The organism is Streptomyces toyocaensis (genome assembly GCF_000725125.1).
GTDB lineage: Bacteria > Actinomycetota > Actinomycetes > Streptomycetales > Streptomycetaceae > Streptomyces > Streptomyces toyocaensis.
The window spans coordinates 1-55,674 of sequence record NZ_JFCB01000038.1 but is presented as its reverse complement, the minus strand read 5'-3'; the positions used below and the strand labels follow the sequence as shown (position 1 = coordinate 55,674).

Below are 55,674 nucleotides of genomic sequence, written 5' to 3'. Positions count from 1 at the left end.
CCCCGCCGCCGCGCACGGTGCGGATCTCGACGCGGGGGGACGAGGTGCCCCGGATGCCTCAGGGGCGGCGCGTGTCGGGGCCGAGGCCCGTCGACGACGAGACGCACGCCGGACGCGGGCACCTCGACGCGGGGTTCGGCACCGGACCCGCGGGCCCCGTCCGCCCGGGGCACCGGGCGTCCGGCACGGGCCACGGCGACTCCCGGCACGAGGCACCCACCGCCGCGGGCGGCTCTCCCGGCCCCGCGCACCCGCCCTCCGGCCCCACCGGCAGCACCACCGGCGACGCACGCCACGGGCAGGACGGCCGGGTGCCGGGCACCGGCCCCGCCGACCCGGCCGGACGGGCACCCGAGGGCCCCACCACCCGTACGACCGGCCACGGCGGAACGCCGGGCCCCCGCCCCGCCCCGGACGGAGCGGCCACCGGCGCCCCCGGCTCCCGCAAGGGCACCCCCCTCCGCGGCACGGACCTCCCCGAACCCTCCGGCGGGCGGAAGCGGGGCGGGATCGGGGCCTGGGCGCGACGGCTGACCGGGGGACGGCAGGAGCGCGAGGCGGGCGGCACGGTGGCCGGCCACGGCACGGAGCAGGAGGATCCCGCGACCGAGCCGGCCCTCGTCGCCTCCGTCCCGCCCGAGACCTGGCCGGACCCGGCCACGCTGCTGCTGACCGCGCTCGGCCCCGGCCCCCGGCTGTGGGAGCGCGCCCCGGGTCACCCCGAGGCGCTCGCGGTGCGGCTCGGCACCGCGGACCGGGCGGCGCCGGACGGCTCGGGGCTGCTGCCCGCCGTCCCGGTGACCTCGGGGCTGCGCGAGGTCGGCGCACTGGGACTGGCCGGCCCGCGCGAACGCCTCGCCGGGCTGGCCCGCGCGGTGCTGGCCCAGCTCACCGCGCTGCACTCCCCCGACTCCCTGGAGATCGTCCTGATCGCCGCGGACCCCTCCCGCCCCCTGGAGGAGCGCACCGCCGAATGGTCCTGGCTGGGCTGGCTGCCGCACGTGCGCCCCGGCCACGGTCAGGACTGCCGCCTGCTGCTCGCGCACGACCGCGAACAGGCCACGGCCCGCACCGACGAACTGCTGCGCCGCCTGGCGGACCACGACCACGCGGCCGCGGCCGGCCCGGCCGACGACGGCCCGTACACCGTGCTCGTCGTGGACGGCGACCCCGGCGACGCCGAGGTCCGCGAGGCGGTCGCCCGGCTGGCCCTGGAGGGGCCCCGGGCCGGGATCCATCTCCTGTGTCTCGCCCGGACGCCCGCGGCCTCCCCCGCCTCCCCGGTGGCGGAGACCTACGAGGCGGCCTGCGCGGTGGCGCCGACGTTCCGCGAGTGCGGGGCCGTCGCCCTGCTCAGCGGCGACGTGGCGACCGCCCTGCGGCTGCTCCGGGTGGCCAGGACCGGCTCCGGCACACCCCCGGGGCCGGTCGGCCACGGCACCCTGGCCACCGTCGACGCGGTCTCCCTCGCCTGGGCCGAGCGGTTCGCACGGGCGCTCGCGCCGCTGCGCACGGACGGCACCGCGGGCGCCCGGCACGCGCGCGTGTCGGCGCCGCTGCCCCCGTCGGCCCGGCTGCTGGACGAGCTGGGCCTGGCCCGGGCCACCCCGGCGTCACTGATGGCCCGCTGGGCGGACGCGGCCGACGACACCCGGGCGCTGGGCGGACGGGTCACCGCCGTCCTGGGCGCCGGACCGCGCGGCCCGGTCGTCGCCGACCTCGCCGCCGAGGGGCCGCACCTGCTGGTCGAGGGGCCGCCGGGCAGCGGCCGTACGGAACTCCTGCGCGCGGTCGTCGCCTCGCTGGCCGCCGCCGAGCGCCCCGACCGGCTGGGCATCGTGCTGGTCGACGGCCGGGGCGGCACCACCACGGGCGCCGGGCTCGGCGAGGGCCTGCGGGTGTGCACGGACGTACCGCACGTCACCACGCACCTCTGCGCCAACGACCCCGTGCGGATGCGGGAGTTCGCCCAGTCGCTGAGCGCCGAGCTGAAGCGGCGCGCCGAACTGCTGGGCCGCTCGGACTTCACGGAATGGCACACCGGGCGCGAGCTGTCGGACCGTATGGTCGCCCAGCGCACGGCCGCCTCCCGCGCGGGAGCCGGTGAGCACGACGGCGACCTGGACGCCCCGGCCAGTTCGACACTGCGGCTGCGGCCGGGGGCCGACCGGCGCAGGACGCGGGCCGCACCGCCGCTGCCCCGGCTGGTGGTCGTCGTGGACGACCTGGACGCGCTGGCGTCCCCGGCGCTCGGCTCGCCGGGGCGGCCCGCCGCCGGATCGGTGATGCGGGCTTTGGAGGCCGTGGCCAGGGACGGCGAGCGGCTGGGTGTGCACCTGGTGGCGGCCACGGGCCCCTGCGCACGGACGGCGCAGACCGAGCCGGCGCGGCAGGCGTCGCTGCGCGTCACGCTCGACGCGCCCGCGACGGGCGGCGGCCCGGACGACCCGGCACCGGGTCGCGGGCGGCTGGCCCGTGCGGACGGCCGGGATACGGCGTTCCAGGGGGGCCGGGTGACCGGCCGCATCCCGCGCACGGCGACCATGCGGCCGACGGTCGTCCCCCTGGAGTGGCACCGCATGGGCGACCCCCCGGCCCGCCGCCAGGTCCGCGAACTCGGCAACGGCCCGACCGACCTGGCCCTGCTCGCCAGTGCGCTGGAACGCGCGGCCCGGCAGGTCTCGGCGGCGGAGGTGCCCTCGCTCCTGTGAGGGTCGTGCGGGGGAGGCCGTCAGTGGCCTCCCCGGTTCTCGACACAGGGCCCCGCGCCGGGCTGGGGCTCGGCGTAGGCGCCGTGCACCTCGGTGGTCAGCTCGTCCTCCGTCACGCGACCGGACACACAGACCATCGCCGTGTGCACGCTGTAGTACCCGTCGCCGATGTACGTCCCGTGTTCCTCGCCACAGCCGAGGCGGGCCAGGGCCGCCGCGATCCGTTGCTCGCCGAAGCGGCCGTACTCACCGGCACCGCCCTCCTCGCGCACCTTCTCCAGCTCCGCGCGGATCAGCTCCGCCGACGCCGCGCCCCAGGCCCCCTCCTCCGGTGTCAGCGAGCCCCGCATCCGGTAGGCGTGGTTCTCGGCGTAATGGGGAGCACCGTCCCCGCCCTGCTCCCGCCGGCCGTCCGTGCTCCCCGTGGCGGACGGCGCGGTGGGGGACGGGCGCACCGTGGGCGCCTCGGCCGGCTGGGCGCACAGGGGCCGGGGACTGAAGGAGGGCCGGGGACTCTCCGGCCGCGCCGCCTGCCCGGCGCCCTGCTGGGTACCGCACGCGGTCAGGGTGACCGCCAGAAGGGCGACCGCGGTGACTGATCCTCTGATGAACATGTCCGCAGCATTCCGGCTCGGGGCACCGGTGTCATGAGGCGTCGTGCGCCACGTCCATGACGCGTGGTCACGACGCGGTCACGATCGCGGAGTTGACACGGGACGCGCTCTTGCCACCCCCATCCCCCGGGCGTAGACCAGACCGCACGGGACAGCGCTCGAACGTTCGGTGAAGTACGACAAAGTACGAAGAACGGGGCAGTGATGCGCAGGACGAGCAGGATCATCCGGATACGCCGGTCGCCCGACCACCGTGTGACGACTCCCCGCACCCGCGCGGCCGCGAGAGCCGCCGCCGCGCTCGCCGCGGGTGTCCTCGCGGTGTCGCTCACCGCCTGCGGGGGAGGCGACGACGACGGCGACGACAACGACAAGGGCGGCGGGACCGGCGACACCGGCACCACCGTCACCCTGCCGAAGCTGGACGGCGAGAGCCTGGAGGTCGCCGCCGTGTGGACCGGCGCCGAGCAGGCCAACTTCAAGAAGGTCCTCGCGGAGTTCGAGAAGCGCACCGGCGCCAAGGTGACCTTCGTGCCCGCCCAGGACCCGATCATCAACTTCCTCGGCTCCAAGGTGGCGGGCGGCGCCCCGCCGGACGTGGCCATGCTGCCGCAGCCGGGTGCCATCAAGCAGGCGGTGGAAAAGGGCTGGGTCACACCGCTGGGCGCGGAGGCCACCAAGGAGCTCGCCGAGAACTACTCGCAGGGCTGGCAGGACATCGGCAAGGTCGACGGCAAGCAGTACGGCGTGTACTACAAGGCCGCCAACAAGTCGCTGATCTGGTACAACACCAAGGTCTTCGAGGACGCCGGCGCGGCCGAGCCCAAGACCTGGGACGAACTGCTCACCGCCGCGCAGACGGTGTACGACTCCGGCGTCACCCCGTTCTCGGTCGGCGGCGCCGACGGCTGGACGCTGACCGACTGGTTCGAGAACGTCTACCTGTCCCAGGCGGGGCCGGAGAAGTACGACCGGCTGGCCCGGCACGAGATCAAGTGGACGGACCCGTCCGTCAAGGAGGCGCTCACCACGCTCGCCGGGATCTGGGGCAAGAAGGACTACGTCGCGGGCGGCGCGTCCGGCGCACTGCAGACCGAGTTCCCGGCATCCGTGACACAGACCTTCACCGGCGGCGGCCAGCCCAAGGCCGGCATGGTCTACGAGGGCGACTTCGTGCAGGTCAACATCGCCGAGACCGAGGCCGAGGTGGGCACGGACGCCAAGGTGTTCCCGTTCCCCGCGGTCGGTGACGCACCGCCGGTGGTGTCCGGCGGCGACGCGGCGGTGATCCTCAAGGACTCCGAGGCGGCACAGGCGCTGGCGACCTTCCTGGCCTCCCCGGACGCGGCGGGCATCCAGGCGAAGCTCGGCGGGTACCTCTCGCCGAACAGGAACGTGCCCAACTCGGCGTATCCCAACGACGTCCAGCGGAAGATGGCCAAGGCGCTGATCGACGCCGGGGACGACTTCCGCTTCGACATGTCCGACCAGGCCCCGCAGGCCTTCGGCGGCACGCCCGGCAAGGGCGAGTGGAAGGCGCTGCAGGACTTCCTGAAGAACCCCGAGGACGTCGCGGGGACGCAGGCGAAACTGGAGGCCGACGCGGCCGCGGCGTACGGGAACTGATCCGGCGATGGCGTCGGACACGGCGGCGGGGGCCTCGAAGACGGCCCCTGCCGCGCCCACGTCGCGCAGGAGCGTCACCGGCACCCGGAGAACGGTCGCGGCACTGTTCCTGCTGCCCGCGCTCCTGCTGCTCGGTGCGCTCGTGGTCTACCCGATCGGGTACTCCGTCATCCGCAGCTTCTACGACCAGTCCGGCGACGGCTTCGCCGGAGTCGACAACTACCGGGCCCTGTTCACCGACGACGGCATCCGCACCGCCCTGAAGAACAACGTGATCTGGGTGGTGTTCGCGCCCACGGTCGCCACCGCGCTCGGCCTGGTCTTCGCGGTGCTGACCGAACGGGTGCGCTGGGGAACGGCGTTCAAGCTGGTCGTCTTCATGCCGATGGCGATCTCGATGCTGGCGGCCGGGATCATCTTCCGCCTGGTGTACGACCAGGACCCGGACAAGGGCGTGGCGAACGCGGTGTGGGTGGGGGTGCACGACACCTTCGCCCAGTCCTCGGCGTTCCCGAAGGCGCACCCGGGCCGTGAGTCGCCGCTGGAGCCGGCCGGCGGGGGCGCGTTCATCACCAAGGGGACGGTGAGCGCCGGTGACACGGTGACGCTGCCGCTGGTCGGTGTCGCCCCGGACCTGATGCCGGACGACGCGGAACCGGCGGCGGCGCCGAAGCCGGAGGGCGACCGGATCACCGGCACCGCCTGGCAGGACTTCACCCGGGGCAAGGGCGTCGGCACGCTGAACGAGGTCGACGCCTCCGAGCTGGGCTACGCGAGGATGCGGATCGAGGCCGTCAAGGACGGCGAGGTGGTGGAGACGGCCGAGGCGGGCGGCGACGGCACGTTCTCCCTGTCACCGAAGGCCGACGGGGCGCACCTGCGGCTGCCGGCGAGCAACTTCGCGGCACCGTACAACGGCCTGGACTGGCTCGGCCCCTCGCTGGTCACCCCGGCCGTCATCGGCTCGTACATCTGGATGTGGGCGGGCTTCGCGATGGTGCTGATCGCGGCCGGGCTCGCGGGCATGCCCCGCGAGCTGCTGGAGGCCGCACGGGTGGACGGCGCGAACGAGTGGCAGGTGTTCCGGCGGGTCACGGTGCCCCTGCTGGCACCGGTCCTCGCGGTGGTCACCGTCACCTTGATGATCAACGTGCTGAAGGTTTTCGACCTGGTCTTCATCATCGCCCCGGGCTCCTCCCAGGACGACGCGAACGTCCTGGCGCTGGAGCTGTACCGCAAGGGCTTCTCCGAGGACCAGCCGGGCATCGCCAGCGCGATCGCGGTGCTCCTGCTGCTGCTGGTGATCCCGGTGATGTGGTTCAACGTGCGTCGGCTGCGGCGGGAGGTCAGGCGATGAACCGGGGCCGGACGAGAACCTGCCGGGGGTCCGGGGGTCGCCCCCCGGGTGGGCACGGCAACGTGCGTCGGCTGCGGCGGGAGGTCAGGCGATGAGTCTCACCAAGGCGGGTGTGCCCGCCGTCCCCGCCGTCGGGGCAGGGCAGTCGCTGGGCTCCCGGCTCGGCCAGTGGGTGAGCGGTGGTCTGGTCCGGGTCTTCCTGATCGTGGTGGGCCTGTTCTGGCTGGTCCCGACGGTCGGGCTGCTGCTGGCCAGCCTGCGCAGCCCGCGGGACATGGCCACCGACGGCTGGTGGACGGTGTTCACCGAGCCCTCGCACCTGACCTTCGACGCCTACGAGACGCTGCTGGGGAACGACGACATCACCGGCTCACTGCTGAACACGGTGTACATCACCGTCCCGGCGACCGTGCTGGTGGTGGTGATCGGCTCGCTCGCCGGGTACGCCTTCGCCTGGATGGAGTTCCCTGGCCGCGACTGGTGGTTCCTGGCGGTGGTGGGGCTGCTGGTGGTGCCGGTGCAGGTGGCGCTGATCCCGATCGCCGAACTCTTCGGCAACCTGGGCATCTTCGGCTCCCTGACCGGCGTGGTCCTCTTCCACGTCGGTTTCGGTCTGCCGTTCGCGGTCTTCCTGCTGCGGAACTTCTTCGCGGAGATCCCGCGGGAGCTGCTGGAGGCGGCCCGGCTGGACGGCGCGGGCGAACTGCGGCTGTTCGTGCGGGTCGTGATGCCGCTCGCCGGTCCGGCGATCGCCGCGCTCGGCATCTTCCAGTTCCTGTGGGTGTGGAACGACATGCTGGTCGCGCTGATCTTCACCGACTCCGGCAGCCAGCCGATCACGGTCGCCCTGCAGACGCAGGTACGGCAGTTCGGCAACAACATCGACGTCCTGGCGCCCGGCGCGTTCATCTCGATGGTGGTCCCGCTGGTGGTGTTCTTCGCGTTCCAGCGGCAGTTCGTGTCCGGCGTGATGGCGGGCGCGGTCAAATAGCAGATGGCAAGCGCCGGTTGAAGGGGCGGACCGGACAGGTCCGCCCCTTCGGGTGACGGACGTCCCCCGGATGCCGCGGGTGGCGTAACCAAGTCGGCCCAGCGGCCGTTGCCGGGCCGAACGCCCGCACCGACCGTTGGATGCCCCTTGCCCAGGTTCAGTGTCATTGTCCCCGCGTACCAGGTCCAGGCGTATCTGCACGAGTGCCTGGAGTCGGTGCTGACCCAGTCGTACCCCGATCTCGAACTGATCGCCGTCGACGACTGCTCGCCGGACGCCTGCGGGGCGGTGATCGACGAGTTCGCGGCCCGCGACCCGCGCGTGCGGGTGGTGCACCTCCCGGAGAACGTCGGTCTCGGGCGGGCCCGCAACGCCGGGATGGAGCGGGCGACCGGGGACTACCTGGTCTTCCTGGACGGCGACGACACCCTCACGCCCGACGCGCTCCTCGCCCTCGCCGACCGGCTGAAGGAGACCGGCGACCCTGACGTGCTGGTCTACGACTACGCCCGCACCTACTGGTCGGGCGAGGCCGTGCGCAACCGGGCCGCCGCCGAGCTGACCGAAAGCGGACCGGCACCGTTCCGGCTCGCCGACCGGCCCGGGCTGCTGAACCTGCTGATGGTGGCCTGGAACAAGGCGTACCGGCGGGAGTTCGTCCAGCGCGCGGGCCTCGCCTTCCCGCCCGGCTACTACGAGGACACCCCGTGGACGTACCCGGCCCTGATGACGGCGGAGTCGATCGCCACCCTGGACCGGGTGTGCGTGCACTACCGGCAGCGGCGGGCCGGCTGCATCCTGCGCACCACCAGTGAGCGGCACTTCGACGTCTTCGACCAGTACGACCGGGTCTTCGCGTTCGTCGACGAGCGGCCCGGGCTCGAGCGCTGGCGGCCGGTGCTGTTCCGGCGCATGGTCGACCACCTGGTGACGGTCTACACCCGGCGTGACCGCCTGCCGCGCGGTGCGCGCGCCGCGTTCCTGCGCCGGGCGCGCGCCCACTACCGGCGCCACCGGACACCCGGCGCGCCCGTCCCCGCGCGCGCCCGGGTCCACCACACACTGGTCCGCTTCGGACTGCACCGCACCTACCGGACCCTCCGGCAGACCGCGGCCCTGTGCCGCGGGACGGCCCGGCTCACCGGCCGGCTGCTGCGCGCCCTGCGCCGCGCCGCCCTGCGCGGGCACTACCTCCTCCAGCGGCTGCTCCCCCTGCGCACCGACCAGGTGCTCTTCACCGCCCGCGCGGGCCGCGGCGGTGACCCGGGCGCCCTGGAGTCCGCGGTGCGCGCCCTGGCCCCGCACCTGCGCACCGCCTGGGTGGCCCCACCGGCGCACCACCACACCCTCGCGCCGGGCACGCGCCGTCTGGTCCCCGGCACGGCCGCCCACTGGTCCGCGCTCGCCCGTTCCGCGTACCTGGTGACCGATACGGACACCGAGCCCGGCCTGGTCAAGCGCAAGGGACAGGTCGTCGTGCGGACCCAGGGCGGCACCCCCCTCGGGCACGTGGGCCTGGACCTCCAGGAGCGTCCGGCGGCGGCCCGGGGCACCGACTTCACCCGGCTGCTCGAGGACGTCGACCGGTGGGACCACGTCGTCTCCGCCGACCGCCACTCCACCCTGACCTGGGAGCGGGTGTATCCCGGCCGCTACACGACCCTGGAGTACGGCAGGCCGCGCACGGACCGGTTCCACACGGCGACCGCCTCGGACGTGACCCGGCTGCGGGCGTCGCTGGGCATCCCCGAGGGCTCGGTGGCGATCCTGTACGCGCCGGCCCGCCGCGACTACCGACGCACCCAGCGCCGGCCGCTCGACCTGGAGCGCGTGGTGCGGCGTCTCGGCCCGCGGTTCGTCGTCCTGGCCCGCGCCCACCACCCCCTCGACGGACCGCTCGAGGCCGCGTCGGACCGGGTCCTGGACGTCGCCGGGCATCCGGACGCCGTGTCCCTGTGTCTGGCCTCGGACGCCCTGGTCACCGACTTCTCCCCGCTGATGTTCGACTACGCGGTCCTGGACCGTCCGATCGTCCTGCACGCCGACGACTGGGAGGCGTACGCGGCGGCCCGCGGCCTCTACTTCGACCCGCGGTCCTTCCCGCCGGGCGCGGTCGCGGGCAGCGAGGACGAACTGATCGACATCTTCGCGTCGGGCCTCTGGTGCGGCGCCCGCTCGGCCCGGCTGCGGGCGGCGTTCCGCGACCGTTTCTGCCCGCACGACGACGGCCGGGCCGCCGAGCGGGTCGTGCGCCGGGCCGTGCTCGGCCAGACCGACCTCCCCCCGGTCGTCCCCCTGGACGAGCGCCGCCCGGTGCCCTCCGCCGCCGTCCCGCTCGAACCGCCACCGCTCGCACCGCCGCCGCTCCCACCGCCGCCGCGCCGGCCGGCCGGCCTGCTGACCGTCACCGACGGCGGCTGACCGTCGTTCCCCCTCGGGAGTTCCCATGCCCCCCGGCTCGTCGCGGCCCGCCCCGGCCCGGCCGCCCACCCGGCGGCCGGCGGGGCGGCCCGGTCGGCGCCCCGCACGCCGAAGCGGCCGGCGCCGCGAGATCCCTACGGAAAGAGCAGAATGCCCCGCTTCAGCATCATCGTCCCGTCCCACGGGGTCGCAGGCCGGCTGGGCCAGGCGCTGGACTCGGTCCTCGCCCAGTCCTTCGGCGACTTCGAGCTGATCCCGGTCTGTGACGCGCCCGGGTCCCCGGCGGACGACGTGGCCGCCCGGCACGCCGGGCGGGACTCCCGGGTGGCGCCCGTGCACGCACCGCCGTCGGAGGGCCTGGCGGGGGCGCGCAACGCGGGGATGCGGGCGGCGACCGGGACGTACCTGCTCTTCCTCGACGGCGACGACGTCCTCGTCCCGGGCGCGTTGGCCGCCCTGGACGCGCGTCTGACGCGGACCGGCGAGGTGGACGTGCTGCACTTCGAGCACGAGCGCGTCCCCTGGTGGGAGGGCGAGCCCAACAACCCGGCCGCACCGCTGCTGGCCTCCGCACCGGACGGCGTCTTCGCCCCCGACCGCGCCCCGCAGCTCACGGGTGTGCGCCTCCCGGCGTGGAGCGCGGCCTGGCGCCGTGCCTTCGCCGCCGAGCAGTGCCTGGCCTTCCCCCGGGGCCACTTCACGGACGTCGGCTGGGGCGGGCTCGCGATGCTGGGCGCCGAGCGCGTGGCGGTGCTCCGCGCGGTGGCCGTCCGGCACCTGGTGCGCCGGCAGGGCAACCGGCTGAACCTGCCCGGTGAGCACCACGCCGACCTGCTCGACCAGGCCGAGCTGGTGCTCGCCCGGGCCGCCGACCTGGAGGTTCCCGCCGACCGGTCGGGGCCGTTGTTCGAGCAGCTGTTCGCGGCCGTGCTGAAGACCGCCGCCCACCCCCGGCGGCTCACCTCGGGCCGCCGCGCCTTCTTCCGCCGCGCGAGCGCCCTGTACCGCCGTCACCGCCCCGCCGGGTTCCGGCCCCCGGGCGGCAGCCTGGGTGTGCAGCACCGGCTGCTGGCGGCCGGTTCCTACGCGGCGTTCGCCGCCCTGCGCGGCACCCGTCGCGCGGCGGCGCGGACGGTGGCGGCGGTGCCGCGGCCCCGGGGCCTGCGCACCCGGCTGCGCTACCGGATGCACCTGCGCCGCCCGCTGGACGCCCATCTCGCCGTGTACTGCGCGTACTGGGGCCGCGGCTACGCCTGCAACCCGGCCGCGATCCACGCCAAGGCACGTGAGCTCGCCCCGCACATCCGCTCGGTGTTCCTGGTGGAGGCCGACCAGGCGCACACCGTGCCGGACGACGTGGAGTACGCGGTGATCGGCAGCCACCGCTACTGGGAGGTGCTCGCCCGTGCGACGTACCTGGTCAACAACGCCAACTTCGCGGAGGGCGTCGTCAAACGGCCCGGCAGCGTGCATCTGCAGACCCAGCACGGCACCCCGCTGAAGACCATGGGCGTCGACCAGTCGACGTACCCGGTGGTGGCCGCCGCCACCGGCAGCTTCACCAAGCTGCTCGGCCGGGTGGACCGCTGGGACTACAACCTCTCCTCCAACCCCCACTCCACCCGTGTGTGGGAGCGCGCCTTCCCCGGCTCCTACGAGCACCTGGAGTACGGCTATCCGCGCAACGACGTGTACCTGACGGCCGGTGCGGACGACGTGGCCCGGATCCGGGCGGAGCTGGGCGTCCCCGAGGGGGCGCGGGCCGTGCTGTACGCGCCCACCCACCGCGACCACCACTCCGGCTTCGTGCCCGGCCTCGACCTGGAGGCGTTCTGCGAGGCGGCCGGCGAGGACGTCGTGGTCCTGCTGCGCGCCCACTACTTCTACGACCGGGGCGGACGCGGGAGCGGCGGCCGGATCATCGACGTCACGGCGCACCGCTCCTCCGAGGACGTGTGCCTGGCCGCCGACGCGCTGATCACCGACTACTCGTCGATCATGTTCGACTACGCCAATCTGGACCGCCCGATCGTCGTGTACGCCGACGACTGGGACGTCTACCGGGAGGTGCGGGGCGTCTGCTTCGACCTGATGGCCGGCCCGCCGGGGCCGGTCGTCCGCACCCCCGACGAACTGGCCCGCGTGTTCCGCGACGGCTCGTACGCGGGGGCGGAGTCGGCGGCGCTGCGGGCCCGGTTCCGGGAGCGGTTCTGCCCCTTCGACGACGGGCGGGCCGCCGAGCGGGTCGTCCGCCGGGTGCTGCTCGGCGAGCCGCCCGAGGCCCTGCCGCCCGTGATCCCGCTCGCGGAGCGCGTCCCCGCCCCCGCGGCCGCCACCCAGGTGAGGAGCTGACGTGCCCCGCTTCAGCATCGTCGTCCCCGTCCACAAGGTGCAGGCGTACCTGCACGCCTGCCTCGACTCGGTGCTCGGGCAGTCGTACCGCGACCTGGAGGTGATCGCCGTCGACGACCGCTCGCCCGACGGCTGCGGCGCGATCCTCGACGCGTACGCGGCCCGCGACGAGCGGGTCCGGGTGCTGCACCTGCCGGAGAACGTGGGCCTGGGCCGGGCCCGCAACGCCGGGATGCCGTACGCGACGGGCGACTACCTGTTCTTCCTCGACAGCGACGACACCCTCACCCCGGGCGCGCTGCGCGCCCTCGCCGACCGCCTCGACGAGACCGGCGACCCGGACGTCCTGGTCTTCGACTACGCCCGCACCTACTGGTGGGGCGGCACCCGCCGCAACGTGCTGGCCCACCTGCTGGCCGAGTGCGCCGACGGCACGTTCACGGCCGCCGAGCGCCCCCAGGTCCTCGACCTGCTGATGGTGGTGTGGAACAAGGTCTACCGTCGCGACTTCGTCGAGCGGGAGGGCTTCACCTTCCCGCCCGGCTACTACGAGGACACGCCCTGGACGTTCCCGGTGCTGCTCAGCGCGGAACGCATCGCCACCCTGGACCGGATCTGCCTGTACTACCGGCAGCGCCGTCAGGGCAGCATCCTGTCCACCACCAGCCGCAAGCACTTCGACGTCCACGAGCAGTACGCGCGGGTGTTCCGGTTCGTCGACGCCCGCCCGGCGCTCGCGCACTGGCGGCCCTTCCTGCACGCCAAGATGGGCGAGCACTGCCTCGACATCCTCTCCAAGCCGGACCGTCTGCCGCCGTCCGACCGGGCCGAGTTCTTCCGCCGCACGGCCGAGATGTTCCGGGCGCACCGGCCGGAGGGCGTCCGGGTCCCCGCCGAGCTGCGCGTGCTGGAGGGGAGCTACGCCGGCCACGTGCTGCGGCGGAACGCCGGCCGGGCGGGCCTGGAACTGGGGCGGCGGGCCCGGCAGGCGCGCACGGCGACGGCTGACCGGGCCGCCCGGGCCCGGTCCGCGCTGCGCCGCCCGCTGGATCCTGGGCTCGCCGTGTACTCGGCGTTCTCGCACCGTGGCGTGCTCGGCGACCCGGCGGCGATCCACCGCGCGGCACGGGAACTCGCCCCGCACATCAGGGGCGTGTGGGTGCTGGCCGAGGAGGACCTGGCGGCCGGGCTGCCGCCGGACACCGCGTACGTGCTGGCGGACTCCCCCGGCTACCGCCGGGTCACCGAGCGGGCCACGTACTTCGTCAACAACGTCAACTGGTCGGGTTCGCTGGTCAAGCGCCCGGGCAGCGTCCACGTCCACACCCACCAGGGCACTCCCCTGAAGTTCATGGGCGCCGACCTGCTGGGCAGGCCCGGCGCCCGGCACGGCTTCGACGTGCCGCAGATGCTGCGCCGGGCGGACCGCTGGGACTACAGCCTGGTCGCCAATCGGCACTCCGAGCTGGTGTGGGAGCGGGCCTTCCCCTGCCACTTCACCTCGCTGCGCAGCGGCAGCCCCCGCAACGACGTCCTGGTCGGCGCGGGCCCGGACAGCGGGCGCGAGGTCCGCGCGCGGCTCGGCATCCCGGACGGCGACACGGTCGTGCTGTACGCGCCGACCCGCCGCGACTACCGCAGGGACGGGCTGGTGGAGCGGATCGACCTGGCCCGGTTCGCCGCCGACCTGGGCGAGGGCCGCACCCTGGTGGTCCGGCTGCACCCCTCGCTCGCCGACGGACCGGCGCGCGGGCTGGGGTTGGCGGAGCTGCACCGTCGGGGCGTGCTGGTCGACGCCACGGACGAGCCGGAGGTGCAGGACGTGCTGCTCGCCTCCGACGTCCTGGTCACCGACTACTCGGCTCTGGTGTTCGACTACGCCCTGCTGGACCGGCCGATCGTGATCCACGCCGACGACTGGGACGCGTACCGGGCGAGCCGGGGCGCCTACCTCGACATCACGGCCGAGGCGCCGGGTCATGTGGCGCGCTCCTACCGGGAGCTGGCATGGCTGTTCGACTCCGGGACCTGGCAGGACGAGGAGGCGGCGCGGCTGCGGTCCGCCTTCCGGGACCGGTACGGCGAGTTCGACGACGGCCGCGCCGCCGAGCGGGTGGTGCGGACGCTGATGCTGGGCGAGCCGATGCCGGACCTGACCCCGGGCGCCGCCCGGGTGCCCGCCCAGGCCGGCAACCGTGATCTGCTGACCTCGCCGTGAGGCCGCGCACCTGGGTCCTTCTCCTGGCCGCGGTCTTCGCGGTGCTGCAACTGGCGAACGTCTCCGGCCGGGACACCCCCGACAGCAAGAACTACCTGTCGTACGCCCTGAGCCTGGGCGGCGCCGGCAAGCGGGAGGCGGCGACCGTCACCATCGACCACTACTGCGCGGGCCGGGCGTCGATGGCGCACCGCGCGCAGAACGTGGACGTGGTGCGCTTCCACGCTCCCGACCCCGCACCCCGGGTCCTTCAGGAGTGCCGGGAGCAGGAGTGGCGGCAGGTGGAGGCGCGGCTGGCGGCCGGGCAGACCGGCGGGCACACCGTGCCGTTCATGCCGGAACGGTTCATGCGGATCTTCGAGGTGCGTCCCGGCTACCCGGTGTTCCTGGTGCCGTTCGTCAGTGTGCTCGGCGCGACGTGGGGGCTGTGGGCGGCGGGCGTCGTGATCGCCTGCGCGGGCGGGGTGCTGGCGTTCCTGGTGCTGCGCACGCTGTCGGTGCCGGTGCCGCTCGCGCTGACCGGGCAGGCGCTGTTCTGCCTGCTGCCGTGCGGGACGACCGCGATGCGCCCGATGACGGAAGGGCTGCTGCTGGCCCTCACCCTGGCCGCGCTGTGGGGCTGCGCGCTGGTGCTCCAGAGGCGCGGGACGCGGGCGGGCACGGCGCTGGTGTGCGCCGCGCTGGTCGCGCTGTTCACCGTGAAGCACTCGCAGGCGCTGTTCCTCGGGCTGGGCCTGGCGGTCGCGGGCACGGCGGTCGCCGTACGGCGCCGGTGGCGTGGGCTGCCCCCGGGACGCGGGGTGGTGGCGCTCGCCGGGGCCGGGTGTGCGGGGGTGCTGGGCACCGTGCTGCTGGTCCGCCTGCTGCACCATCCGTCGGTGTCGGAGAGCGTGCAGGACCTGCTGACCGATCACTTCGCCCGCCCCGACCGGGAGCGGCCCTGGGCGGAGTTCTTCCAGCTCCAGGGGAACTTCTGGATGGAGTGGCTGCGGCGGCAGCTGTGGGAGCCGCTGTTCGTGGCGGCCCTGGCGGCCGGTGTGCTGGGCGCGCGGCGCCGGCCGGCGTTCGGCGCGTTCCTGGTCGCGGCGGCCTGCACGGGGATCCTCAACCAGGCGGGGCATCCCGACATCAACATCTGGGGCGACCGGCTGATCACACTGGCCTGGCTGTTGCCCGTACTGGGCCTGCCGCTGCTGCTGGAGCCGGTGGTGCGGCGGGCTGTGGTGCCGGCGCAGGGGGCTCCGGTGGAACTGGCCCGCACCACCGACGTCACTCGATGAGGTGATGCGAGGTCAATCCGCTGACGCAGCCGGGAACATACGGCAAATGCCTGAGATGCCCTCATTCCCCGTCACCCGATGAGCGCCGGAGTCCTCGTACGGCGGACCGTGGGCGGTGCCACGGCGCTGCGCGGCGGCGGGGCCTGGCGCCCCACCCCGTACCAGCTCGTCGGCTTCCTGTTCTGGCTCGTGATGTCGCTGGCGTACTGGAGGGTGCCGCTGTGCTGCGACGCCGGGCAGCACGCGGCGGTCGTCGAACGGCTCAAGGACGACCTGCTGCACCCCCGGCACCCGATGGCGGACCTGCCGGGCGCGGGCAGCCCCTACTACTCGCCCTTCGCGCTCGCGCAGGGCGCGTTCGCCCGGCTGACCGGGCTGGGCGGCTGGGAGGTGCTGCGGCTCACCGGGCCGCTGAACCTGCTGGTGCTGCTCACCGGGATCGGCCGCTTCGTCCGGGTCCTCACCCCGCGTCCCTGGGCGCCGGTGCTCGCGCTCGCCGCGATGACACTGCTGTGGGGGGTGGAGCGGGCCTGGTGGAGCGGCTATCTGAACCTGATGTCGATGACGGGCAACCTGTCCTACCCGTCGGCGTTCGCGATCGGGCTCACCTTCTGGGCCTGGGCGCTGACGGGTGTGCGGGCCCGGGACGCGGGGGCCGTCCGGTACGTCGGGCCGGGCGGGCTGCGCCCGCTGCCCGGGTACGCGGCGCTGGGCGCGCTGTACGGGCTGATCCTGCTCGTGCATCCGATCACGGCGGTCGCGGCGGCGCTCGGCGCGGTGGCGCTGGTCGCCGGATGGCAGCGACGGTGGTCGGCGGCGGTCGCCGGACGGTGGGCGCTGGCGGGCGCGGTGGCGTCGGCGGTGGCCGCGTGCTGGCCGTACTTCGACGTGTTCGCGCTGGTCGGGGACGGCAGCGTGGACGCCATGCACCGGCGGCTGTACCGGGACCTGGCCGGCCAGTTCGGGCTGGCGCTGCTCGGGCTGCCCGCGCTGTGGCTGCGGGCCCGGCGCACCTCGTGGCGCGACCCGCTGGTGCTGATGTTCGTCCTGGACTGCCTGATGGTGGCGTACGGCTGGGCCGGCGGCCACTACACCTACGGCAGGATCCTCGGGCTCACACTGGTGCCGCTGCAGTTCGCGCTCGCGGTGGAGCTGGCGGCACCCCGGCCCTGGCCGGGGTGGCGGCGCCTGCTGGGCTGGGTCACGGCCGCGGGGGCCTGCGCCGGGTTCCTCACCGTGCACGCCGGGGCGGTGGTGCCGCCCGCGGTGGACCCGGTGGGCTTCGCACGGCCGCCGGACTGGCCGGCGTACCTCTGGGCCGCGCGGCACATCGGCCCGGGCGAGGTGGTGATCACCGACGGCTACCACGCCGTCCACGCCCTCGCCGGGTACGGGCCGAACCTCGCCGCCCCGGCCTGGCCGGACGCCGCGCTGGACGAACGGGAGCGGCTGCGGCGGGTGGCCGACGTGCGCGCGTACCTGGATCCCGGTGCGACCCGCGCGGAGCGGGCCGCGATCGTCCGCCGGTACCACGCCCGCTGGCTGCTGCTGACGCCCTGGCAGCGGGTGCCCGAGGAGGCGGTGGTGGTGACGTGGAGCCGGCGGACGGGGGAGGTGCTGGCGCGGGTCGGGGGGTGACCGGCGGGGACTACTCGATGACGAGGTCGACCGGGATGTTGCCGCGGGTGGCGTTGGAGTAGGGGCAGACCTGGTGGGCCTGCTCGACCAGCTTGCGGCCGGTCTCCTCCTCGATGCCCTCGGGCAGCTCGACGCGCAGCGTGACCGCGAGCGCGAATCCCTCGCCCTGCTTGCCGAGGACGACCTCGGCGGTCACCGCGGCGTCGCTGACGTCGACCTTCGCCGCCCGGCCGACCACGCCGAGGGCGCTGCCGAAGCAGGCCGCGTACCCGGCGGCGAAGAGCTGCTCGGGGTTGGTGCCCTGGCCGTTGCCGCCCAGCTCGACCGGGGCGCTCAGGCCGAGGTCCAGCGTGCCGTCGGAGGTGACGGCGCGGCCCTCGCGGCCGTGGGTGGCGGTGGCGACAGCGGTGTAGAGCGCGTCCATGGGGTGACCTTCCCTCTCGGATACCGGGCCGGACCGTCTGCCGGTTCCGGCCCCCGTACGACCACAAGTAGAGCACACAACTTAATTGTGCACAACCAAATGGCCCGCACGGGGCTACCCTGAAGGCATGACGACCACTCCGAGCCCACCACCCGCGTCGCCCCCGCTGCCGGGCGCCGCGGACGACTGGCTCCGCCTGGACCGGCAGATCTGCTTCAGCCTGAACGCCGCCTCGCGCGCCTTCAACGGCGTCTACCGGGTGGTGCTCAAGGATCTCGGCCTCACCTATCCCCAGTACCTGGTCATGCTGGTGCTGTGGGAGCACGGCGCCCTGCCCGTGAAGAAGCTCGGCGAGCATCTGCGGCTGGACTCCGGCACCCTGTCCCCCCTGCTCAAGCGACTGGAGGCGGCCGGCCTCGTGCGCCGGGAGCGCAGCGCGCGCGACGAGCGGTCGGTGGAGGTCCGGCCCACCGACGAGGGCGTCGCGCTGCGGCAGCGGGCGGTGGAGGTGCCGCGCCGGATCCTCGCCGCGACCGGCTTCGAGGCCGACGAGGTCCGCGCACTGAGCACCCACCTGCGCGACCTGACCGCGGCACTGGACAGGGCGGCGGCCGAGGGCGCGTGACGGCGGCGGCCGGACGCACGGCGTGTGACGGGGCACTCCCGGCCGGGCAAAGGGTATGAATACCTCACGAAACAGCCCGAGGATGTCATGCGCCCCTCTCACGCCCACGCCGCCACCGCCGCTTGCGTCGCCGTCGTCGTCATCGGTCACGACGACGGCGCCCACGTGGGCGAGGCCGTGCGCTCGGCGCTCGGACAGGGCCCCGCGGTGCGCGAGGTCGTCGCCGTGGACGACTGCTCGACGGACGGCAGCGCCGCCCTGCTGGACCGGCTCGCCGCCGACGACCCCCGGGTGCGGGTGATCCGGCTCCCCGTCAACAGCGGCGGCTGCGGCACCCCGCGCAACACCGGGCTCGACGCGGTGACCGCGCCCTACGTGATGTTCCTGGACAGCGACGACCTGCTGCCGCCCGGCGCGGCGGACGCGCTGCTCGCGGCCGCGACCGGGGCGGACGCGGAGGTCACCGGCGGTCTGTGCGTGCGCCGTGAGCTGCCGTCGGGCCGCGAGGTGCCGTGGGAGCCGGGCCTGTACGCCTCACCCGCCGTCCTCGCCCACCCGGCGCACCGCACGCGCCTGGTCCACGACACCCTCTGCGTCAACAAGCTGTACGCCACGGCCTTCCTGCGCGAGCACGGCATCCGCTTCCCCGGCGGCCGCTTCCCCTACGAGGACATCGTCTTCACCGCGCGGGTGTGGGCCGCCGCCCCGCGCGTCGCCCTGGTCCCGGACCCGGTGTACGTCTGGCACGTCCGCCGGTCCGCGCGCCGGCTGTCGATCTCGCTGGACCGCGCGGGCATCGGCAACTGGCGCGCACGCACGCACGCCTGCCGCACCGCCCACGACATCCTGCTGGACGCCGGGGAGAAGCGGCTGGCCCGCGCGGCGCGGGCCAAGTTCCTCGACCACGACCTGCGCATGTACGCGCGGGAACTGCCGCTGCGCGACGAGGACCACCGGCGGGCGTGGTGGGAGCACACCCGGACCGTCCTCGCCGGCTACGACGCCGCCGACTGGGCCCGCGACCCGGTCGCCCCGGGCCCGCTGATCGCACGGGTGGTCCTGGCCTCCCCCGAGCCACGCGACCTGCCCCGCCTGCGGGAGCTCGCCTCCCGGCCCGCCCGGCTCCGCCCGCCGTACGCCCGCACGGAGGACGGCACGCCGTGCTGGTCGCCCGACCTGCCCGGGATCACCCTGGAGCCCCTGCTGACCCGCCCCGCGCCCCTGCTCCCCCTCGCCGTGGACGCGGAACTGCGCCCCCGCGCGCGTCGCCTGCGGCTGCGCCTGCACGACCTGTACGGCCGTACCGCACAGGCGGGTCCGGCGGAGGTGGAGGTGGAGTGGCGCCACCGGGACGGCACGGGGCCGGCCGTGCGCCGCACGCTGCCGCTGCGGCCGTCCGCCGGGGGCACCTGGACCGCTCGGACCCCCGTACGCCTGGACCGGCTGGCCTCGCTCGCCACGGGCACCTGGGACCTGCGGCTGCGCGTGCGCTTCCGGGACGGCACGACCCGCCGCGTCACGGCCCACGCCCTCGCGGGCCCGGGCCTGCTGCGCCGTCACGCGCTGCCGAGCCTCCGGCACGCCGTGCTCCTCGTCCACCCGTACGCCACCCACTCGGGCTCCCTGGCCGTGCGCGTGGCGACCGGCACACGCGGCATCACCCCGCTCCTGCGCGCCCGGCTGCGGCGCCCGCCCCGCGTCAGAGCGCCTTCAGGGCCTGCGTCGTCGCCCTCGCCAGAGTCGCCAGGTAGCCCTTCGGGAGCTTCGGGTTGCGGATGACCACCGAGCGCCAGTAGAGCGGGCCGGAGATCAGGTCCAGGGCCAGGTCGTGGTCGGCGCCGGGGCGGAGCTCGCCGCGCGCCTCGGCCGCCGTGACGATGCCCTTGGCCACTCCGTCCTGGCCCTCGCGCAGGGCCTTCCGCAGGGCCTCGGCGATGTCGGGGTTGCGGGCCGCCTCGGCCTGGAGGTCGGGGAGGATCTGGGAGGCGACGGGGTGGCGCAGGGCGCGGGACGTGACCTCGTAGAGCAGCCGCAGGTCCCCCTCCAGTGAGCCGGTGTCCGGCGCGGGCAGGCCCTGCACGGCGATCGCGGACACCAGGTCGAGGACCAGGTGCAGTTTGGAGCGCCAGCGGCGGTACACCGCCGTCTTGCCGACGCCCGCGCGGCGCGCGATCCCCTCGATCGACATCCGCGCGTAGCCGACGGCGGCGAGTTCCTCGAAGACGGCCGCCCGGATGGCCTCCGTCACGTCCTCCCGCAGCACGGCGGCCCCGGCGGGGGCCCGGCGGCGCGGACGCGGCTGGGGCTCCTCGGCGTTCGTCGTCATGCGGACCAGCATAGGCCGCCACCGTAGCGACGAAACGGTTGCGTTCCGACGCGCATTCGACCTACGCTCCGTCACGACGATACGGTTCCGTCCCGACGTCGATAACCCGTTGCCCTCCCCTCCCCCTAGCGAAAGCAGCGGATGTGAGTCAGGTCCTCCACACACCGCCCCCCGCACCGGCCGGCCCCACGCCGGCCGAGGACGACCTCGCGGCCCTGGCCGCCCGGCACGGCCTCACGGTCAGCGGCGCCCGGCCCTCCCTCGCCGAGTACGTCCGTCAGCTCTGGGGCCGGCGGCACTTCATCCTCGCCTTCTCCCAGGCGAAGCTCACCGCCCAGTACAGCCAGGCCAAGCTCGGCCAGCTCTGGCAGGTGGCGACCCCGCTGCTGAACGCGGCCGTGTACTTCTTCATCTTCGGTCTGCTGCTCGGCGCCAACCGGGGCATCCCGAGCGACGTGTACGTGCCGTTCCTGGTGACGGGCGTGTTCGTGTTCACGTTCACGCAGAGCTCGGTCCTGGCCGGCGTCCGCGCGATCTCGGGGAACCTGGGGCTGGTGCGGGCGCTGCACTTCCCGCGGGCCTCGCTGCCGATCAGCTTCGCGCTCCAGCAGCTCCAGCAGCTGCTGTTCTCGATGGTCGTGCTCGTCGTGGTCATGCTGGCGTTCGGCAGCTTCCCGGACCCGTCGTGGCTGCTGGTGGTGCCGGCGCTGGTGCTGCAGTTCGTGTTCAACACCGGACTGGCGCTGATCTTCGCGCGGATGGGCAGCAAGACGCCGGACCTGGCGCAGCTGATGCCGTTCGTGCTGCGCACGTGGATGTACGCCTCGGGCGTGATGTTCAGCATCCCGGCGATGCTGCACGACAAGGACGTGCCCGGCTGGCTCGCCGACGTCCTGCAGTGGAACCCGGCCGCGATCTACATGGACCTGGTCCGCTTCGCGATGATCGACGGCTACGGCTCGTCGTACCTGCCCCCGCACGTGTGGGCGTTCGCGCTGGGCTGGGCCGTGCTGACCGGCGTGGCCGGCTTCGTCTACTTCTGGAAGTCCGAGGAGAGGTACGGCCGTGGCTGACAGCACCGACCGGAAGGTCCCCACCGTCGTCGCCGACGGCGTCGACATCGTCTACCGGGTCAACGGCACCGGCGCCGGACGCGGCTCCGCCACCGCCGCCCTCAACCGCATCCTGCGCCGCAAGCAGACCGAGAAGGCCTCCGGCGTGCGCCGGGTGCACGCCGTGCGCAACGTGTCCTTCGTCGCCTACCGCGGCGAGGCCATCGGGCTCATCGGCACCAACGGCTCGGGCAAGTCGACCCTGCTCAAGGCCGTCGCCGGCCTGCTCCCGGTGGAGAACGGCCGCATATACACCGACGGCCAGCCCTCCCTGCTCGGCGTCAACGCGGCGCTGATGAGCGACCTGACCGGCGAGCGCAACGTCCACCTCGGCGGGCTCGCGATGGGCATGTCCCGCGACGAGATCAAGGCCCGTTACCAGGAGATCGTCGACTTCTCGGGCATCAACGAGAAGGGTGACTTCATCACCCTGCCGATGCGCACCTACTCCTCCGGCATGGCCGCCCGGCTGCGCTTCTCCATCGCCGCCGCCAAGGACCACGACGTGCTGCTCGTCGACGAGGCGCTGGCCACCGGCGACCGCTCCTTCCAGAAGCGCTCCGAGGCCCGGATCCGCGAGCTGCGCAAGCACGCCGGCACGGTCTTCCTGGTCAGCCACAACAACAAGTCCATCCGCGACACCTGCGACCGCGTGCTGTGGCTGGAACGGGGTGAGCTGCGCATGGACGGGCCGACCGAGGAGGTGCTCAAGGAGTACGAGGCGTTCACCGGGGACAAGGCCGCCAAGCCGAAGCCGAAACCGAAGCCCCAGGCGGCCGCCGCTCCGAAACCCGCGCCCGCGCCGGGCGGGGCGGGGGTTCCGCTTCCTTCGTGAGGCCCCGGCCCGCGCGTTGCTCCGCCCACTTCGTCACATTGATGCCAATATGACCGAAGAGGACCGTCCGGAGCGACGAGAAGCCGAAGGAGCCCCTCGATGCCCGAGCTCAGCGTCATCGTTCACGGGCCGAACACCCAGGACCATCTGACCGGCCTCCTCGACTCGCTCGCCGCCCACCCCCTCCCGGACGTCGAGGTCGTCGTCGCCGCCGTCGGCGACTGGGCCCGGGAGGCCGCGGAGCGCCACACCCCCCACGTCCAGGTGCTGCCGCTGCCCGACGGCACGTCCGACGCGGCGGCCCGGACGGCGGGGGCCGGGCGGGCCACCGGCCGCTGGCTCCAGTTCGTCCGCGCCAAGGACGGCCTGCCGCCCGGCAGCCCGCGCACGGTCGCCGAACGGGCCGCCGGGCTCCCCGGCACCATCGACGTCCTGCTCCTCGACCACCTCCGCAGCACGTGGCGCAGCTCCGGCCTGCCCTCGGCGGACGGCCCCCTCCTCACCCGAGCGGGCCGCACCGACCTCGCGCTCGACGACAGCGCCTATCTGCTCCGGCTGACCCCCCTGCTCGGCACCCGCGTCCTGCGCGCCGGTTTCTGGCGGGCCCACGAGGAGCGGCTCAGCACCGACGACGAGCCGGGGGCCGCCCTGGCCGCGCTCCTGCTCGCCGACCGCGTCGCCTGCCTGCCGCACATCGCGTACGAGGACCGCAGGCTGCGGCCGGCCTGCCTCCCCCCGGCCACCACCGCGCAGCACTTCGGGATCGTCGACCGCTACGAGGAGCTCCTCGACCTCGCCCGCGAACGCCCCGCCGTCTACACCGTGCTGTACGAGATCATGGTGCGGGACTGTCTGCGCACCTTCGCCCGCGGCGGCCTGCCCGGCGACGTGGCCGAGGAGTTCTTCCACCGGGCCTCGCTCGCCGCCCTGCGCCGCCGCCCCGAGGGCCACCGCCGCCCCGCGGGCTTCGAGGGCATCCGCCGCTCGCTGCTCGAGGAGGGCGCCTACACCAAGTACCGCGCCTTCCAGACCGCCAACCGCGCCCGCCGCGCCGTGCGCTCCGCGGTGCGCGCCGGACGGCGCGAGGCCGGCACCCGGGTCCGCGACCTCCGGTACCGCAGGGCCCTGCACCGCCCCGTCGACCCTCACCTCGCGGTGTTCTCCGCCTACTGGAACCGCGGGGTCGCCTGCAACCCGGCCGCGATCGCCGCCGAACTCGCCCGGCTCGCCCCGGACGTCCACCCCGTGTGGGTGGTCACCGAGCGCAACGCGGCCCTGCTCCCGCCCGGCACCGACCACGTCGTCCCCGGCACCCCCCGCTACTGGGAGGTGCTCGCCACCGCGAAGTACCTCGTCAACAACGTCAACTTCCCGAACGCGGTCGTCAAGCGCCCCGGCGCCGTCCACGTCCAGACCCACCACGGCACCCCGCTCAAGCGCATGGGTCTGGACCAGATGCCGTTCCCCGCAGCCGCGCAGGGCCTGGACTTCGACGCGCTGCTCGAGCGCGTCGACAAGTGGGACTACAGCATCTCCGGCAACAGCCACACCACCCGCATGTGGGAGAGGGCGTACCCGGCCCGCTTCGTCTCGCTGGACCACGGCTATCCGCGCAACGACGTCTTCTACACGGCCGGTGCCGCCGAGATCCGCGCGGTCCGCGCGCGCCTCGGCATCCCGCCCGGCCGCCGGGCCGTCCTGTACGCGCCCACCCACCGGGACTACGAGGCCGGCTGGACCCCGCGCCTGGACCTCGCCGCGCTCGCCGACCACCTCGGCGAGGACACCGTCCTGCTGGTGCGCGGCCACTACTTCTACGACGCCGGCGTATCCCCGCTGGCCGGGCTGCGCCGCTCCGGCCGCGTAGTGGACGTCTCCTCCTACGACCCCGTCGAGGAGCTGTGCCTGGCCGCGGACGCCCTCGTCACGGACTACTCGTCGATCATGTTCGACTACGCCAACCTGGACCGCCCGATCGTCATCCACGCCGACGACTGGGAGACGTACCGCACCACGCGCGGCGTCTACTTCGACCTCATGGCCGAGGCGCCGGGACCGGTGGCCCGCACCCAGGAGGAGCTGACCGAGATCCTCGCCACCGACGCCTGGCACGACGAGGGCGCGGCGAAGGCACGGGCCGTGTTCCGGCGCCGGTTCTGCGAGTTCGACGACGGCCGCGCCGCCGAACGCGTCGTACGCCGGGTCTTCCTCGGCGAGGAGGAGGCGTCGCTGCCCCCGGTGCTGCCGATCGGGGAACGCACCCCGGCGCCCACCCCCGAGGAGGCGACCGCGTCATGAGCACCCCTCAGGTCCCCGACGTCACCGTCACGGTGATCGTGCACAACGACGCCGAACGGCTCCCCCGCGCCGTGGAGTCCGTCCGCCGCCAGACCCACCGGAACCTCGAGATCGTCATCAGCGACGACCACTCGACGGACGACACGCCCCGGGTGGCGCGCGAGCTGGCGGCCGCCGACCCGCGCATCCGGTGCCTGCGGCTGCCGGAGAACAGCGGCGGCTGCAGTGCGCCGCGCAACCGCGCCCTGGAGATCGCGCGGGCGCCGTACCTGATGTTCCTGGACAGCGACGACGAACTCCCGCCGGGGGCGGTCGCCTCCCTGCTCGCCGCGCACCGCGCACGCGACATCGACTTCGCGATGGGCGCCGTGCGGCGGATCCGGGTGGACACCGGCCGCCGCTCCACCTGGATGCCGCACCTCGTGGGCGAGCACCGCACCCTGGACGGCATCGAGGACGACCCGCGCCTGTTCTTCGAGCACCTGTCGACCAGCAAGATGTACGCCCGCGCCTTCCTCGACCGGTACGACCTGCGCTTCCCCGAGGGCATCCACTACGAGGACCAGCTGTTCTCGGCGCAGGCGTACTGCCTGGCGAAGCGGTTCACGATCATCCCGGAGCCGGTGTACCACTGGTACGTCGCCCCGTACGCGGGCTCCGACGCGGCGTCCATCTCCAACCAGCGGCATCTGCTCAGCAACGTCCGCGACCGGATCCACGTGCAGCGGCTGATCGACGCGTTCCTGGTGGAGAGCGGGCACGAGGCGCTGCGCGAGGACAAGGACCACAAATTCCTGAAGCACGACTTCCGGATGTACGCGGGCGACCTGCCCCACCGTGACGACGAGTGGCTCGCGGGCTTCGCGGACCTGGTCAACCCGTATCTGGAGACGCTGGCCCCGGGCGCCTACGCCCGGCTCCCCCGCTCCGAGCGGGTGGTGCTCGGGCTGGTCCGCGATCGCCGTCTGTCCGACGCCCGGCTCGCCGCCCGGGGCCTCGGCCACTGTGTCGCCCCGAGGACGCTGACGACGGACGCGGACGGCCGCACCTACTGGGGCGACCGGGTCCCCGGGTCCGCCGAGGCCCGCCGCGAACTGGACCTCACCGACCTGGAGCTGGAGACCCGCCCGTTCTTCGGCGCCCAGTTCCGCCACGAGATCACGGAGATCACCCACGGCGCCGGTGCCTGTCTCGACCTGACCGTGCGGACCTACGACCCGGCCCGGCGTCTCCCGGTCGGCCCCCAGCGCGCAAGTCTGCTGCTCTCACCCGGCCGGCGCCGCCTCACCGTCCCCTTCCGTCTCGAGCCGGTCCGGCCCGGCGTCTTCGAGGGCCGGGTCCGTCTCGACCCGGCGGCCGCCCGCCTCCCGCTGAGCGGCTTCGCCGGGGTGCGCCATCCACTGGTCCGCCTGAGCCGCGCGGGCCAGGGCAACAGCGGCCTGCTGCTGGCCCCGCTCGCCTTCCCGCCTGTGACCGTCCGCGTCCCCTACCGCTCCGGCGCGGCCCCGCACCGGGTCACGATGGAGCCGGAGGGCCACGGCCCGGGCCGGCTCCAGATCCGCTGGGCCCCGGTCGGTGTCACGGCGCACGTCCTGCGCCCCCTGGCCCTCCACCTGGCCCGCCCCCGCGTACGCAGAGCCGCCCGCCTGGTGGCAAGCGCCCTCCGCTGAGGCCCCCCTCACAGCCCGTCCGGCGTTCGAGGACGAGGCCCGTCCAGGGCCGAAGGGGGGTTCGGGGCGCAGCCCCCGGGGACGGGACGGGAAGGGGCGGCGGGGGCGAGAAAACCCGGCCCCCACCCCACCGGCCCCCCACCCCACCGGCACCACCCCCTCACGGCACCGCGTACAGCACCTCCCCCTCCGGCCCCCGCGCCACCGGCCGCAACGCCGTGCCCGCCAGAACCCCGGTCCGGTCCACCACCCACCGCACCCGATACTCCCGCTCCACCCCCCGCCGCACGGCCTCCGACGCCCCCTCCGCGAAGTACGCCCGCGTGGCCGCCACCCGCCGCTCCTCGTCCGGCAGGAAGAAGTCGGGGTACCCAGGGGCGACCGTGTAGCCCCCGTACGCCGGAACCTGCCGCGCCGGCCGCCCCTCGGCCATGACCACGTCGCCGTAACGCACCCACGGAGTGATCCAGTGATACCCCGTCCACGGCGGCCGGTACCGGTCCGCCACCACCTCCGGCAGGGCGCCGCGCGGCACCACGTACCCGAGTGTTCCCGCCTGGGCCCACCCCCCGAGCACGAGCGCCCCGGTGAACAGCACCGCCCAGCCGGCCCGCGCCCACCGGCGCCCCGCCCGGCCGGCCGCCAGCGCCGCCGCGAGCTGCGCCGGGACGACCGCGGCCGGCAGGGCACGCCCCCACGAGTAGTGGCCGGTCAGCCACCCCGCCGAGACGACCAGCGCCCCCAGCACGAAGAACACCACCAGCGGATCCCTGCGGTCGCGCAGCCACCGCGGCACCAGCGCGGCGACCCCGAGCAGCACCAGCCCGTACCGCGCGAGGGGACGCGCGTACAGCACCCGGTGCACCGGCTCCAGCGCCTCCCCCGCGCCGGACAGCGCGAAGAAGTCGTAGTACGGCCACGCCCACAGCACCACCACCCCGGCCGCCAGGGCGGCGGCCGCCCGCGGCCACACCGCCCGCCCGGGCCGCGCCCCGACCACCGTGGCGACGGCGCCGGCCGAGGCCACGACGCCCGAGAACTGGTGGCAGAGCAGGATCACCGCCCACAGCACCCCCAGACCGAGCCACGTCCCCCACCCGGCCGCCCCGCGCGTCGCCACCGTCAGCCACGCCCAGAGGTGGAAGGCGAGCCCGAGGGTGAACGTGCTGGGATACGCCACCGTCAGCGCGAGCGAGTTGAGCCCGAGGTAGCCGCTCCACAGGAACGGCGTCGTGCCCCACAGGAGCAGCAGGCTCAGCAGGGCGAGCGCGGGAGCGGCCCGCCGCGCGCTCAGTGTCCGTACGTACCGCCACACGCCCGTCACCAGCAGCACCAGCCCGGCCGCGGCGGCCAGGCGCAGCACCACGAAGACGCCCAGCCCCGTCACTCGGGCGACACCGCCGAGCACCAGCATCCACGGCGAGTGATACGGACTCGGCGTGTCCGCGTCCACCAGCGGGTTGCCCGGGTCGAACGGGCTGTACCGCAACCGCTGCACGGTCGCCGCGTGGATGCCGAGGTCGCCGACCCACGGGAGCCGCACGGCCACCAGGACCAGCAGGACCAGGACGAGTCCCGCCGCCACCCGGGCTATGGTCCGGCCCACGGCCGCCGGGTGGACCGGGGCGCGGCGCGCCCCGGTCCTTCCCGAGCCGACGGACGACGAGAATCGGACAGTCACACAAAAGCCATAGCCCGCGACGGCCCGGCCTCACCGGTTCACCGCCGATCCCCACCTAAGGCACCAAGCACGCACGAGGGGCGCCCCCGGACCCGACGGTCCGGGGGCGCCCCTCGGTGTGTGTCCGCTACGAGTGCGACCGCAGCAGCGTCCGCATCGTCCGCATCGCCACCGACAGGTTGGCGAGGTCGAACGCGTCGGAGCCGTGGATCTCCTCCAGGGTGGTGCGGGCCCGGCCGAGCAGGGCCGCGTTCTTCTGCTCCCAGACCTGGAAGCGCTGCTCCGGCGTCGAGGAGCCGTTGCCCACCGCCAGCACGTCCGCGGTGACCGCCGCGTGCGCCGCGTACAGGTCCTCGCGGATCGCCGCGCGGGCCATGGACTGCCAGCGGTCGGCGCGCGGCAGCTCGATGATGCGGTCCATCAGCTGGGTGATGCGCAGCCGGTCACCGAGGTCGTAGTACACCTCGGCGACGTCCAGGGGCTCCTTGCCCATCCGGTCGGCGATCGACACGATGTCGAGCGTCGGGAAGGCGGAGGAGAACCCGGCGACCCGCGTGGCGAGCTCGTCGGGGACGCCGGCGCCGGTCAGCTCGTCGTAGATCTTCTGGTACCAGTCCAGGTCCACGCCGCGCAGCAGCTTCGGCAGCTGCGCCCAGACCTGCTCGACGCGCTCGGCGAAGAACTCCACCGTCTCCGCCAGCTCCAGCGGCTGCGGCCGGTTGTTCAGCAGCCAGCGCGTACCGCGCTCCACCAGCCGGCGCGAGTGCAGCCGGATCCGGGTCTGCACCTCTGCGTCGACCGTGTTGTCGAGCGCCTCGACGCCGTCCCACACCACCGAGGAGCGGAAGATCGCGCGGGCCACGGTCTGCGCCCGGACGATCTCCTCAAGCGACGCGCCGGTCTCCTCGCGCATCCGGTGCAGATACGTCGTACCGCCCGTGTTGACCGTGTCGTTGACCAGCACCGTCGTGGTGATCTCGCGGCGCAGCGGGTGGCCGTCGAGACGGTCGAGGAACTGCTCGCGCAGGGCCGTCGGGAAGTAGGCGTGCAGCAGCACCGTCAGGTACGGATCGTCGGGCAGCGAGGTGTGCAGCAGCTCATCGGCCACCGTGATCTTCGTGTACGCGAGCAGGACGGCCGTCTCCGGTCCGGTCAGGCCCTGACCGGTGGCGAGCCGTTCGCGGATCTGGCGGTCGGTGGGCAGGAACTCCAGGGCCCGGTCGAGGTGGCCCTCGCGCACCAGGTGCTTCAGGAAGCGCTGCTGCGCGTGCATCATGTCCTTGGACTGCGCCAGCGCGTTGGCGATGGCCGTGTTCTGCGCGTAGTTGCTGCGCAGCACCATCTCGCCGACCTCGTCGGTCATCTCCGCGAGCAGCTTGTTGCGCTGCTTGACGGTCATGTCGCCGTCCTTGACGAGACCGTTCAGCAGGATCTTGATGTTCACCTCGTGGTCGGAGGTGTCCACGCCCGCGCTGTTGTCGATGGCGTCGGTGTTGATCCGGCCGCCGTGCAGCGCGAACTCGATCCGGCCGAGCTGGGTGAAGCCCAGGTTGCCGCCCTCGCCGACGACCTCGACGCGCAGGTCCTTGCCGTCGACGCGGATGGCGTCGTTGCCCTTGTCGCCGACGTCGGCGTTGGACTCCGTGGACGCCTTGACGTACGTGCCGATGCCGCCGTTCCACAGCAGGTCCACCGGCGACGTGAGGATCGCCTTCATCAGGTCGGCCGGGGTCATCTTGGTGACGCCGGGCTCGATGCCGAGGACCTCGCGGATGTGGGAGTTGAGCGGGATGGACTTGGCGCTGCGCGGGAAGATCCCGCCGCCGGCCGAGAGCAGCTCGGTGTTGTAGTCGGCCCAGGAGCTGCGCGGCAGTTCGAACAGGCGGCGGCGCTCGGCGTAGGAGAGGGCCGCGTCGGGGTTCGGGTCGATGAAGATGTGCCGGTGGTCGAAGGCCGCGACCAGCCGGATGTGCTCACTGAGCAGCATCCCGTTGCCGAACACGTCACCGGACATGTCGCCGATGCCGACGACCGTGAAGTCCTGGGTCTGGGTGTCCACGCCCAGCTCCCGGAAGTGCCGCTTGACGGACTCCCAGGCGCCCCGGGCGGTGATGCCCATGCCCTTGTGGTCGTAGCCCGCGCTGCCGCCGGAGGCGAAGGCGTCACCGAGCCAGAAGTTGTAGGACTCGGCGACCTCGTTGGCGATGTCCGAGAACTTGGCGGTGCCCTTGTCCGCGGCGACGACGAGGTAGGTGTCGTCCTCGTCGTGCCGGACGACGTCCACCGGGGGCACGACCTCGCCGGCCACCATGTTGTCGGTGATGTCGAGCAGCGCCGAGATGAACGTCCGGTAGCTGGCGACGCCCTCCGCCATCCAGGCGTCGCGGTCGGCGTTCGGGTCGGGCAGCTGCTTGGCGACGAAGCCGCCCTTGGCGCCGACCGGCACGATGACGGTGTTCTTCACCATCTGCGCCTTGACCAGGCCGAGGATCTCCGTACGGAAGTCCTCACGGCGGTCCGACCAGCGCAGGCCGCCGCGCGCGACCTTGCCGAAGCGCAGGTGCACGCCCTCGACCCGCGGCGAGTACACCCAGATCTCGAACGCCGGGCGCGGCGCGGGGAGGTCCGGAATGGCCTGCGGGTCGAACTTCATGGAGACGTAGTCGTGCGGCACGCCGCCGCTCGCCTCCTGGAAGAAGTTGGTGCGCAGCGTCGCCTTGATGACGGTGAGGAAGGAGCGCAGGATGCGGTCCTCGTCCAGCGAGGCCACCTGGTCGAGGGCGGCGTCGACCTCCTCCAGCAGGGCGTCCACCAGTTCGTACCCGGCGCGCTGCCGGTCCGGCGACATCCGCGCCTCGAACAGGGAGACGAGCAGCCGCGTGGTGTGGACGTTGTGGCGGAGGGTGTCCTCCATGTAGTCCTGGCTGAAGGTGGAACCCGCCTGGCGCAGGTACTTCGCGTACGCCCGCAGCACCATGGCCTGCCGCCAGGTCAGCCCGGCGCTCAGTACGAGGGCGTTGAAGCCGTCGTTCTCCGCCTGGCCGGTCCAGGTCGCCGCGAAGGCCTCCTGGAAGCGCTCGCGGGCGTCGTCACCGAGGTAGTCCACCCCGCCGCCCGCCGCCTGGGGCATGCGCAGGCCGAAGTCGTAGATCCAGGCCACGCTGCGGTCCGAGCAGCGCAGCTCGTACGGCCGCTCGTCGACCACCTCGACGCCGAGCCGCTGGAGCACGGGCAACACCGCGGACAGGGAGACGGCCTCCCCCTTGCGGTAGATCTTGAAGCGGCGCTCGTCGGGTGCGGCGCCGACCGGCTCGTACAGGCTGAGTTCGAAGTTCCGCTCCTCGTCGAGCTGCTCGACCCTGGCCAGGTCGGCGACGGCGCTGCGCGGGGGGTGGTCGGCCTTGTAGCCCTCGGGGAAGGCACCCGCGTAGCGGCGCAGCAGTTCGGCGGCGCGCTCCTCGCCGAACTCGGCGTTCAGCGCCTCGCTGAAGCCGTCGGCCCAGGAGCGGGCGGCCTCGACGAGCCGGGCCTCGATGCGCTCCTTGTCGGCGTCGGACAGCTGCGGCAGTTCGGTGCCCTGCGGGACGCGGACCACGAAGTGCAGCCGGGAGAGCACCGACTCGGTGTTCCAGGCGGTGAAGTCGACGCTGATGCCGCCGAGCTCCTCCTTGAGGATGTCGATGATCCGCAGGCGCACACCGGTCGTGTAACGGTCGCGCGGCAGGTAGACGAGGGCGGAGTAGTAGCGCCCGTACTCGTCCTGGCGCAGGTAGAGCCGCAGGCGGCGGCGTTCCTGGAGGTAGAGGACCGAGGTGACGATGGCCTGGAGTTCCTCGGCCGGGGTCTGGAACAGCTCGTCGCGCGGGTAGGTCTCCAGGATCTGGAGCAGGTCGCGCCCGTCGTGGCTGTGCGGCGAGAAGCCGGCGCGCTCCAGGACCTCCTCGACCTTGCGCCGGATCACCGGCACCCGGCGCACGGACTCGGTGTAGGCGGCGGACGAGAACAGTCCGAGGAAGCGCCGCTCACCGACGACGTTGCCGTCCGCGTCGAACTTCTTGACGCCGATGTAGTCCAGGTACGACGGCCGGTGCACGGTGGCCCGGCTGTTGGCCTTGGTCAGCACCAGCAACTTGTGCTCGCGCGCCTTGGCACGGGCGTCGGCGGGCAGCCGCTCGAAGGACGGGCTGACCGGGTGGCCCTCCTCGTCGGCGTGGTGCGGGTCCGAGCGCAGTATGCCGAGGCCGGTGCCGGGGACGGCGGCCAGCGAGTCGTCCGAGCGCAGCTCGTACTCCCGGTAGCCGAGGAAGGTGAAGTGGTCGTCGGCGAGCCAGCGCAGCAGCTCGCGGGCCTCCTCGACCTGCGGCGCGGGCAGGTCGGCGGGGACGGGCTCGTCGGGCAGCGTCTCGGCCAGCGCGGTCGCGGACTGGCGCATCTTGCCCCAGTCCTCGACGGCCTCGCGGACGTCGGACAGGACCCGCAGCAGATCGGCGGTGATCTGCTTGAGGTCGCCGCGGTCGGTCTCGCGGTCGATCTCCACGTGGATCCAGGACTCGACGTGCGCGTCGTGCGGGAGATCGCGCGTGTCCTGGGGGAGGTCGCCGCCGACCGGGGTGGAGAGCACCTCGATCAGCTTGCCGGTGACGTCCCGGCGGACCACGAACTGGGGGTGGATGACGACGTGGATGCCGCGGCCCTGCCGGGTCAGCTCGTTGGTGACGGAGTCGACCAGGAAGGGCATGTCGTCGGTGACCACCTCGACGACGGAGTGGCTGCACGTCCAGCCGTTCTCCTCGACGGTCGGGGTGTGGACCCGGACGTTGGCGGTGCCCTGGGGGCGGCTCTCGGCGAGCCGGAAGTGCGAGACGGCGGCTCCGAAGACGTCGACCGGGTCGCGGTCGGTCAGGTCCTCCGGGGCGGTGTGCAGGTAGTAGCGCTGGAGGAACTCGAGCACGGTGTCCCGGTCGGGCATGCCCTTGTCCGTCGTCCCAGTCGGCAGTTTCCCCCCGGCCGGGCTGTTCTCAGCTACCCGGGCGGCCCTGTCGAGCAGCTCGGCCTTGGCTTCGTCCAGCTTGGTCTGCATGGTCCTCTGGCTCCTGTCGCGCGCCGTTGCGTGACGTAGAAGAAAGTACGGTCTCCGGCCTTGTGGTGCGGTGATACGACGCGGGGTGTCCGGTCTGTTCCGACGCTATGCCGCAAGGTGGGAGGAGCGGGGGCTTCTCGGCCGAATTCGGTGCGTCCGACGGGTGTGACTCTGCTCTCCGTGACGCCTGCCCCCCTGGGGTGCGCCGCGTCGTCCCGTGCCGCCCGCGAAGACCAGCGACTGCCACCCGGTCACGGATGTCGTCCGTGCACGCCGGGCGCACAGCAGGGACACAGAGGCCCCCGCGAGCTATCGCGCTGATCACGCCACCAAGGCTATCGCTCCCTACAGGTGCCCCGTCATGAGCCGTATGTGTACAAAACCGGGGCACGAACTTTGACGTTCTGCACAGTGCACTTCCCCTCGGCGTCCCCCACGACGCCCGCCGGATGTGACCCGAGGGGGTCCCGTGCCACACGGGACGCCTGCGCACACCGCCCATGCCGCGACGCGTCGGCGCGGTGCGCGACGTGGGCGGCAGGCCGGCGGTGCTGCCGCGAGGGCGCCCGGAGGGCCCATGGGGCCGGCACGGGAGGCGTGCCCGGTGTGGCCGGCCCGTCCCGCCCCCGGCCGGCTGCGGCCTCCGACGGCCGTCAGGCCGCCGCCGCCAGGCGTTCCGCCTCCACCACGGCCTCCCGCAGCGTGTCCACCACCGGGACCCCCACCGCCTCCAGGCTGGACCGCCCGTGCGACCCGCCCGTGTACAGCACGGCCCGCGCTCCCACGTGCCGGGCGGCCAGCGCGTCGTCGGCCGCGTCACCGATCACCACCGTGCGCGCCGGGTCCACCCCGGTCAGCGCACCGAGGTGGCGCACCATGTGCTCCGCCTTGCTGCCCCCGGACGGCCCGGTCCGCCCGTCGACCCGCAGGAAGTGCGGCTCGATCCCGAAGCCCCTCACGAGCGGGACCAGGTCCTCGTGCCCGTACATGCTGAGGATCGACTGGCTACGGCCGGCCGTCGCCCATTCCGACAGCAGCTCCACCGCCCCCTCGGCGAGCCCGCAGCGCACGCGGTGCTCCGTGTAGTGGCGGTGGAAGACGGTGTCCATCAGCTCCCACTCGGCCTGGCTCGGCAGCCGCCCCATCAGCCGTTCGTAGAACTTCGGCACCGGCACGCAGTACAGCTCCCGGTAGCGCTCCAGCGTGAGCGGCTCCAGGCCCAGCTCGGCGAACGCCGCGTTCGTCGCCCCGATGACCGCGTCGACGTCGTGGAACAGCGTGCCGTTCCAGTCCCAGACGATGTGTGCGTCCCTGTGCGTCCCCATGCCCGAAAACGGTACCCGCCCGCACCGGCATGCGGCAGGGGCCGCGGGTCAGCCCACCAGGTTGGGGATCTCCTGGGTGGCGTACCACAGCAGCTCGTGGTCCTCCGCCCCGTCCACCACGAACTGCGCGTCGTCGTCGCCTCCGTCCGCCGCGGGCAGCGCGTCCGCCGCGGCCGCCACGTCCGCCTCCGCGTCCGCCGCGTCCACGTGCACCGCGGCCGCCTTGGCCAGCCGTACGGAACCGGCGACCCGCACCTCGCCGAGCGCGCCCGGGTCGAGGGCCCGGTCCGGGTCGGGCCGGGCCGCGCCGTCGGACACGTCCACGGCGACCACGACCCGGCGCCGCGGCGCACCGGCGTCCGCGGCCAGCAGCCGCAGGGAGGCCAGCGCGGCGCGGCTCAGCGCGGCGTACTCCAGCTCCTCGACGTCGTCGGAGAGGTACCACTCCCGCAGCGCGGGCGTCACGGCGTAGGCGAGGAACGGCCCGTCACCCAGCTGACCCGTCCTGTGCGCCTCGGCGAGCCCGGGGAGGGTCAGGGGGACGTAGACGCGCATGATCGGCCGCTTTCGTGTGATCGGAGGGCTCCGCAGGGCCATCAGGATACGTCCCGGGTCCCCCATCGGGTTCCTGCCCGGACCCCCGGACACGTCCACTCCGGTCCCGGACGTCACCCGGTGAACCCGCCGGGACACGGGGCCGGCGCCCCGCCGATCACCCGGATAAGTGAATCCCGCCGCCGTCCCGGCCCGTCACCGCCCTCCTTGCCCCGGTCCGGCACCGCCCCGTACAAGATCCCCAACCAGGAAGTTACCGCCCGGTATCACCCGGCTCCCCCGAGCCGGGCGCCGGGCCCGCCGAACGGGGTCCCCCATGAACAAGGTCATGACCAGGCACCACACCCCCACGTCCGCCGCCGCGGACAGGACGGCTCACGCTCCCGGCGCGGGCCAGTCCCCGCCCCCCGTGCCCTCCACCGGAACCACCCCGCCCCGCACCCCCGCCGTCATCGGCACCGCCCCGTCCCCCGGAGGGCGCCGGCCGGCCGCCGCCGGCCGCTCCACCCGGCCCGCCGACAACCGCCCCGCCGCCCGCGCGGCCCGGGGGCGGCGGCCGGTGTCCGCACACGGCCGCGCGCAGGTCGTCGTGGCGCGCGCCGCCGACCGGCCCGCCCGTCGTCCCGTCGTCCCCCCACTGCGCCCCACCGACCGCTTCGCCGAGCTGCTCCTCGCCGTCCTCAGCGGGCAGCGGCCCGTGCACGCGATGCTGCGGCACACCGCGGGCCAGGCCTACGACGAGCTGATCCGGCTCGCCGAGCGCGGGCCGCTGCGCACCCGGGGCGCCCGCCCCGTGGTGCGCGACATCGGCTGGTTCGAGCCCCGCGAGGGCGCCATCGAGGCGTTCGCGCGCATCGGCGCCGGGGACAGACTGCGCGCCATGGCCTTCCGGCTGGAGCGGGGCCGCGACCTGCGGTGGCGCTGCACCGCCGTGGAGCTGGGCGGCAACCGCCCGCACCACGCCGACGCCCGCTGAGCACGCGTGCGACGGCCGGGGGCCGGGCACCCGCGGGTGCCCGGCCCCCGGCCGGTCTCACAGCCGCTCCGCGCACGGAGCGGCACCGCTCACTTCTTGCGGCGACGCCCGCCCCGCGCCTGCTTGCGGCGCTCCGCGCGCGTCAGGCCGTCCGCCTCGGAACGCACCGGCTCCTCGTCGGTGGCGAAGTCACCCTCGATGGTGCCGCCCTCGCCGTCCACCGTCGGCGCCGAGAAGTGCAGGTTCCGCCGCTGCGGGGCGTCGAGCCCCTTGGCGCGGATCTCCGGACGAGGCCCCGTCTGCGCGGGCACCGCCTCGTGCTTCTCCAGGTCGGCCACCGGCTTGACGTCCTCGACCGGGACCTCCTCGACCTGCTGCTCCACCTGGACCTCCAGGTTGAACAGGTAGCCGACGGACTCCTCCTTGATGCCGTCCATCATGGCCTGGAACATGTCGAAGCCCTCGCGCTGGTACTCGACCAGCGGGTCCTTCTGCGCCATCGCGCGCAGGCCGATGCCCTCCTGGAGGTAGTCCATCTCGTAGAGGTGCTCGCGCCACTTGCGGTCCAGGACCGAGAGCACGACCCGGCGCTCCAGCTCACGCATGATCTCGGAGCCGAGCTGCGCCTCGCGGGCCTCGTACTGGGCGCGGACGTCGTCCTTGATGGACTCCGAGATGAACTCGGCCGTCAGCCCGGCCCGGTCGCCGGCCGTCTCCTCCAGCTCCTCGATGGTGACGCTCACCGGGTAGAGCTGCTTGAACGCGCCCCACAGCCGGTCCAGGTCCCAGTCCTCGGGGAAGCCCTCGGCGGTCTCCGCCTGGACGTAGGCGTCGATGGTGTCGTCCATGAAGTGCTGGATCTGCTCCTGCAGGTCCTCGCCCTCCAGGACGCGGCGCCGCTCGCCGTAGATGACCTCACGCTGCCGGTTGAGGACCTCGTCGTACTTCAGGACGTTCTTGCGGGTCTCGAAGTTCTGCGTCTCCACCTGCGACTGGGCGGACGCGATCGCGCGCGTGACCATCTTGTTCTCGATCGGCACGTCGTCCGGCACGTTCGCCATGGACATCACCCGCTCGACCATCTGGGCCTTGAACAGCCGCATCAGGTCGTCGCCGAGCGAGAGGTAGAAGCGGGACTCGCCCGGGTCGCCCTGACGGCCGGAACGACCGCGCAGCTGGTTGTCGATGCGCCGCGACTCGTGCCGCTCGGTGCCGAGGACGTACAGGCCGCCGATCCTCTCGACCTCGTCCTTCTCGGCCTTGACCGCCGCCTCGGCCCGCTCGAGCGCCTCGGGCAGGGCGTGCGCCCACTCCTCGATGTGCTCCTCGGGGTCGAGGCCGCGCTGGCGCAGCTCCGCCTCGGCGAGGTCCTCGGGGTTGCCGCCGAGCTTGATGTCCGTACCACGGCCGGCCATGTTGGTGGCCACGGTGACGCTGCCCTTGCGGCCGGCCTGGGCGACGATCTGCGCCTCGCGCTCGTGGTGCTTGGCGTTCAGCACCTCGTGCTGGATGCCGCGCTTGCTGAGCTGCTGCGACAGGTACTCGGACTTCTCCACCGACGTGGTGCCGACGAGGATCGGCTGCCCCTTGCGGTGCTTCTCCTCGATGTCGTCGACGACCGCCTCGAACTTGGCGACCTCGGTGCGGTAGATCAGGTCGGACTGGTCCTTGCGGACCATCGGCCGGTTGGTCGGGATGGGCACCACGCCGAGCTTGTAGATCTGGTGGAACTCGGCGGCCTCGGTCATCGCCGTACCGGTCATGCCGGACAGGCCCGGCTGCTCCTTGCCGTCGTGGTCGTGGCGCTTGTAGAGACGGAAGAAGTTCTGCAGCGTGATCGTGGCGAGCGTCTGGTTCTCGTCCTTGATCGGCACCGCTTCCTTCGCCTCGATGGCCTGGTGCATGCCCTCGTTGTAGCGGCGGCCGGCGAGGATACGGCCGGTGTGCTCGTCCACGATCATGACTTCGTCATCGATGATGACGTAGTCCTTGTCCTTCTTGAAGAGCTCCTTGGCCTTGATGGCGTTGTTCAGGTAGCCCACGAGCGGGGTGTTCACCGACTCGTACAGGTTGTCGATACCCAGCCAGTCCTCGACCTTGGCCACACCGGACTCGTGGATGGCGACCGTGCGCTTCTTCTCGTCGACCTCGTAGTCGCCGGTCTCCTCGATGCCCTTGAGCGGGTTGCCGGGCTCACCGCGCTTGAGGCGCTTGACCAGCTTGGCGAAGTCGCCGTACCACTTGGTGGCCTGGTCGGCCGGGCCGGAGATGATCAGCGGCGTACGCGCCTCGTCGATGAGGATCGAGTCGACCTCGTCGACGATGGCGAAGTTGTGGCCGCGCTGGACGAGCTCCTCCTTCGACCACGCCATGTTGTCGCGCAGGTAGTCGAAGCCGAACTCGTTGTTCGTGCCGTAGGTGATGTCGCAGGCGTACTGCTCGCGGCGCTGGGCCGGCGTCATGTTGGCGAGGATGCAGCCGACGCTCAGGCCGAGGAAGCGGTGGACGCGGCCCATCATCTCGGAGTCGCGCTCGGCCAGGTAGTCGTTGACCGTGATGATGTGGACGCCCTCACCGGACAGGGCGTTCAGGTACGCGGGCAGGGTGCCGACGAGGGTCTTGCCCTCACCGGTCTTCATCTCGGCCACGTAGCCCATGTGGAGCGCGGTGCCGCCCATGATCTGGACGTCGTAGTGCCGCTGGCCCAGCACACGCTTGGCGGCCTCGCGGACGGTGGCGAACGCCTCGGGCAGCAGGTCGTCCAGGCTCTCACCGTCGGCGTAGCGCTGCTTGTACTCATCGGTGAGGGCCCGCAGCTCGGCGTCGGAGAGGCCTTCGAAGTCCTCTTCGATGGAGTTGACCTGGTCCGCGATGCGGTGCAGCTTGCGCAGGATTTTGCCTTCGCCTGCACGCATGATCTTCGAGAGGACGGACACGGGGGTTGGTCTCCTTGCCGGTCGGGCCTGGGACGGTCGGTTTCCATTTCACTGACGGAGCAACGGCCATCGTATGCGAGGACACCGTCACGCCGGGAGGCCTGCCACGGGGGTGACCGCCGGCTGCTTCCCGTCCGTCCCACGGCTGCCTCACGAGAACAACGTCCGGGGCGCCCCGATGGTGCCGCCCGAGCCGGCGAATTGCGCGAAGGGTGATCATCACCTCACACAGGGCGAAAGCGATGGCGCGCCGGGCGCCCCGTGCGCAGAATCGGCCGATGGAACCCGTCACGCTCACCACCGACCGCCTCGTGCTGCGCCCGGTCGGCCCGCAGGACACCGACGCCGTGTACGCCGCCTGCCAGGACCCCGAGATCCAGCGCTGGACCACGATCCCCTCGCCGTACCTTCCCGAGCACGCACGCGGCTTCACGGAGCGGATGGCTCCGGACGGCTGGGCGACCGGTTCGATGTTCACCTTCGGTGTCTTCCTGCCCGCCGGTGAGCTCACCGGCATGCTCAGCATCACCATGCGGTCCCTCGGCACGGGTGAGATCGGCTTCTGGGGGGCGAAGGAGCACCGCGGCAACGGCTACATCACCGAGGCCGCCCTCGCCGCCTCCCGCTGGGCCTTCACCCGGATGTCGGTCGACCGCGTGGAGTGGCGCGCGGAGGTGGGCAACGCCGCCTCCCGCGCAGTGGCGGAACGCGCGGGCTTCACCGTCGAGGGCGTCCTGCGCTCCTCGCTCAACAACAAGGGAGTACTGCGGGACTGCTGGGTGGGCTCGCTGCTCCCCTCCGACCTGGGACTCCCGTCCACCGCGCCCTACCTGCCGGGCACGGGGTGACGTCCGGGCCCTCCACCGTTGTCAGTGGCGCCCTCTATCGTGCGGACGTATGACGACCCTGCCGCGCCCGACCACGGAACTCTCGGCCGACGAGGCCCGCCGCATCGCCCTGCGCGCCCAGGGCTTCCTCGGTGCCCCGGACCGCCGCTCCGGCGTGCGGGGGGTCCTCCGCCACCTGGGCGCGGTGCAGCTCGACACCATCTCCGTCCTCGCCCGCTCCCACGAGCTCATCCCCTACGCCCGTCTCGGCGCTGTGGGGCGGCGGACCGTGGAGGAGGCGTACTGGAAGGAGGGCTCGCGGCCGCCGCACGCGTTCGAGTACTGGTCGCACGCGGCGTGCATCCTCCCCGTCGAGGAGTGGCCGCACTTCGCCTTCCGCCGCCGTGCCTACCGCGCCCGCCCGATGTGGAACCACGAGCTGCCCGACGGCACCTACGACCAGGTGATCAAGCAGCTCCGCGCGGAGGGCCCCCTCACGGCGACGGAGCTGGGCGGCGCCAAACGCACCAGCGAGTGGTGGGACTGGTCCGGCACCAAGGTCGCCGTCGAGCGCGCGCTGATGTACGGCGAGGTGGTGTGCGTCGAGCGCCGCGGCTGGAAGCGGGTCTACGACCTCGCCGAGCGCGCGATCCCCGCGGAGCTGCTGCACGACGAGCTGGACGACACCGAGTGCCTGCGCCGCCTGGTCCGGCTGGCCGGCCAGTCCCTGGGTGTCGGTACGCGCGCCGACATCGCCGACTACCACCGCCTCAAGGGTGAGCAGGTCGACGCGGTGATCGAGGATTCGGGGCTGGTCCCGGTCACGGTGGCGGGCTGGTCCAAGCCGGCCTGGGCCGATCCGGCCGCCCTGGCGACGGCCCCGCGCGGCCGGCACCGTACGACGCTGCTGTCCCCGTTCGACTCCCTCGTCTGGGAACGGGCGCGCACGGAGCGGATCTTCGGCTTCACCCACCGCCTGGAGGCCTACGTGCCCAAGCCCAAGCGGGTGTACGGCTACTTCGCGATGCCCGTCCTCGCGGGCGGCCGGCTCGTCGGCCGGGTCGACCCGGCCCGCGAGGGCCGCACGCTGGTGGCCAGGCAGGTCACGCTGGACGGCCGCAAGGCGGTCCCGGCCGTGGCTCAGGCCCTGGTGGAGGCGGCGGGCTGGGTGGAGTGCACCGACGTGCGCGTCGAGCGGGTCGACGCGCCGGAGCTGCGCGAGGCCCTCGTCCGGGAGCTCTCCCGGGCCACCGCCTGACCCCTCGTCACCGGATCTCGAGGATCTTCTCCCGCATCGCGTAGACCACCGCCTCCATCCTGGAGTGCAGCTGCAGCTTCTCCAGGATGTTGCGCACGTGGTTCTTCACGGTGTTCTCGGAGATGAACAGTTCCTTGGCGATGTCGCGGTTGTTCATCCCGGTGGCGACCAGCTTGAGCACTTCGAGTTCACGGTCCGTCAGCCGGGGCGCGGGCACGAGCCGGCGCTCGTCGGTCCGCTGGATCATCGACTTGAACTCGGTGAGCAGTTTCGACGCCATGGACGGGCTGATCTGGGACTGGCCGTCGGCCACCGCGCGAATGGCGGTCGCCACCTCGTCCGTGGAGATCTCCTTGAGGAGGTAGCCGGTCGCGCCCGCCTTGATGGCGTCGTAGAGATCGGCTTCCTCGTCGCTGATCGTCAGCATGATGATCTTGGCGCTGGGGGCGACCTCCTTGATGGAGGTGCAGGCCTCGATCCCGCCCCGCCTGGGCATCCGTACGTCCATCAGGACGATGTCCGGCAGCAGGTCGGCCGCCTTCTCCACGGCCTCCGCGCCGTCCCCCGCCTCGCCGACGACCTGGATGTCCTCCTCGGCGGCGAGCACGATCTCCAGTCCGCGGCGGAACAGCGCGTGGTCGTCCACCACAAGGACTCTGATCGGCTCCTTGCGTGGAGTGTCCGCGTCCGGGCCCATGCCGACGACGCCTCCGCCGGCGTCCTCGTGCTGCATCGGTCCGAAGCTGTCCGCCATCGTTCCTCCCCCTGAAGGCTGTGGCCTGTGGTCCTGAGCCATCGCCAACCCAAGGCAACGGCCCACCGGTTGAGCCGTTGCCGCCATGATTCCATGCCCGGGTGACACCGCGGTGCGGATGGGCTCGCGAAGTGGGCGCACACCGGTGCCCCTGGGGGCGCACACGCGCACCAGGGGCACCGGCTGTGCTGTCGTCCGGCAGATCAGCCGCCGAGCGTTCCGCCCGCCTCGGGGGAGTTCGCCTCGGTGACCATCGTGTCGGTGCTGAGGTGGATCACGCCGTAGTCGTAGGCATGGCGCCGGTAGACGACGCTGGGTTCCTTGGTCTCGGAGTCGATGAAGAGATAGAAGTCGTGCCCGACCAGCTCCATCTCGTAGAGCGCCTGGTCGAGCGTCATGGGCGCGGCCACGTGGGTCTTCTCGCGGACGACGAGGGGTCCGTCACCCTGCACTTCCAGCGAGCCGATCTTCTTCGTGGGGACGGCTTCCCGCTCCTCCTGGACGAAGCCCGCGCCGCTCCCGTTGAGTGTCGCCACGCCCGGGACGTGATCGGGGACCTCGGCTGCCGAGATCCTGCGCGCGCCGCGCCGCGAGAAGCGCTTGTCGTGCTGCTTGCGCAGCCGGGCGTCCAGCTTCTCCGCCGCCAGGTCGAGCGCCGCGTACGGGTCGCTCGCCGCCGCCTCCGCCCGGATCACCGGACCGCGCGAGCGCAGGGTGATCTCCACCCGGTCGCTGCGGTCGGCCTGTCGGGGGTTGGGCTCCTTGGACACCTCGACGTCGAGGCTGATCACCTTGCCGTCGAGCTTCTGGATCTTCTCCAGGTTCAGCTTCTCGGCCACGTGCTTCCGGAACCGCTCGGGCACCTCGGTCTTGCGGCCCTTGACGACGATGTCCACGCAGAACTCCGTTCCCGGATCACTCCGCCTCGGTGCGGAGTGTCTCCCTTTTGCACCAGGCTCCGAATGACGTCCGGAGCCTCGGACTCGGTGACGTCCACCTCCTCCCCCACGAGCGAGATCTCCAGTCCACCGGCGCGGGTGATTGCCAAAAACCCGCAGCACGGCAATCGGATTTACGAGGTCTGGCCTGCGGCTTTCCCTCACAACCGAACATATCTCGCCGGGACGGATGTCGTCACCCTCTCACGCGCGTTACCTCCATTCAGGGGAATTGCGTTGCTCATCACCTGCAACGACGCTCGTTCTCAGTCAGTTCCGGTGTATTTCGCAAGCGTCCGGTGACGCCGCGACGACAGCCGCGCACATCACGTCGATGATCCCGTCGGCGGTGTCCGCGGCCGCCGCTCCCGGGGGCCTGCCGGACCGCCGACGCGCGCTCTGTTGAGCTGGTCCGTTCCGCTGTTCCCCTCTCCTTTCCCGCGTCTCACCCGGGTACACGGACGCGGGACCCGAAATACTCGATCCGGCTCCCGTCCCCGCCCGCACCGCGCGCGCCGCCTCGGTGAGCGACGCCCCCGTCGTCATCAGGTCGTCGACCAGGACGACCCGGCCCCCGCGGAGCAGCCGGTCACAGCCCGGGGCGACCGTCAGCGCGCCCGCGAGGTTGGCCATCCGCCGACGGTGGCCGAGCCCTGACTGGTCGGCCACGAAGCGCCGTTGCCTCAGGACGGGAAGCACTTGGGCGGGTACCCCCGTCCGGCGCAGCTCACCCGCCGCCGCGTACGCGATCCGCCGGGCGGGATCGTGCCCGCGGGCACGCACCGCCCGCCGCGCGGACGGCACGGGGACGAGCAGCACCGGCCCGCCCCCGGCACCGTGGCCGCCGGCGGGGCCGTGTCCTTCGGCGGGCACGGCCGCCGCCCCGGTCCCGGAGACGTCCGCCAGCCCCGCCCGCACCGCTGCCGCCAGTGCCTCGCCGAGCGGCCGGGAGAGCGCCAGGGCGCCCCGCTCCTTGTGCGCGAGCAGCGCGGCGCGCACCTCGTCCGCGTACCGGGCGGCCGCGTGCACCGGCGGCAGTCCCGCCGGTTCGGGCACCGGCCGCACCCTGCGCGGCGCGGCTCCGCCCAGCGCCGTACGGCACGCGGCGCAGAGCACCGCACGGGGCCTGCCGCACCCGCCGCACTCGGCCGGGAGCACCAGATCGGCGATGTCCTGCCACCAACTCCGCACGGACCCACTGTGCGGGCGCCCGCCCCCACCCGGCCACCCCTGTGGACAACCGCCCCGAGCGGGCCGGACGGGTCCGTTCATCCCCGGACGGACCGGTGCCTCACCCCGGGTAGACCGGCGCCGTGCCCACCGTCACCTTCTGCCACTGGGCCCCCGAGGGAAGCCGCACGATGCCGTCCACGGAGTACGCCACCAGCGGTGCCTGTTCGTCCTCGGAGGCGGTGACGGCCTTGACGCCGGTCAGCGCGGCGGGCGGCGGCACGTCCGGCGTGGAGCCGTCGACCTCGACGTACTTCATCTGCTCCACACCCCCCTGCTCGCGTCCGACCACCACGAGCCGGCTGTCCCCGGCCCACGACATGGCCGTGACCTGTTCCAGCTCGGGCGTCGTCTCGCGCGGCTCCCGCACGGTCACCGTAGGGCGCTCGCCCGCCCCGGCGTCCGGCGCGTTCCGTTCGATCCGGCCCACCAGCAGGGAGCGCCGGTCGCCCTTCTCCACGACGAGCGCGATGCGCACGCCGTCTGCGGCCACCCGGACCGCCCGCACGCGGCCGTCCAGCCCGGGGGTGCGCACCTGAAGCGGCTCGCCCGCGCCCTTCTCCAGCAGGTACAGCCGCGGGTTCCCGGGGTTCCGGTCGGCCACCCACAGCCCGCCCTGCGCGTCCCAGCTGGGCGTGGTCAGCCTGTCCTCCTCGGTCGTACCCGTGCTGCGCAGCACGGGCTCCCCCAGGGAGCTGCCCGACACCAGCGACGCGACGAACAGCGACCTGCCGTCGAGGGCGACCCCGGCCGCGGCGCGCTCGTCCCGTGCGACCGCCACCGAGCGCAGCGCCTTCTCGCCCTCGCCCAGCGCCCCGGGCACCGGGTCCGGGTCGGTGTCGCTGCTGCCCGCGGCGATCCGCACGAGCCGGCGCTTCTCGTCGACGAAGTACAGGTAGTCGGGCTGGTGCAGCGCGCCCCGGGGAATGGCCACGGCCTCGGCCCCGTCCTGCGCGAGCAGGCACAGCTGCCCTCCGCCGGCCCGCAGCTCGACCTCCTCCACCGCCGGGCTGAGACCGCGCAGCGTGAACAGCAGTTGCGCCGCCATCTCCTCGCAGCGGCCGGTGCCCACGTCGGCCGCGCTGTCGTTGAGCGGCACGGTCAGCCTGCCCCGGTCGTCCGGCGTCAGCGGGCCGGCGCCCTCGCGCACGGCCGTCCCGGTGGGGAAGCTCGACCGGACGACGGGGTCCAGCCAGGCCGTGGGCCCGTCGAGGACGGATCGCACCATCCGGGTCGTGGGGTCGACGTGCCGGCGCACGTAGACGGGGTCGGCGACGGCCGTCGGCAGGTCCGTGTCGGCGGTCTCCGCGTTGTTGGAGGCGAAGTAGTACTTGTTGACGGACAGGTAGTTGCGCTCGAAGTCCGACTTGCCCATCACGACGCCCTGCGGCACCGCGTCGATGCGCCACTGGCCGTTCTTCTCGTCCTTGGCGAGGTGCACGACCTTGCTGTACGCCCCGGAGGCGGGCGCGTACGACTGCTCCGCGTCCACGGTGGCGACCCTGGTTCCGGTCAGGGTGTAGGACAGGGAGCCGGTGTCCTCCCGGTAGGGACGGTCGGCCTGCGCGCCCGGCCCGTTCGACAGCACGGTGGTGGACTGCTCCGGCCGCCACGTCCGGGACGCCTCCCGGGTCAGGTACTGGCGCGCGGTCCGGTAGTCGGGGTCGTCGCTGGTCAGCGCCTCCAGGAAGCCCTGGACGATCTGGGTGGGTGTGGCGTTCTCACTCGGCGGCATGGCGAACACCCGCACCTGGGTCTCCTGCCGCGGCGTGGACTCCACGCCCCGCAGGTCCCCGCTGTCGGGCATCGAGGCGCACCCGGCCAGCAGGACGATCCCACCGGCGGCGTACGCCACCGTCCGCACCGAACTGCCCCGGCCGCGCACAGCGCGCTCACCGTCCACGCGAAGCCTCCCCGTCCCTGTCCACACCTCGCGCCGCGTCGTCGCCGAGCCCTTCGGCGCCGCGGCCCCGCTCCGGCGGCCCGTCGCCCTCCGACGGCCGCCACGCGTCCGCGTCGTCCTCCCCGCCCCCGCCGAGCGGCGATCCGCCCTCGCCCGGCGCTCCGGGCGCCGGGCGCGTACTTCCCGGCCGTGCCACCACACGCGCGCCGTTGCCGGGCAGGGCGGTGGGGTCCGCCGTGGGGGTCACGGCCGTGGGCGGCAGCGCGAACGGGTCACGGGCCGGGCCGTCGGTGCCCGGCTGCCGCACCGGCACCGTGGCGCTCTTCCCGCCGTCGCCGCCTCCGCGCGGCAGGCCGGCGTCGTCCAGTCCGCGGTTGCGCCGCGAGTCCTTGGGCTCCAGAGGTATCGGGGATCCCCGCAGCGGTTCGTCCGCGGTCCTCGGCAGCGTCAGGCGGAACTGCGAGCCGCCGCCCGGCTCGCCCCAGGCCTGGAGCCAGCCGCCGTGCAGCCGCGCGTCCTCCAGCGCGATGGACAGCCCCAGGCCCGTACCGCCGGTGGTCCGCGCGCGTGCCGGATCGGCCCGCCAGAAGCGGCTGAAGACCCGGGCCGCCTCACCGGGCTTGAGCCCGACGCCGTAGTCACGCACGGCCACCGCGACCGCGCCCCCGGCCGCGGCCAGCTTGACCACCACGTCCTTGCCCTCGCCGTGCTCCACCGCGTTGACGACCAGGTTGCGCAGCACACGCTCCACGCGCCGCGCGTCGGCCTCGGCGACGACCGGCTGCTGGTCCCCGACGACCCTGATCCGCGTGCCCTTGCGCTCGGCGAGCGGCTCCGCCCCGCTGACCACCCGCCGTACGACCACGCGCAGGTCTATCGGCTCCGCCTCCAGCGCCGCCGCGCCCGCGTCGAAGCGGCTGATCTCCAGCAGGTCCGCGAGCAGCGACTCGAACCGGTCCAGCTGGTCGGCGAGCAGTTCGGCCGACCGCGCGGTCACCGGGTCGAAGTCCTCACGCGCCTCGTGGATGATGTCCGCCGCCATCCGCACGGTCGTCAGCGGCGTACGCAGCTCGTGGGACACGTCCGACACGAACCGGCGCTGCATCCGCGACAGGTCCTCGAGCTGGTTGATCTTCAACTGGAGGTTCTGCGCCATCTTGTTGAAGGCCTCGCCGAGCCGCGCGATGTCGTCCTCGCCGGTGACCTTCATGCGTTCCTGCAGCCGCCCGGCGGACAGCCGCTCGGCGATCCCGGCGGCCATCCGTACGGGCGTGACGACCTGGCGCACGACGAGCCAGGCGATCGCGCCGAGGAGGACGACGACGAACAGCCCGGCGGTCGCCAGGGTGCCCTTGACCAGGCTCAGCGACTTCTCCTCCTGGGTGAGCGGGAAGAGGTAGTACAGCTGGTACGGCTCGCCGTTGGGGTCGTTGACCTGCTTGCCGATGACGAGGGCGGGCTGGGGGCCCCGCTCGTCGTTGTAGACGACACGCGTGTAGCTCTGGGCCGCCGCGGCGCTGGTGTCGATCCTCTCCCGCAGCGCCGCGGGCACGCTGACCGTCGGGTTGACCTCACCGGAGGCGCGCGGCCCGCGTCCGCTGCCGCTGTCGCCGCCCGCGGGCAGGGTCACCACGTCGAAGGCGCCCTGGCCCCCGCTGGAGAGCGAGGCCACGAGATCGCTCATCCACTGGATGACACTCCGCGAGGGATGGCCGTCGGCCGCGGTGCCCTCGTCGCCCGTGACGCTGACGGCCTCCTCGGCCTGCTGTTTGGCCACCGCGAAACCGCCGGTGGCCTGGCTCTGCGACGCCTTCACCTTGGCGTCGAGCAGACCGTTGCGCACCTGGCCGATGACGACGAAGCCCAGCAGCAGGACCACGCCCAGCGACATCAGCAGCGTCGTGACGACGACCTTGAGCTGGATGTTGCGCCGCCACAGCCGCATGACGGGCAGCAGCGGCCGGCGCACCCAGCGCATGAGCAGCCGGATCACCGGGCTGCCCTGAACCCCGCCCTGAAGCAGACCGCCCTCGGTCAGGCGTCCCCACCGGGAGCCCGCCCTCTCCCGGCCGACAGGCCGCTCCGGACGGCCCCCGGACCGGCCGGGCGCCGAAGCGGCACTGTCACCGGACATGTCAGCTCGGTCCTGCCTTGTACCCGACACCACGGACGGTCACCACGATCTCCGGCTTCTCCGGGTCCTTCTCGACCTTGGAGCGCAGCCGCTGCACGTGCACGTTCACCAGCCGGGTGTCCGCCGCGTGGCGGTAGCCCCAGACCTGCTCCAGCAGCACCTCGCGCGTGAACACCTGCCACGGCTTGCGGGCGAGCGCGACCAGCAGGTCGAACTCCAGCGGGGTCAACGCGATGGACTGCCCGTCCCGCTTCACGGAGTGCCCCGCCACGTCGATCACCAGGTCGCCGATGGCGAGCTGCTCCGGGGCGGGCTCCTCCGACCTGCGCAGCCGCGCCCGGATCCGGGCGACCAGCTCCTTCGGCTTGAACGGCTTGACGATGTAGTCGTCGGCCCCGGACTCCAGGCCCACCACGACATCGACGGTGTCGCTCTTCGCCGTGAGCATCACGATCGGCACCCCGGACTCCGCCCTGATCAGACGGCACACCTCGATGCCGTCCCGTCCGGGCAGCATCAGGTCCAGGAGCACGAGGTCGGGTTTGGTCTCGCGGAAAGCGGCCAGCGCCTTGTCGCCGTCGGCTACGAAAGACGGCTCAAAACCTTCACCGCGCAACACGATGCCGAGCATCTCGGCCAGTGCGCTGTCGTCGTCGACGACAAGGACTCGTCCCTTCATAAACGACATCATCCCATTAGCTAATCGTGACCTGGCGTGACCTGGCACACAACGCAGCCAGAGCCTCGGTGGTCACGGGCGAAACCACACCTTCCTCGGTGACGATCGCCGTCACCAGCTCCGGTGGTGTCACGTCGAACGCCGGGTTGTACGCCTGGGTCCCCAGGGGTGCCACCGGAATCCCGCCTCCCGCTTCCGTTCCGGCCACCGGCACCTGCGGTGCCATGATCTCCGTCACCTCGTGGCCGGGTCGCTGCTCCACCTCGATGGACGCCCCGTCCGGCGTCCGGGGATCCACCGTGGTCACCGGCGCCACCACGATGAACGGCACATGGTGGTACCGCGCGAGCACCGCGAGCGGATAGCTCCCCACCTTGTTCGCCACCGACCCGTCGGCCGCGATGCGGTCCGCCCCGACGAGCACCGCGTCCACCTCGCCCGCCGCGAACAGCGAACCCGCCGCGTTGTCGGTGAGCAGGGTGTACGCCATGCCGCTGCGGGCCGCCTCGTATGCCGTCAGGCGAGCACCTTGCAGCAACGGACGCGTTTCGTCCACCCACAGGCGCCTGAGCCGCCCCACCCGGTGCGCGGCCAGCGCCACCGCGAACGCCGTCCCCTCGCCGCCCGACACCAGCGAACCGGTGTTGCAGTGCGTGAGGATCCGGTGCCCGCCGCCCGGCAGCAGCTCGTCCAGCAGCGCCAGCCCGTGCTCGGCCATCCGGGCGCTGGCCTCGGCGTCCTCCCGGTGCAGTTGCCGCGCCGCGTCCAGTGCGGCCACGGCCGCCTGCCGGGAGTCCCCGCCACGGGCGAGCACGGCCTGATGGGCGGCGTGCGCCCGGCGCACCCCGACGGAGAGGTTCACCGCCGTGGGCCGGGCGCTCTCCAGCGCCGCCGCCGCGTCGTCCACGTCGAAGCCCCGTACCGCCGCGAGCGCGACGCCGTAGGCGCCCGCCACGCCCAGCAGGGGGGCACCCCGCACGGCGAGCGAGCGGATCGCCTCCACCAGCGCGGGCGCATCCGTACAGACGAGTTCGACCTCCTCGGCCGGCAGCCTCGTCTGGTCGAGCAGGACCAGGACGGGACCCTCCGGTGGCTCTTCCCAGCGCAGTGCCGGGATCTCGGTCGGCCGCTTGTTGTCGCCGCTGTGTGCGTACTGATCAGCCATGCCGCCAGTCTGCCCCCTGTAGCCCCGACAATTGAAGGTACGCAGCCCTCACCTCGGCAGGTCCGTTGATGACCACCCCATGGCACGATGGCTGCCAAGCTGCCGCCGCGACCGCGGACGGGCACCGTGAAGGAGCGAGAATGAAAGACACTCCGGGCTGGGCCTCGCCCGGATCCGCCCCGTCCGAAGGGCAGGGGCCGGGCGTGTCCGGACCTGCCGAGCCCGCCGGCCGCCCGGACCCTGAGCAGCCCGGCGACCAGCCCCAGCAGCCGGACCGCGCCCCGCAGGACCCGGGTGCGAAGTGGTCCAAGGACCAGCCACCGGCCGGCCAGTGGTCCGCGCCCACCGGCCCCGGCCAGGCCGCCCCGCCGCCGGCCGGCCCGGGCTGGGGCGCCCCGCCCCCCGGTGGACCCGGCGGCTACGCGGGCGGACCCGGCGGCCACGGTTCCTGGGGAGGCGGCGGCTGGGGAGGCCCCCCGCCGGCGGCCAAGCCCGGCGTCATCCCGCTCCGCCCGCTCGGCGTGGGTGAGATCCTCGACGGCGCCGTCTCCACCATGCGCACCTACTGGCGCACCGTCCTCGGCATCGCGCTGACCGTCGCCGTCCTCACCGAGATCGTCGTCGTCCTGCTCCAGGGCCTCGTCCTGGACGACTCCAGCACCGAGGCCCTCAACGACCCCAGCGCCACGCTCAGCGAGCTGACCGACGCCATGGGCGACGCCCTGTTCAACTCCGGCGCGGTCTTCCTGGTCACCCTGGTCGGCACCGTCGCCGCCACCGCCCTGCTCACCACCGTCACCAGCCGCGCGGTGCTCGGCAGACCCGTCACCACCGGTGACGCCTGGCGCGACGCCCGCCCCCAGATCGTCAAACTGTTCGGCCTGATCTGCCTGCTGCTGCTCATCACCGCCGGCATCGTCACCGTGGGCGCGCTGCCCGGCTTGCTGGTGAGCGTGGCGGCGGGCAGCGAGGTCGGCATCGCGCTGACCGTCCTCGGCCTCATCTGCGCCGGTGTGGTCGCCCTGTGGCTGATGGTCCGCTTCTCGCTGGCCTCGCCCACGCTGATGCTGGAGAAGCAGGGCATCGTGAAGGCGATGGGCCGCTCCGCCAAACTCGTCCGCGGCTCCTGGTGGCGGGTGTTCGGCATCCAGCTGCTCGCGACGATCATCGCCAACGTCGTCGCGTCGATCATCGTCATCCCCTTCACCTTCCTCGCCTCCGCCCTCAGCGGGGACGGCGTCACCGGCTTCCTCGACAGCGCCGGCGGCGACATCGGCTGGACGTTCCTCATCGTCAGCGGCATCGGCTCGGTCATCGGCTCCATGATCACGTTCCCGATCACGGCCGGTGTCACCGTGCTCCTCTACATCGACCAGCGCATCCGCCGCGAGGCCCTCGACCTCGAACTGGCCCGCGCCGCGGGCGTCCAGGACCACGGCACCGGCACCACCCCGGGGAGCTGATGCGGTGACCGTCACGGGGGGAGCTCCGGCATCCGCCAGGGGCGTGTCGGCGGCCGCCGACACGGCCGTACGCCTGCTGCTGCGCGGCGACGAGCCGCCCGTCACCCTCCCGCGTGATCCCGCGCGGGAGGCTGCCCGGCGCGAGCTGTCCAAACGCATGTACCACGAGAACGACCCCAGCTGGTTCCAGCGTGCCCTCGACGCCTTCTGGGAGTGGGTCGGCAAGCTGTTCGACGCCGCCTCCACCGCGACGCCCGGCGGCGCACTCGGCCTGATCGTCGTCATCGCGGCCGCGATCGCCGTCCTGGGCGCCCTGTGGTGGCGCCTGGGCACCCCACGCCGCGAGCCGGCCTCCACGCCCGCCCTGTTCGACGACCGCCCCCGCAGCGCCGCCGAACACCGCGCGGCGGCCGAGGCGCACGCCGTCCAGGGACACTGGAACCAGGCCGTCCAGGAATGCATGCGGGCCGTCGTCCGCGCCTTGGAGGAACGCGCCCTGCTCGACATCCGCCCCGGCCGCACCGCCGACGAGGCCGCCGCGGAAGCCGGCCGCGCGCTGCCCGCCCACACCGACCGGCTGCACGGCGCCGCCCGCGCCTTCGACGACGTGACGTACGGCGGCAGGACCGCGACGGAACAGTCGTACCGGCGGATCGCCGAACTCGACCGCGACCTGGAGCGCGCCAGACCACAGCTCGCAGGCAGCGGCGGCACCCCGGGCACGGACACCGACACCCGCCGGGGAGCCGCCGGATGACGACCGAGGCCACGCTCCCGTCCACCTCGGCCTCGCCCACCGCCCGCCAGGTGTGGACCCGCGCGCGAGGTGTCGCCCTCGCCCTGGTGCTGCTGCTCGTGGCGGCCGTCGTGATCGCCGTGGTCCGCTCCGACGCCCGCCACGGCGAGCTCGACCCGCGCTCCGCCGACCCCTACGGCAGCCGCGCCGTCGCCGAACTCCTGGCCGACCGGGGCGTCGACACCCGCGTGGTCGCCACCCTCGACGAGGCCGCCGACGCGGCCGGCCCCGACACCACCCTGCTGGTGGCGGTTCCCGACCTGCTGACCCCCAGCCAGCAGACCCGGCTGCACGCCGCCTTCGTCCAGTCCGGCGGCCGCACCGTCCTGGTCGCCGCCGGAAGCTCCTCCGTCGAACGGCTCGCTCCCGGTGTCACCGCCGACCCGGCCACCAGCTTCGACTCCACCCTCGACCCCGACTGCGCGCTGCCCGCCGCCCAGCGCGCCGGCAGCGCCGACACGGGCGGCATCCGCTACACCACCACCCACCTCAGCGCCGACGAGTGCTACCCCAGCGAGCGCCTGGCCACCCTGCTGCGCCTCCCGGCGCCCGCCGACGACGGCGACACCGTCCTCCTGGGCTCGCCCGACATCCTCCTCAACGACCGCCTGGACCGCCACGGCAACGCCTCGCTGGCCCTGCAACTCCTCGGCTCCCGCCCCCATCTGGTCTGGTACCTCCCCTCGCTCGCCGACGCCTCCGCCGCCTCCGAGGAGGGCGAGCGCGGCCTCCTCGAGCTGCTCCCCTCCGGCTGGCTGTGGGGCACCCTGCAACTCTTCCTCGCCGCGGTCCTGGCCGCCTTGTGGCGGGCGCGCCGGCTGGGCCCCCTGGTCCCCGAACGACTCCCCGTGGCGATCCGCGCCTCCGAAACCGTCGAAGGCCGCGCACGCCTCTACCGCAAGGCGAACGCCCGCGACCGTGCGGCCGCCGCTCTCCGCTCCACCACCCGCACCCGCCTCGCCCCCCTCGTCGGCGTCCCCACCCCCCAGGCACACGCGCCCGAGGCTCTCCTCCCCGCACTGTCCGCCCACCTCCAGGGCGACGGACAGTCCCTGCACACCCTCCTCTTCGGCCCGCCCCCCGGCGACGACGCAGCACTCGTCAAGCTCGCCGACCAACTCGACGCCCTCGAAAGAGAGGTACGCCGTCCATGATGGACCCGACCACTGACAACGCCGCGCACACCGGGGACCCGGCCGCCGCCCGGGCCTCCCTGGAGGCCCTGCGCGCCGAGATCGCCAAGGCCGTGGTCGGCCAGGACCCCGCGGTGACCGGCCTCGTCGTCGCCCTGCTCTGCCGCGGCCACGTCCTCCTCGAAGGCGTCCCCGGCGTCGCCAAGACCCTCCTGGTGCGCGCCCTCGCCGCCACCCTCGAACTCGACACCAAGCGCGTCCAGTTCACCCCCGACCTGATGCCGAGCGACGTCACCGGCTCCCTTGTCTACGACGCCCGCACCTCCGAGTTCTCCTTCCAGCCCGGCCCCGTCTTCACCAACCTCCTGCTCGCGGACGAGATCAACCGCACCCCGCCGAAGACCCAGTCGTCGCTGCTGGAGGCCATGGAGGAACGCCAGGTCACCGTCGACGGCACCCCACGCCCCCTCCCGGACCCCTTCCTGGTCGCCGCGACCCAGAACCCCGTCGAGTACGAGGGCACCTACCCCCTCCCCGAAGCGCAGCTCGACCGCTTCCTCCTCAAACTCACCATCCCCCTGCCCTCCCGCCAGGACGAGATCGACGTGCTCACCCGCCACGCCGAGGGCTTCAACCCGCGCGACCTGCGCGCCGCCGGAGTACGCCCCGTAGCGAACGCCGCCGACCTGGAAGCCGCCCGCCGCGCGGTCGCCACGACGACCGTCTCCCCCGAGATCACCGCCTACGTCGTGGACATCTGCCGCGCCACCCGCGAATCACCCAGCCTCACCCTGGGCGTCTCCCCCCGGGGCGCCACCGCGCTGCTCGCCACCGCCCGCGCCTGGGCCTGGCTGACCGGCCGCGACTACGTCATCCCCGACGACGTGAAGGCACTCGCCCTGCCCACGCTCCGCCACCGCGTGCAGCTCCGCCCGGAAGCCGAGATGGAAGGCGTCACGACCGACTCGGTCATCAACGCGATCCTCTCCCACGTCCCCGTCCCCCGCTGATGGCCCTCACCGGACGCGCCGCCCTGCTCGCGGCACTCGGCGCCCTCCCCGTCGGCATCTGGGAACCCGGCTGGACGGGCATCCTCGCCGTCAACGCCCCCCTCGTCGTGGCGTGTGCCTGCGATTTCGCCCTGGCCGCCCCGGTACGCCAGCTCGGCCTGACCCGCTCCGGAGACACCTCCGTACGCCTGGGCGACACCGCCGACGTCACCCTCACGGTCACCAACACGTCCCGCCGCCCGCTCCGCGCCCGGATCCGCGATGCCTGGCCCCCGAGCAGCTGGCAGCCCGGCACGGAGGGCGAAGCCTCCCGCCACCGACTGGTGATCCCGCCGGGTGAACGCCGACGCGTCACCACCCGCCTGCGGCCCACCCGCCGCGGCGACCGCCACGCCGACCGCGTCACCGTCCGCTCCTACGGCCCCCTCGGCCTCTTCGCCCGCCAAGGCACGCACGAGGTCCCGTGGGCCGTGCGCGTCCTGCCCCCCTTCACCAGCCGCAAGCACCTGCCGTCCAAGCTGGCCCGCCTGCGCGACATGGACGGCCGCACCAGCGTGCTGACCCGGGGTGAGGGAACCGAGTTCGACAGCCTGCGCGCATACGTCCCCGGCGACGACACCCGGTCCATCGACTGGCGCGCCACCGCCCGTCAGTCCACGGTCGCGGTACGCACCTGGCGTCCCGAGCGCGACCGCCGCATCCTGCTCGTCCTCGACACCGGCCGCACCTCCGCGGGCCGCGTCGGAGACGCGCCCCGCCTGGACGCCTCCATGGACGCGGCCCTGCTTCTCGCCGCCCTCGCCTCCCGCGCCGGCGACCGCGTCGACCTCCTGGCCTACGACCGTCGTCTGCGGGCCCTCGTCCAGGGACGCACGGCGGGCGACGTGCTCCCGTCCCTCGTCAACGCCATGGCCACGCTCGAACCCGAACTCGTCGAGACCGACGCCCGGGGCCTGACGGCCACCGCACTGCGCACGGCGTCACGCCGTTCCCTGATCGTCCTGCTCACCACGCTCGACGCGGCCCCGATCGAGGAGGGCCTCCTCCCCGTCCTGGCCCAGCTCACCCAGCGCCACACGGTGCTTCTGGCATCGGTGGCAGACCCGCGCACTGCCGACATGGCCAAGGCACGGGGGAACACCGACGCCGTGTACGAGGCAGCCGCGGCAGCCCAGGCCCACACGGAACGCGACCGCACCGCAGAACAACTCCGCCGCCATGGCGTCACGGTCGTGGACGCGACGCCGGAGGAACTGGCGCCGGCGCTGGCGGACGCGTATCTGGCATTGAAGGCGGCGGGACGCCTGTAAGGAGGGTCCGGGATCATCCCGGT

38 protein-coding genes are annotated in these 55,674 nt (G+C 73.4%); 23 read left to right on the top strand and 15 right to left on the bottom strand.

Features of this window, described 5'->3' with window-relative positions:
• Nucleotides 1-2,711 (top strand): FtsK/SpoIIIE domain-containing protein (locus tag BU52_RS28960; RefSeq protein ID WP_037940003.1); only part of this gene is annotated, 2,711 nt, incomplete at its 5' end.
• 20 nt (nucleotides 2,712-2,731) lie between these two features.
• Here the strand turns inward: BU52_RS28960 and BU52_RS36580 are convergent.
• A complete protein-coding gene (locus BU52_RS36580; protein WP_235216449.1) occupies nucleotides 2,732-3,325 on the bottom strand; it encodes a hypothetical protein in 594 nt (197 codons plus the stop codon).
• Between the two features lie 204 nt (nucleotides 3,326-3,529).
• On the opposite strand from BU52_RS36580, the gene BU52_RS28945 reads away from it, so the two are divergent.
• From BU52_RS28945 to BU52_RS28910, 8 genes are all read left to right on the top strand, one after another.
• Nucleotides 3,530-4,951 (top strand): ABC transporter substrate-binding protein, encoded by a 1,422-nt coding sequence (locus tag BU52_RS28945; protein ID WP_037939986.1) that lies wholly within the window; start codon nucleotides 3,530-3,532, stop codon nucleotides 4,949-4,951.
• Between the two features lie 7 nt (nucleotides 4,952-4,958).
• Nucleotides 4,959-6,308 carry a carbohydrate ABC transporter permease gene (locus BU52_RS28940; protein WP_078903497.1) on the top strand — a complete coding sequence of 450 codons (1,350 nt, stop codon included), beginning with the start codon at nucleotides 4,959-4,961 and terminating at the stop codon, nucleotides 6,306-6,308.
• 91 nt (nucleotides 6,309-6,399) lie between these two features.
• A complete protein-coding gene (locus tag BU52_RS28935) occupies nucleotides 6,400-7,299 on the top strand; it encodes a carbohydrate ABC transporter permease (RefSeq protein WP_037939983.1) in 900 nt (299 codons plus the stop codon).
• Nucleotides 7,300-7,446: 147 nt separating this feature from the next.
• Nucleotides 7,447-9,720: a bifunctional glycosyltransferase/CDP-glycerol:glycerophosphate glycerophosphotransferase gene (locus BU52_RS28930; protein WP_037939981.1), complete on the top strand. Its 2,274-nt coding sequence runs from the start codon at nucleotides 7,447-7,449 to the stop codon at nucleotides 9,718-9,720.
• A 150-nt stretch (nucleotides 9,721-9,870) separates the two neighbouring features.
• Nucleotides 9,871-12,072, top strand: a complete 2,202-nt coding sequence (locus tag BU52_RS28925; protein ID WP_037939979.1) for a bifunctional glycosyltransferase/CDP-glycerol:glycerophosphate glycerophosphotransferase — start codon at nucleotides 9,871-9,873, stop codon at nucleotides 12,070-12,072.
• Nucleotide 12,073: 1 nt separating this feature from the next.
• Nucleotides 12,074-14,290: a bifunctional glycosyltransferase/CDP-glycerol:glycerophosphate glycerophosphotransferase gene (locus BU52_RS28920; protein ID WP_037939976.1), complete on the top strand. Its 2,217-nt coding sequence runs from the start codon at nucleotides 12,074-12,076 to the stop codon at nucleotides 14,288-14,290.
• Nucleotides 14,287-15,570 (top strand): hypothetical protein, encoded by a 1,284-nt coding sequence (locus BU52_RS28915; RefSeq protein ID WP_037939974.1) that lies wholly within the window; start codon nucleotides 14,287-14,289, stop codon nucleotides 15,568-15,570. Before BU52_RS28920 ends, BU52_RS28915 begins: the two co-directional genes overlap by 4 nt.
• Nucleotides 15,571-15,648: 78 nt before the next feature.
• Entirely contained in the window at nucleotides 15,649-17,208 is a 1,560-nt protein-coding gene (locus tag BU52_RS28910; RefSeq protein WP_037939968.1) for a membrane protein, read from the top strand.
• 10 nt (nucleotides 17,209-17,218) lie between these two features.
• Here the strand turns inward: BU52_RS28910 and BU52_RS28905 are convergent, their stop codons facing one another.
• Entirely contained in the window at nucleotides 17,219-17,632 is a 414-nt protein-coding gene (locus BU52_RS28905; RefSeq protein WP_037939966.1) for an organic hydroperoxide resistance protein, read from the bottom strand.
• Nucleotides 17,633-17,759: 127 nt separating this feature from the next.
• On the opposite strand from BU52_RS28905, the gene BU52_RS28900 reads away from it, so the two are divergent.
• Both BU52_RS28900 and BU52_RS28895 read left to right on the top strand, forming a co-directional pair.
• Nucleotides 17,760-18,257, top strand: a complete 498-nt coding sequence (locus BU52_RS28900) for a MarR family winged helix-turn-helix transcriptional regulator (RefSeq protein ID WP_037939964.1) — start codon at nucleotides 17,760-17,762, stop codon at nucleotides 18,255-18,257.
• Between the two features lie 87 nt (nucleotides 18,258-18,344).
• Nucleotides 18,345-20,036 (top strand): glycosyltransferase family 2 protein, encoded by a 1,692-nt coding sequence (locus tag BU52_RS28895; protein WP_078903495.1) that lies wholly within the window; start codon nucleotides 18,345-18,347, stop codon nucleotides 20,034-20,036.
• On the opposite strand, the gene BU52_RS28890 is transcribed toward BU52_RS28895, so the two are convergent.
• Nucleotides 19,957-20,583 (bottom strand): TetR/AcrR family transcriptional regulator, encoded by a 627-nt coding sequence (locus BU52_RS28890; protein ID WP_037939993.1) that lies wholly within the window; start codon nucleotides 20,581-20,583, stop codon nucleotides 19,957-19,959. The genes BU52_RS28895 and BU52_RS28890 overlap by 80 nt on opposite strands.
• A gap of 143 nt (nucleotides 20,584-20,726) precedes the next feature.
• Between BU52_RS28890 and BU52_RS28885 the strand changes: the two genes are divergently transcribed.
• From BU52_RS28885 to BU52_RS28870, 4 genes are all read left to right on the top strand, one after another.
• Nucleotides 20,727-21,656, top strand: a complete 930-nt coding sequence (locus BU52_RS28885) for an ABC transporter permease (protein WP_037939962.1) — start codon at nucleotides 20,727-20,729, stop codon at nucleotides 21,654-21,656.
• The gene (locus BU52_RS28880; RefSeq protein ID WP_037939960.1) at nucleotides 21,649-22,530 is read left to right on the top strand and encodes an ABC transporter ATP-binding protein; all 882 of its coding nucleotides are present in this window, start codon (nucleotides 21,649-21,651) and stop codon (nucleotides 22,528-22,530) included. Before BU52_RS28885 ends, BU52_RS28880 begins: the two co-directional genes overlap by 8 nt.
• Nucleotides 22,531-22,629: 99 nt before the next feature.
• Nucleotides 22,630-24,828: a CDP-glycerol glycerophosphotransferase family protein gene (locus BU52_RS28875; protein WP_037939957.1), complete on the top strand. Its 2,199-nt coding sequence runs from the start codon at nucleotides 22,630-22,632 to the stop codon at nucleotides 24,826-24,828.
• The gene (locus BU52_RS28870) at nucleotides 24,825-26,498 is read left to right on the top strand and encodes a glycosyltransferase family 2 protein (protein ID WP_037939955.1); all 1,674 of its coding nucleotides are present in this window, start codon (nucleotides 24,825-24,827) and stop codon (nucleotides 26,496-26,498) included. Before BU52_RS28875 ends, BU52_RS28870 begins: the two co-directional genes overlap by 4 nt.
• 160 nt (nucleotides 26,499-26,658) lie before the next feature.
• On the opposite strand, the gene BU52_RS28865 is transcribed toward BU52_RS28870, so the two are convergent.
• The 4 genes from BU52_RS28865 to BU52_RS28850 all read right to left on the bottom strand — a co-directional run bounded on the left by BU52_RS28865 (nucleotide 26,659) and on the right by BU52_RS28850 (nucleotide 35,139).
• Nucleotides 26,659-28,179 (bottom strand): hypothetical protein, encoded by a 1,521-nt coding sequence (locus BU52_RS28865; protein WP_037939953.1) that lies wholly within the window; start codon nucleotides 28,177-28,179, stop codon nucleotides 26,659-26,661.
• A gap of 127 nt (nucleotides 28,180-28,306) precedes the next feature.
• The gene (locus BU52_RS28860) at nucleotides 28,307-33,259 is read right to left on the bottom strand and encodes an NAD-glutamate dehydrogenase (protein WP_037939951.1); all 4,953 of its coding nucleotides are present in this window, start codon (nucleotides 33,257-33,259) and stop codon (nucleotides 28,307-28,309) included.
• A gap of 653 nt (nucleotides 33,260-33,912) precedes the next feature.
• Complete coding sequence (locus BU52_RS28855; RefSeq protein ID WP_037939949.1) at nucleotides 33,913-34,584, bottom strand: HAD family hydrolase; 672 nt, start codon at nucleotides 34,582-34,584, stop codon at nucleotides 33,913-33,915.
• 48 nt (nucleotides 34,585-34,632) lie between these two features.
• Complete coding sequence (locus tag BU52_RS28850; protein ID WP_037939991.1) at nucleotides 34,633-35,139, bottom strand: DUF6912 family protein; 507 nt, start codon at nucleotides 35,137-35,139, stop codon at nucleotides 34,633-34,635.
• A gap of 316 nt (nucleotides 35,140-35,455) precedes the next feature.
• Between BU52_RS28850 and BU52_RS35080 the strand changes: the two genes are divergently transcribed.
• Nucleotides 35,456-36,115 carry an Rv3235 family protein gene (locus tag BU52_RS35080; protein WP_037939947.1) on the top strand — a complete coding sequence of 220 codons (660 nt, stop codon included), beginning with the start codon at nucleotides 35,456-35,458 and terminating at the stop codon, nucleotides 36,113-36,115.
• Nucleotides 36,116-36,204: 89 nt separating this feature from the next.
• On the opposite strand, the gene secA is transcribed toward BU52_RS35080, so the two are convergent.
• Nucleotides 36,205-39,051 (bottom strand): preprotein translocase subunit SecA, encoded by a 2,847-nt coding sequence (gene secA, locus BU52_RS28840; protein ID WP_037939945.1) that lies wholly within the window; start codon nucleotides 39,049-39,051, stop codon nucleotides 36,205-36,207.
• Nucleotides 39,052-39,329: 278 nt separating this feature from the next.
• Between secA and BU52_RS28835 the strand changes: the two genes are divergently transcribed.
• The gene (locus BU52_RS28835) at nucleotides 39,330-39,899 is read left to right on the top strand and encodes a GNAT family N-acetyltransferase (protein ID WP_037939943.1); all 570 of its coding nucleotides are present in this window, start codon (nucleotides 39,330-39,332) and stop codon (nucleotides 39,897-39,899) included.
• A 49-nt stretch (nucleotides 39,900-39,948) separates the two neighbouring features.
• A complete protein-coding gene (locus BU52_RS28830; RefSeq protein ID WP_037939941.1) occupies nucleotides 39,949-41,136 on the top strand; it encodes a winged helix-turn-helix domain-containing protein in 1,188 nt (395 codons plus the stop codon).
• A 7-nt stretch (nucleotides 41,137-41,143) separates the two neighbouring features.
• Here the strand turns inward: BU52_RS28830 and BU52_RS28825 are convergent, their stop codons facing one another.
• The 7 genes from BU52_RS28825 to mtnA all read right to left on the bottom strand — a co-directional run bounded on the left by BU52_RS28825 (nucleotide 41,144) and on the right by mtnA (nucleotide 49,939).
• Complete coding sequence (locus tag BU52_RS28825; RefSeq protein WP_037939938.1) at nucleotides 41,144-41,890, bottom strand: response regulator; 747 nt, start codon at nucleotides 41,888-41,890, stop codon at nucleotides 41,144-41,146.
• A gap of 203 nt (nucleotides 41,891-42,093) precedes the next feature.
• A complete protein-coding gene (gene hpf / locus BU52_RS28820; protein WP_037939937.1) occupies nucleotides 42,094-42,786 on the bottom strand; it encodes a ribosome hibernation-promoting factor, HPF/YfiA family in 693 nt (230 codons plus the stop codon).
• A gap of 312 nt (nucleotides 42,787-43,098) precedes the next feature.
• Nucleotides 43,099-44,019: a ComF family protein gene (locus BU52_RS28815; protein WP_037939936.1), complete on the bottom strand. Its 921-nt coding sequence runs from the start codon at nucleotides 44,017-44,019 to the stop codon at nucleotides 43,099-43,101.
• Nucleotides 44,020-44,119: 100 nt separating this feature from the next.
• Nucleotides 44,120-45,961 carry an LpqB family beta-propeller domain-containing protein gene (locus tag BU52_RS28810; RefSeq protein WP_051858682.1) on the bottom strand — a complete coding sequence of 614 codons (1,842 nt, stop codon included), beginning with the start codon at nucleotides 45,959-45,961 and terminating at the stop codon, nucleotides 44,120-44,122.
• Nucleotides 45,951-48,095, bottom strand: a complete 2,145-nt coding sequence (gene mtrB / locus BU52_RS28805) for an MtrAB system histidine kinase MtrB (RefSeq protein WP_037939934.1) — start codon at nucleotides 48,093-48,095, stop codon at nucleotides 45,951-45,953. Before mtrB ends, BU52_RS28810 begins: the two co-directional genes overlap by 11 nt.
• A 1-nt stretch (nucleotide 48,096) precedes the next feature.
• Nucleotides 48,097-48,786 (bottom strand): two-component system response regulator MtrA, encoded by a 690-nt coding sequence (mtrA, locus tag BU52_RS28800; protein WP_004987303.1) that lies wholly within the window; start codon nucleotides 48,784-48,786, stop codon nucleotides 48,097-48,099.
• A gap of 4 nt (nucleotides 48,787-48,790) precedes the next feature.
• Nucleotides 48,791-49,939: an S-methyl-5-thioribose-1-phosphate isomerase gene (gene mtnA, locus BU52_RS28795; RefSeq protein ID WP_037939931.1), complete on the bottom strand. Its 1,149-nt coding sequence runs from the start codon at nucleotides 49,937-49,939 to the stop codon at nucleotides 48,791-48,793.
• 140 nt (nucleotides 49,940-50,079) lie between these two features.
• On the opposite strand from mtnA, the gene BU52_RS28790 reads away from it, so the two are divergent.
• From BU52_RS28790 to BU52_RS28770, 5 genes are read left to right on the top strand one after another with little or no spacing between them, the layout of a single operon-like run.
• Complete coding sequence (locus tag BU52_RS28790) at nucleotides 50,080-51,402, top strand: proline-rich domain-containing protein (protein WP_037939928.1); 1,323 nt, start codon at nucleotides 50,080-50,082, stop codon at nucleotides 51,400-51,402.
• A 4-nt stretch (nucleotides 51,403-51,406) separates the two neighbouring features.
• Complete coding sequence (locus tag BU52_RS28785) at nucleotides 51,407-52,159, top strand: DUF4129 domain-containing protein (RefSeq protein WP_037939926.1); 753 nt, start codon at nucleotides 51,407-51,409, stop codon at nucleotides 52,157-52,159.
• Complete coding sequence (locus BU52_RS28780) at nucleotides 52,156-53,352, top strand: DUF4350 domain-containing protein (RefSeq protein WP_037939925.1); 1,197 nt, start codon at nucleotides 52,156-52,158, stop codon at nucleotides 53,350-53,352. The genes BU52_RS28785 and BU52_RS28780 overlap by 4 nt, the downstream gene beginning before the upstream one ends.
• Entirely contained in the window at nucleotides 53,352-54,341 is a 990-nt protein-coding gene (locus BU52_RS28775; RefSeq protein WP_107061295.1) for an AAA family ATPase, read from the top strand. The genes BU52_RS28780 and BU52_RS28775 overlap by 1 nt, the downstream gene beginning before the upstream one ends.
• A complete protein-coding gene (locus BU52_RS28770; RefSeq protein WP_037939923.1) occupies nucleotides 54,341-55,651 on the top strand; it encodes a DUF58 domain-containing protein in 1,311 nt (436 codons plus the stop codon). The genes BU52_RS28775 and BU52_RS28770 overlap by 1 nt, the downstream gene beginning before the upstream one ends.
• Nucleotides 55,652-55,674 lie beyond the last annotated feature (23 nt).

Coding starts and splice junctions, on each gene's coding strand:
- BU52_RS28940 (WP_078903497.1), top strand. CDS start 4,959: ATGGCGTCGGACACGGCGGCGGGGGCCTCGAAGACGGCCCCTGCCGCG.
- BU52_RS28780 (WP_037939925.1), top strand. CDS start 52,156: ATGACGACCGAGGCCACGCTCCCGTCCACCTCGGCCTCGCCCACCGCC.
- BU52_RS28860 (WP_037939951.1), bottom strand. CDS start 33,259: ATGCAGACCAAGCTGGACGAAGCCAAGGCCGAGCTGCTCGACAGGGCC.
- BU52_RS28945 (WP_037939986.1), top strand. CDS start 3,530: ATGCGCAGGACGAGCAGGATCATCCGGATACGCCGGTCGCCCGACCAC.
- BU52_RS28855 (WP_037939949.1), bottom strand. CDS start 34,584: ATGGGGACGCACAGGGACGCACACATCGTCTGGGACTGGAACGGCACG.
- BU52_RS28875 (WP_037939957.1), top strand. CDS start 22,630: ATGCCCGAGCTCAGCGTCATCGTTCACGGGCCGAACACCCAGGACCAT.
- BU52_RS28770 (WP_037939923.1), top strand. CDS start 54,341: ATGGCCCTCACCGGACGCGCCGCCCTGCTCGCGGCACTCGGCGCCCTC.
- BU52_RS28835 (WP_037939943.1), top strand. CDS start 39,330: ATGGAACCCGTCACGCTCACCACCGACCGCCTCGTGCTGCGCCCGGTC.
- BU52_RS28925 (WP_037939979.1), top strand. CDS start 9,871: ATGCCCCGCTTCAGCATCATCGTCCCGTCCCACGGGGTCGCAGGCCGG.
- BU52_RS28900 (WP_037939964.1), top strand. CDS start 17,760: ATGACGACCACTCCGAGCCCACCACCCGCGTCGCCCCCGCTGCCGGGC.
- BU52_RS28890 (WP_037939993.1), bottom strand. CDS start 20,583: ATGACGACGAACGCCGAGGAGCCCCAGCCGCGTCCGCGCCGCCGGGCC.
- mtrB (WP_037939934.1), bottom strand. CDS start 48,095: ATGTCCGGTGACAGTGCCGCTTCGGCGCCCGGCCGGTCCGGGGGCCGT.
- BU52_RS28905 (WP_037939966.1), bottom strand. CDS start 17,632: ATGGACGCGCTCTACACCGCTGTCGCCACCGCCACCCACGGCCGCGAG.
- mtrA (WP_004987303.1), bottom strand. CDS start 48,786: ATGATGTCGTTTATGAAGGGACGAGTCCTTGTCGTCGACGACGACAGC.
- BU52_RS28775 (WP_107061295.1), top strand. CDS start 53,352: ATGGACCCGACCACTGACAACGCCGCGCACACCGGGGACCCGGCCGCC.
- BU52_RS28825 (WP_037939938.1), bottom strand. CDS start 41,890: ATGGCGGACAGCTTCGGACCGATGCAGCACGAGGACGCCGGCGGAGGC.
- BU52_RS28895 (WP_078903495.1), top strand. CDS start 18,345: ATGCGCCCCTCTCACGCCCACGCCGCCACCGCCGCTTGCGTCGCCGTC.
- BU52_RS28910 (WP_037939968.1), top strand. CDS start 15,649: ATGAGCGCCGGAGTCCTCGTACGGCGGACCGTGGGCGGTGCCACGGCG.
- BU52_RS28870 (WP_037939955.1), top strand. CDS start 24,825: ATGAGCACCCCTCAGGTCCCCGACGTCACCGTCACGGTGATCGTGCAC.
- mtnA (WP_037939931.1), bottom strand. CDS start 49,939: ATGGCTGATCAGTACGCACACAGCGGCGACAACAAGCGGCCGACCGAG.
- BU52_RS28830 (WP_037939941.1), top strand. CDS start 39,949: ATGACGACCCTGCCGCGCCCGACCACGGAACTCTCGGCCGACGAGGCC.
- BU52_RS28790 (WP_037939928.1), top strand. CDS start 50,080: ATGAAAGACACTCCGGGCTGGGCCTCGCCCGGATCCGCCCCGTCCGAA.
- BU52_RS36580 (WP_235216449.1), bottom strand. CDS start 3,325: ATGTTCATCAGAGGATCAGTCACCGCGGTCGCCCTTCTGGCGGTCACC.
- BU52_RS28850 (WP_037939991.1), bottom strand. CDS start 35,139: ATGCGCGTCTACGTCCCCCTGACCCTCCCCGGGCTCGCCGAGGCGCAC.
- BU52_RS28935 (WP_037939983.1), top strand. CDS start 6,400: ATGAGTCTCACCAAGGCGGGTGTGCCCGCCGTCCCCGCCGTCGGGGCA.
- BU52_RS35080 (WP_037939947.1), top strand. CDS start 35,456: ATGAACAAGGTCATGACCAGGCACCACACCCCCACGTCCGCCGCCGCG.